Origin of the sequence: Microvirga brassicacearum (genome assembly GCF_008757455.1) — a bacterium.
Taxonomy (GTDB): Bacteria; Pseudomonadota; Alphaproteobacteria; order Rhizobiales; family Beijerinckiaceae; genus Microvirga; species Microvirga brassicacearum.
This window is the reverse complement of the sequence record NZ_VCMV01000015.1, coordinates 19920-76181: the sequence shown is the minus strand read 5'-3', so window position 1 is coordinate 76181 and position 56262 is coordinate 19920. Positions and strand designations below refer to the sequence as shown.

Genomic DNA, 56262 nt, shown 5'->3' with positions numbered 1-56262 from the left:
TGGAACGTCGTCCCCCCGCCCTGCTCTGAGTCAGCCCAGATTTTGCCGCCGTGCGACTCGATGATGGTCCGGCAAATGGAAAGCCCAACTCCCATTCCATGCTTCTTGGTGGTGACGAATGGCCGGAAGAGCTGGGCGGCGATCTCCGGCGCGATCCCTGGTCCGGTGTCCCGGACCCTCACCTCGACTAAGTCGCCGTCAATCGACTCCGTTGCCACGTCGAGCTCGCGGCGAGTTTCATCCTGCAGTGCCTCGATCGCATTTCGCATCAGATTGAGCAGAACCTGCTGGATCTGGATGCGGTCGGCAAACACGAGCGGTGCTTTCGGGTCGAAATGGAACGACACCCGGACGCCCCGCTCCTTGGCGCCGACGAGGGCAAGCGCGCTCGCCTCCTCAATGAGTTTGGGCAAACTCTCGATATTCCGCTCGCTTTCGCCTCGCGCCACGAATTCGCGCAGATGCCGGATCACCTGGCCCGCCCGCAGGGCCTGCTCCGCCGCCTCGTTGACGGCGTCACGCAGCTTGGGAACGGACCCACCCTCCATGCGCTCCAGAATGCGCCGGCAGCCCTTGAGGTAATTGGAAATCGCGGTCAGCGGCTGGTTGATCTCGTGAGCCAGCGTCGATGCCATCTCGCCAAGCGCGGTGAATCGAGACATATGGACGAGTTCCGACTGCAGCTCCTGGAGTCGCGTCTCCGTCTGCTGCCGCTCTGTCAGGTCGCGAATGAAGCCGGTGAAGTAGCGCTCGCCACCAGAGCGCATCTCGCCCACGGCTAGCTCCATCGGAAACGTCGAGCCGTCCCTACGTTCCCCAACGACCACCCGTCCGATCCCTATGATCCGCCGCTCTCCAGTCGAGAGATATCGATGCATGTAGCCGTCGTGCTGCTCGCGGTATGGGTTCGGCATAAGAACCTTGACGTTCTTACCAATGACATCATTGGGCTCATAGCCGAACAGACGCACGGCCGCCGTGCTGAAAGATTGGATAATGGCCTGTTCGTCGATCACCACCATGGCATCAGGAATGGTGTCCAAAATGGATTGGAGATGCGCCTCGCGCGCCTTGAGAGCTTCCTCGGCTGCAATGCGCTCGGTGATATCGTGGGCAACAAGAGCGAAGCCTTGGATCGCGCGGGATCCGCCTCCGAGAAGCGTGAGCGTGACTTGGGCTATAAATGTCGAGCCATCCTTGCGGACACGGATGCCTTGGATTTCATGGTGACCCGCTTTGCGAGCAGCCTCGAGTTCTCGGGCAAGCTCACCGGCGGCATTGCCGGTTGGTGGGCAAAGCATGGATGCCGAACGGCCAATGACCTCCTCCTCACACCAGCCATGGATGCGCTCAGCCCCGCTATTCCAGCTCGCGATCAGCCCGTCCGGATCCAGACGGAGAAGGGCGATATCCCTGACCGCATCGATCAAATGCTCGGCGCCAATTCCGTCAGCCCGCAATGCCTTCTCAATCAAAAATAGCCCTCCAGATCCGTTGATCTTGCCTGATGTCAGCTTGACCCAGACAAGTGACGTTCTAACGTGCTCCAGCCCAAGCCGAATGTGTGGCATCCGCTTTGACCGACCCTTGTCTCAATCGGGGTAACCTTGTCCAGTCTTGAGTCACCTGACGCGCGATCCAATACTCGTCGCCTCGGACGACGCGCAGCAAAAGCCTTGCGGATTTGAGGCGGATCAATGTGACTAGCCCGACCGCAGATTACATGGTTGCAAACCCGCCATGGGTCCGCAAGGCTCACAATGTCACCTATCTGGGGCCCCGTCCTCATCGTCGACGACGACGACGCTGTCCGGAACTCCCTCAAGTTCGCGCTTGAGATGGAGGGACTCGAGGTCCGTCTGTATGAAGGCGGATTTGAGCTTCTGGCCGATCTCGGCCGGCCGGCTGTCGGTTGTCTCGTCGTCGACTACAACATGCCCAGGATGAGCGGAATCGAGCTCGTCAACATCCTCCGTGACCGCCAGCGCGCCTATCCGACGATCCTGATCGCCAGTCAGGTGAGCGACGAGCTTCGCGGACGTGCGGCTCGCGCGGGCGTGCGCACTGTGCTTGAGAAGCCCCTCTCGGACGAAGCTCTCGTCGACAGCATTCGATCCGCTCTCGCCGCACCACCAGGCGTTTGGCTTGGCACTGGGACCTAAGCGACGCTCGTTAGCAAGCCGCCAGACTTGATCGCCCGCGAGTTCGTGTCGGGTTGTTTTTAGAAAAAACGGGAGAGCCGGAGTCGACCAGAAAACCGGAGACTCAGGCCATCCAAGTCCACAGGATAGCAGGGATATGCTGAGGGTTGGAGCAGCATTAGGCAGTAGAAGCCACCGAGTTCCCATTTTGGTGTCGCTATCAAATCCGGGGTTCCCGGCGCAGCCTGAGCGTACACCGATCCCCGGCAAGCAGATTGCCGATGGCCCCGGGCTAGGCGTCTCCCGATGCTTCCCGTCGTGAGTTCCGACACGAGGCCGCACTGGCCACGCACCTGTTCGAAGAAAAAGGCCATTTGTTCCGATATCAGAACACATGACCTGTTTTCTGAACATAATGGTTGGTATCAGAACGAAACGTTCGTACAATTGAGGAATGCGACCGACCTGCGGAGGTCCCCATGGCTCGCTCGGCTGCCCAGAGCAATCAGCGATATCCCTTGACATCGATCCTCGGGACCGAGGCGAACGTCCGTCTGCTTCGCGAGCTGTCCCGGTACGGCGGCCAACTGTCCGCGCCGTCCCTCGTCGCGCGCACGGGTCTTGGAAGGACAAGCGTCTGGGTGGCTCTGGCGGCTCTCGAGGAGATGCGCATCGTAGAATCGGCCGGGTCGGGCCGCGCCGTTCTGTACCGCATCCGGACCGATCATCCGCTGCATGCCCCGTTGGATGCGCTGTTTGAGGCCGAGGAGGCGCGCTTCGCGGCGATCCGCGAGGTCGTCCGTTCCGCGGCATCTGAAGGCGGGCCGAGTGTGTTTGCCGTCTGGATTTTCGGCAGCGTCGCGCGCGGCGAGGATCGGCTGGACAGTGACCTCGACATCGCCGTGGTCGCACAACCGTCCGAGCTCGCGAGGGTCGTGAACGCCGTGCGCGACGCGCTCATAGGTCCTGGGAAGAGGATCGGCTTCACCCCCTCCGTGGTCGGCATCGATCCCGCCGACGCCGAGCGGCTTTCCCGCGAACGCGATTCCTGGTGGACCACCGTCGTCGCCGACGTCATCGTCCTGTCGGGTATGCATCCCGAGGAACTGATCGCTCCTGGTCTCGGGACAGCTCTAACTCGCACCGATGAAAACCCTCCGGGTCGTCCGGGGGCACCTTGAAGTATCCCCATGGGCTAAATATCGTGAACGTTGCCATTGCCCGAGCCCCTCTCGTCAGCCGCGCGGGTTGACGGCGCCCTGCTCCAGCGAGCAAGGAAATTAAGCCTTCGAGACTGTCACCGACGGACGGCACGACCCAAACAAGGGCTGATGCCTAGCGCACCCGAGACCGATCAGTCGGTTCGGATGGATTTGCCACTGAATCCCGGGCCTAAGGAATATCCCTTAGGTAAGACATCTGAATTTCCGCTCTTCCTGGGCGGGGGTACGAACGAACCAACGTCAGCGACTTGAGACGCGAGGGTTCGATGCATACAGCGCTTTCCACTGACCATTTTTCCCCGTCCGGCGTCATCGTCGCGCCTGGACTTCAGTCATTGCGCATCGTCGATGAGCCATGGGGCCTGACGCAGGGCAGGACCCGATCGCATGCAAGCGATGAGGAGATCTTCAGCGAGGGCAGCCGGGCCGCCTTTTTCTACAAAGTCGTTTCGGGGGCCGTGCGCACGTTCAAGCACCTGAGTGATGGCCGCCGCCAGATCGACGCGTTTCACCTCCCGGGCGACCTGTTCGGCATCGAGTCCGGTGATGAGCACCGCTTTTCCGCCGAAGCGGTCGGAGCCGCAACGCTCGTCTCGTACCGGAGATGCAGTTTCGAGATCCAGGCATCGGCTCGTGGGCAACTCGGCCCGGAGATCATCGCCGCCGTGATGCGCTCTCTTGAGAGAGCTCAGAGTCACATGATGCTCCTCGGCCGCAAGTCCGCCTTGGAAAAGATCGCAACGTTTCTCCTCGATATGGCCAAGCGTATGGCAAAGGACGACGAGTTTGACCTGCCCATGCCGCGGATTGACATCGCGGATCATCTCGGCCTGACCATCGAAACCGTTTCACGATGCCTGACGCAACTCGAACGCGAAGGCGTGATCCGGCTTCCCGCCAGCCGCCATGTTGTGCTTCGCAACAAGGCGATCCTTCGGCGCCTCAGAGCATGAGCGCTGGCAGGTTCACTTGCGAACGGCCAATGATACGACGTGCGATCTCAAAGATGCCCAGCACCCGCTCAGCATATCGGTTGTCGAAGTGACGAAAGAAATCAACATCCCGCTGATTGATCCAGCCAGTGGCATCACGGAGGATCTGATCCAGCGCTTGGTCCATACTTTTTACGATCGTGTTCTGCAGGACGACGATCTCGGGCCGATTTTTCGCGGGGCGCTCTCACTTCGGTGGGACGCGCATCTGGCCACGATGGTCGATTTCTGGTCGTCCATCGCCCTCCGAACGGGGCGTTACGGCGGCAGACCACAGCTCACGCACCGTGGCCTCGGGCTGAAAACGCATCATTTCCAGCGTTGGCTTGCTCTATTCGCATCGACCGCTCAGGACGTTTGCGAGCCGGAGGCCGCGTCCTTCTTCATAGACCGCGCGCATCGCATCGCGGACAGCTGGCAGATTGGTCTCAATATCGGGCCGAAGTCATTGCGGCTGCCCTCGGAGCAGAATCCTCTCTGACGTCGACGGGTTGATCCAAGTCAATGAGACTCGGCCAAGTCTCGCCATAACCTCCCGCACCTCCAACAAGAGAACGGCACGATGGTCTCGCAGCTGACAAGAAATGAGAGGCAGCTTGCACTCGTCATTCTGAGTGCGCTCGCCCTTTGCGGCCTGGCAATGGCGGCGATCGGTCGCGACGACCTCATCGGTGGCCATGGCGCCTTCATCCTTCTCGCCAGCCTGGGGATGGGTTTCGTGGTTACGTCCGGCTACTATCATGCGGAGCCGAGCGACGAGCGCCTGGCCCACTACTATGACGATCCCAGCAAGGTCGGCATCGTTCTCGCCATGATCTGGGTCGTGTTCGGCCTCTTCATCGGTGATTGGGTCGCGTGGCTGCTGGTTTATCCAGAGATGACTTTCGACGGAGGCTGGGCCAGCTTCGGGCGCCTTCGTCCCATCCACACAACCGCGGTCATTTTCGGGTTTGGAGGAAATGCGCTGATCGCCACATCTTTCCACGTGTTGCAGCGGACGTCGCGCGCGCGGTTGCCTGACCAGCTCAGCCCATGGTTCGTGTTGCTGGGCTACAATCTGTTCTGCCTTCTGGCGGTGACCGGTTATTCGATGGGGCTGACCCAGTCCAAGGAATATGCGGAGCCCGAATGGTATGCCGACATTTGGCTGGTGATCGTGTGGGTCACGTACTTCGTGCTTTACCTTCGGACGCTCGCGCGTCGCAAGGAACCGCATATCTACGTCGCGAACTGGTACTACATGGCCTTTATCCTGGTCGTGGCGGTACTCCACATCGTCAACAACCTCGCGGTTCCGGTATCGATCGCTCATGCGAAAAGCTATTCGCTGTTCTCGGGCGTTCAGGATGCGATGACGCAGTGGTGGTATGGGCACAACGCCGTCGCGTTCTTCCTCACCGCCGGCTTTCTCGGCATGATGTATTATTATCTGCCCAAGAAAGCGGGACGACCGATCTTCTCGTATCGGATGTCCATCATCAGCTTCTGGGGCATCACCTTCATGTATATGTGGGCCGGGTCCCACCACCTGCACTACACGGCGCTGCCGCAATGGGTCCAGACCCTGGGTGTGACATTCTCGGTGATGCTGCTCGTTCCCTCCTGGGCTTCGGCCGGAAACGCGCTTCTCACCCTCAACGGCGCATGGCACAAGGTTCGCGACGACGCCACGCTACGCTTCATGATGGTGGCGGCAATCTTCTACGGCCTGTCCACTTTTGAAGGCTCGTTCATGGCGATCCGTCCGGTAAACGCGCTTTCCCACTACACAGATTGGACAGTCGGTCACGTTCATGCGGGCGCCCTCGGGTGGGTCGCGCTCATCACCTTTGGGTCGTTCTACAGCGTCGTTCCGTGGCTCTGGAAGCGGGAGAGGATGTACTCGGCGAAGCTGGTCGAGCTTCATTTCTGGCTCGCCCTTGCCGGGACTATCATCTACGTCTTCGCCATGTGGAATTCGGGCATCATCCAAGGCCTGATGTGGCGCACTTACAACGATAGCGGCACGCTTGCCTACTCGTTCGTCGATTCCCTGATAGCCATGCGTCCCTACTACATCGCCCGCGCCATTGGCGGCCTGCTCTTCCTGATCGGCGCCGCTGTCGGGTTCTACAACATCTGGATGACCGCTCGCGGCGCATTGGAGGAGAGTCCCACCAACGCGGATCGGCCTGCGGCGGTGCCTGTTGCCGCGCGCACGATCGAGGCAGGAGAGTAAGCGGATGTTCGGACTCCATTACAAGTTGGAACGCAACACTATCGGTTTCGCGCTTGCGGTCATCGTCGTCGCCGGCATCGGTGGTTTCGTGGAAATCGCTCCGCTCTTCACCGTCGATGAGACCGTCGAAGAGGCGCCGAACATGCGGGTTTACACGCCGCTGGAGCTGGCCGGCCGCAACATCTACATCCGCGAGGGATGCTACGCGTGTCATTCGCAGATGATCCGCACCCTGCGCGACGAGGTCGAGCGCTATGGCCCCTACTCGCTGGCCGTTGAATCGAAATATGACCATCCGATGCTGTGGGGCTCGAAGCGGACCGGGCCGGATATCGCGCGCCTCGGGGGTAAGTATTCGGATCAGTGGCATGTGGCCCATCTGAACAATCCGCGCGACGTCGTGCCTGAATCGATCATGCCTTCTTACGCGTATCTCGGCCGCGCCGAGTTGAAGGCAAATGATCTCGGCCTGCACCTGAAGGCCATGCGTGCCGTCGGCGTTCCCTACACTGATGAGATGATCGCCAACGCGACTTCCGATACCTATGGTCAGGCTATGCCCGACAGTACGTTTTCGTCGGGTCTGTCAAAACGCTACGGCGACAAGACGACTGTGCGTGACTTCGACGGCGTCGCCGGTCAGGTGACGGAGATGGATGCGCTGGTGGCCTACCTGCAGATTCTCGGAAAGCTGACCGACGCGGCCTATTCGCCCGTCGCGAAAGCAGAGGACTAGACCTCATGGATATCGATCACAACATAGCCGTCGTCGTCGCCAAGTCCTTCGGCCTGTTTTATCTTATCGCTTTGTCGATCGGCGTGCTGGTCTATGTCTACTGGCCGTCGAACGGGAAGCGCTTCGATGACGCCGCCAAAAATGTGATTCATGACGAGGATGCGCCATGGCACTAGGCGAACGCGACCCTCACACTGGCCACATGACGACCGGGCACGAATGGAACGGGATTACCGAACTGAACACGCCGGTGCCCCGCCCCGTCTATTTCTTTCTCGCGGCCACATTCACATTTGCCGTCATCTATTGGGTGTTGATGCCAGCCTGGCCCCTGTGGTCGACTTACACCAAAGGTCTTCTGGGTGCGAGCGACCGCAATGCTCTCACTGAAAGCCTCCAGCAGGCAGCGGCAGCGCGGGAGGTCTGGACGAAGCGCATCGAGTCTGAGGATTACGCGACAGTTCAGGCTGACCCTGGCTTGATGCAATCCGTCCGCGATTCCGGCCGAACCTTGTTCACTGACAATTGCGCGGTTTGCCATGGTGGCAAGGCGACCGGTGGACCAGGATATCCAAACCTCACCGGCGCGTCATGGCTTTGGGGCGGATCTCCGGAAATGGTCGCTGAAACGCTTCGGGTCGGCATCAATTCCGGTCATCCTGAGGCTCGCACTTCACAGATGTTGGCGTTCGGTCGTGATCAGATGCTGTCCCGGGCCGATGTCGAGAATGTCACGACCTATGTGCAGTCGCTTTCGAAGCCTGCCATGTCCAAAAACGCCGATACGAAATCGCCGGCGGCCGGAACGAAAGCCTTCGAGACAAACTGCATCTCCTGTCATGGCGAGAACGGCAAGGGTAACCCGGAACTTGGCGCTCCCGATTTGACCGATCATTTTTGGATCTACGGGGGCGATCGGCAGTCGATTTACACCTCCATCTTCAATGGTCGCCAGGGATTCATGCCGAGTTGGGAAGATCGACTATCACCACTCGAGCGCAAGATCCTGACGCTCTACGTCCTCGATCTCGGGCCGGGACCCAAGTGAAGATCCGGTTAACCAGCAGCGGCATGGTCTGGCTGGGCGTTGTTGCGGGCTTGCTGGTGCTTGCTTTCACCAATGCGCATCTGGTGTACATCGCCTTCAGCTCCGAGCCAGGCTGCGTTCCGCACACGAAACAGATCGGCACAGTAAACGGTGTCGGTGCGCCCTTTAGAGCTGCGAAGTCAGCATGTTGAGTGTGGGAAACCGATCTCACATGATGCCGGAATGACGAGGCAACCGCATGAGCAAGATCCCTGAAACCGTCCCGCCGCTGCCGCCCGCAGTGGATCTGAATCGCCGATCGCCGTCGGCCACCGCGTTCACATGGCTTCGCGCGGGCTGGGATGATCTGAAGATCAAGCCGGCAATCAGCCTGAGCTATGGCATCGGCGTGTTTCTCATCTCCCTCGCTGTGGTCGTGGGGCTTTTTGCGTTCGGCTGGGACTACATCCTGCTGCCTGCGCTGGCGGGGTTCATGGTCGTGGGGCCCATTCTGGCCGTTGGGCTCTATGAGAAGAGCCGCCGTCTCGCTCACGAGAGATCGACCTACCTGCGTGATACCATCCGGGCCGAGGCGCGCACTGGCGGACAGATTCTCTTCATCGGCGTCATTCTGTGCCTCCTGATGCTGTTATGGATGCGCGCCGCGGTGATCGTTTACGCGCTGTTCTTCGGCCTGCGTCCGTTTCCCGGTCTCGACCACGTTGCCCAGATGCTCGTGACCAGCCCCATCGGATGGTCGATGTTGGTCGTCGGCAGCCTCATTGGCGGTTTATTCGCGGCCTTCTCGTTTGCCATCAGCACTTTCTCGATTCCGATGTTGCTCGACAAGCGGGTTGACGCCTTCACCGCTATGGGAACCAGCATGGCGCTGGTCTGGAATAACCTGCCGGTCATGCTGGTTTGGGGAGCGATCGTCGTCGGGCTGTTTCTGCTGAGTCTCGCAACCTGCCTCCTGGGGCTCATCATCGTGTTCCCGTTGCTTGGACACGCCACGTGGCATGCCTATCGGGCCATCGCGCAATAGAGGATCGGATCGGGCTATGAGCTGTTGCACGCTGGGCGCCGTGATGCCAACAGATGGCGGCAATGCGCATCGCGGCGAGGAAGTTCTCCTTACAAGTCGGTTGGTCGATCGCGAGATCTACCAAACCGACCTCTCCGTGCCGGATATTCATTGCGGTGGGTGCATCCAGAACATCGAGAAGGCGCTTCACCGTCTTGAAGGTGTCGAACAGGCGCGGGTGAACCTATCGACGAGGCGGGTTTCCATCCGCTGGCGCGCGGCAACGCAGCCGCCGGCCATGATCGAGACCGTGCAAGATCTTGGCTACACCTGTTACCTGGACGATCCCGCTGCCGGCGAGAAGGACCGAACGGCATCCGAATTGCTGCGGGCGCTGGCGGTTGCGGGATTCGCCGCCAGCAACATCATGTTGTTGTCCGTGTCGATCTGGTCGGGAGCCGATGTTAGCACCCGGGACCTGTTTCACTGGCTGTCGGCCATCATCGCTCTTCCGGCACTCGCCTATTCCGGGCGCGTATTCTTTCGTTCCGCATGGAAAAGTCTGAGGCGAGGCCAGACCAACATGGATGTGCCGATTTCGCTCGGCGTGCTGCTGGCCTTCGGCATGAGCCTTTACGACACCTTGCATCATGGTCATCACGCCTATTTCGACGCGTCGATCTCGCTCCTCTTCTTCCTTCTGATTGGCCGCACGCTCGATTACATGATGCGCGACAAGGCGCGCGTCGCCGTGAAGGGACTGGCCCGCCTGTCGTCACGCGGCGCGGTGGTAGCGCAGGCCGACGGCTTTCGCCTCTATCTGCCGGTGACCGAGATCCAACCCGGCATGACGATCTGGCTCGCCGCCGGGGAACGTGTCCCGGTCGATGCGCGTGTGGAGGATGGCCGTTCGGATCTCGACGTCTCGCTGGTTTCCGGAGAAGGTGCCCCCCAGGCGGTTGGACCCGGCTGCGTGCTTCGGGCAGGAACGCTGAATCTTACCGGTCCCCTGACGGTCACGGCACTCGCCGCGGCGAAGGATTCGTTCCTCGCTGAAATGGTGAGGCTGATGGAGGCGGCGGAATCGGGCCGATCAGGTTATCGCCGCGTGGCTGATCGCGCGGCGCGGCTTTACGCGCCCGTCGTGCATCTGGCGGCTTTTCTGAGTTTCGTCGGCTGGATGATGGCGACCGGCGACCTCCATCGCGCCATCACCATCGCGGTCGCCGTCCTGATCATCACCTGCCCGTGCGCGCTGGGTCTTGCGGTACCGATGGTGCAGGTTGTTGCTGCCCGTCGTTTGTTCGAGAACGGCATCATGGTGAAGGACGGTTCGGCAATGGAGCGCCTTGCTGAAATCGGCGCGGTCATTTTCGACAAGACCGGGACGCTGACTTCGGGAAACGCCAGCCTCGCCAACCGCGTCGAGATCGATCCCGCGCATCTGGCCATTGCGGGCGCAATAGGAAGCCGCTCTCGCCATCCCTATTCGCGTGCGCTAGCGGCTACTGCGTGTGAGACCCCAACCCATTTTGACGAGATCACCGAGCATCCGGGGCTTGGTCTCGAAGCTGCCTCCGGGCCATCAAGCTATCGCCTCGGAAGGCACGAATGGGCCGTGGCCGGAACAACCCCATACGACATGATGCGGGACGATGCCGGCACGGTCCTGTCGAAGAATGGACGCCTTCTGGCAGCGTTCCAGTTCGACGATGCGCTGCGCCCCGGCGCGCGTTTGGCAGTGGCCGCGCTCAGGCGATCCGGGCTGGCCCTCGAGATCGTGTCCGGCGACCGTCCGGAACCGGTGAAGCGCATCGCTGCGGAACTTGGAATTCCAGCTTACCGCGCGGGCGTTTTGCCAGGCGACAAGACATCGCGGGTCGCGGACTACCGCAAGTCAGGCCGCAAGGTGCTCATGGTTGGCGACGGCTTGAACGATGCGCCCGCGCTCGCCGCAGCACATGCGTCCATGGCCCCGGGAAGTGCTGCCGACATCGGCCGGAATGCGGCGGATTTCGTCTTCCTGCGTGACGGCCTTGAGGCGGTTCCGCTGGCGATCGCCGTTTCCCGTCAGGCGCGGCGGCTGGTGCAGCAAAATTTCGGTCTTGCGATTGCCTATAACGTGGTTGCGCTGCCCGTCGCTGTCATGGGGTACGTCACACCGCTCGTCGCAGCGCTTGCCATGTCGCTGTCGTCCATCATCGTTGTGGCCAATGCCCTTCGCCTGAAAGCTGTCAAAAAGAGCGTGAATATTTCGCCGCGAGAAACAGTAAACGTCACAATGGTCACGACCGAGGTGAGCGCATGAAAGATTACTTCTATCTTATCCCGATTGCCATTGCACTCGGCGCCGTGGCCTTGGCAAGCTTCATGTGGTCGCTGAAGAGCGGACAATATGACGATCTCGCGGGTGCTGCCGTGCGCGTTACGCTTGATGAGGACGACGTTCCGCAGAAACGAGACGGCCAGTGATCGGTCTCCCGTCCGATGAGAAGCCGTCGCGAGTTCTAGCCCTTTTCTGCAACGACCCTTGGCCGGGTGAGAACGCTCCAATAGATCACGGCGAACCCGACAAACGCCAATGCCCAGCTTATGCCCGCGATGTGGAGCAAAGGAGCACTCCATCCCGGTTCGAGCGCGGCACAGATGCGGGCAAGCGCTCCCACGATGACCATCAGATAGAGGACTTGGGTCACGCCGCTCGCGGCGAGCGCGCGACCCGTGTGACCTAAGCTCGCTCGCGACATGATCGCAAGTGTCATGAGTCCCATCGCGCCGCCGGTCCAGGCGTGAATGCCCGCGCTCGCTGGTATAAAGCCGAACGAAGCCAGGCCGACCAGGCCGAATCCCAGCGGCACGAAAGCGTAGGCGACGTGAAGAACCAATACGAGACGGTCGCGCCATGTGCGGTCGCCCGCCCAGCGCGCAAGTCTCCGGGTCTGGAGCAACGCTGCGATAAGCAGGAACGCCCCGGTGATCCGGCCCTGCGGTAGAGCGATCCAGGCCAGTAGCGCCACCCCTGCAATCACCAGAGAGGTTGTGTCAAAGGTTCCAAAAGGCACCGGCAGCCTGCCCGGATTTGCGCGAACCAGCCAGTTGCGTGTGAAACTGGGGATCACGCGCCCGCCGATCAGCATGATGAGCATCATGATGGCGCCGATCGCCAACCGAATGCTGTAATCAGCGCTGCCGTAATAGCGAATCTCGAGGTGGAAGACGATGTTTCCGAAGAGGAGCAGGCCGAGCACGACCAGGATCTTGAGATTGCGCCAGTTCTTGCCGGTGATGATCTCGCGGGCGGCGGCGAGCGCGATGATCAGCAGGAACGATACATCGACGATGGCGGCGAAAGTCCATCCGGTCCACGCGGATGTCGTAACCGCGATGCGCCCGGCGAGCCATACGACAACCAGCAGAAGCAGAGGAATGCCCTGGATCGGAAGCCGGCCGGTCCAGTTCGGGATCGTGGTGAGCAGAAAGCCCGTGATCACCGCCGCAAGATACCCGTATAGCATCTCGTGAATATGCCAGTCCCGCGGCACGAACACCGTCGGTACACCAAGTTCTCCGTAAAAGACCGGCAGCCATACCAAGATCGCCAGACCCGCGTAGAGCGAACCGAATAGAAAGAACGGTCGGAAGCCATAGGAAAGGAGCGCGGGGCCACTGTAGTCGCGCAGTCGCGGAATCGGGGCCATACTCGGTCTCCCTCGCAGCTTCCCAATTAAGAGGAAACGCAAAAATGCGCCGGCGGAACACGAGGTGGCGCCGGCGCAAGATGAGCTGTGATCTTACTTGGCGGCGGTCTGTTGCGACGCCAGTGTCTCAAACAATGCGGCAAAGGCTTGCTTTGCCTTGCCTGGGTGGGCGACGGCCTTGGCCTGATCGGTATTGGTCGGCTCTCCGACAACAATCATTCCGACCATACCCATGCCGTAGTGGGGCTTGCATTTGTAACCGTATACACCGGGCTTATCGAGCGTGATGGTGACCTCCTCATTGGTCTTGCCAACAAAGAGGCTTGCTCCCTCAGGCAGCATCGTGGGAACGCTCTCCACATTGTGCCCCTTATCGGTCGCAACGAATTTGACCGTATCGCCGGGCTGAACCTTGACCAAAGCCGGTTCGAACACCATGACGCCGGCTGCGCCCTTGTTGAGCATCTTCACTTCGACCTCTGCCGCGTTGACGGCCCCGGTAAGGCCGAGGGCTGCGGCAAGTGCGCCCAGCATGATGATCTTCCGCATGATGTTTCTCCTCGTTTCAAATGCGAATTCGGTTGAGCTCTAAACTCATGCGGAGCGTGTTACGCGACATTGGCAGGGACCTGTTTGATATGGCGCAAACAATTGGCGCTCGCGACGATTTTTCGAACATCGCAAGGATTCTGTTTGCACTGCAACAAACAACGCGTCAGACGTCATCGAATGACGCCCGGGCTGTCACGACGCTCCGGGACGCTCCAGGCGGCACAATCATCGTCGGTTCAAATCCGAAGTCCCAGGCAACTCCGTCCTCATGGACCACGCCCCTGACCCTGTGGCGAAAGGACTCACGGGAATCCCCGCGGTCGGGGATCCAGACAATCCCGAGATTTCCAAAGTTCAGGAACCACAAAAATCCGCAATCTCGCATAGCCACCGAGAGCGTAGCCGATGCCGAACGAGCCACGTTTGTCCGGACTCTTTCTCGCGTGGCCGAACTGCGGCACACGCCCTGTTGCTTCAAGTCAGGGCCAATCATCGAGGTCCAGCTAAGTACGCTTCCCACGACGCCCGCTCCTCGAAGGGAGAACTGCCAGGGCGATTTAAAGAAGACGCATTTCCAGCTGGCAAACATCCATGTAGAAGGGTGCGTGGAGGGTTCGAAAATCCTGTGCGGGGATGCCTACCCAGTCGGAGTTCATGGATGTCAACGGTCGATCGATCTCTCGTCAAAAACCTTCCCCTATTCGCCGGACTTGCGCCGGCGGATCTCGACGAGATGCTCCAGGAGGCGCAGTCGATCCGCTACCCAAAGGGGTCGAGCGTCTTCCAGCAGGATGAGGAGGCTCATTCGTTCTTCGTCCTCTTGCACGGCCACCTGCGCGTGATGAAACTCACCCCTGACGGGCAGCAAGTGGTGGTCCGTTTCGTCACACCGGGCGAAATGTTCGGCATCGCCATGGCCATGGGCCGGGCGACCTACCCGGCGACTGCAATGGCTGTGGTGGACAGCATCGCGCTCGTCTGGCCCTCTACCATCTGGCCAAGGTTGATTGCAAAGCACCCGGCACTCGCCGTCAACACCCTCCAGACGGTCGGAAGTCGGCTCCAAGACGCTCACACGCGGGTGGTCGAGATGTCGACCGAGCAGGTGGAACGTCGCGTCGCCCATGCGCTACTCCGGCTGGCTCAACAGGCCGGACGGAAGGTTGAGGCGGGCGTGCAGATCGACTTTCCAATTTCACGGCAAGACGTCGCGGAGATGACAGGAACGACCCTCCACACAGTCAGCCGTATCCTGAGCGCTTGGGAGGAACAAGGTCTTGTCGAGGGTGGCCGTCAGCGGATCATGATCCGTGAGCCCCACAAGCTGCTACTGATCGCAGAGGGCACGCTGGATTAGCATCTGCATCATCAACCGCCGCCCTAAGATCAGCCAGGAAACGCTGATGATCGGTTCCGTGTTCGCGACAGGCATCATCTACCGTGTGGAAGCATGCGATGGGACACCCCACGCAATGCATCTTGTAATTTAGGAACACGCGGATGGTGGTGGGCCAGTGTCGCATCACGTCATCGACGAGGCTGCTGGATTCAATGGTCATCATGGTCTCCGCACAACGGGTCACGTGAAAAAATAGCTCCATTTTCCCTGAATCTCTTTGCGCGGCAACAAAGCCGAACACTGATCAGCGATCGCGCGTTTGTTTGACTTGGGGCAAAGAAACGCTCGTTTCCGTTGGCCAAGGTGCGCCAACCGAAACAAGGATCTCACATGAGAACAAACAAACAGCCTCTCGATCCCGATATTCTGGAGTGCCTCCGCGACGTCATCGATCCAGAGGTGGGTCTCAGCGTCGTTGATCTCGGCCTTGTCTATCGGGCCGTTCGCACGCCCTCTGGCCTCGAGGTCGCGCTGACTCTCACGACCCGTGCCTGCCCACTCGGCGAGATGATCGTCGCCGATTCACGCGAGCTTCTCGCGCATCGATTCCAAGACGTTCCCAGCATCGATGTCGCCTTGGTCTGGGAGCCTATGTGGAGCCCGGAATTCATCACCGATCATGGTCTTGAGCTTCTTGGCCATCCACCGAGAAAGGCTGCTTGATGTCCGGTTTTGCTGTTCGAGAAGCGACGGTTGACGTCCGCCAGATCATGCCGCACATGCGTCATCCTCTGATCTTCGAGACATTCGAGCGCCTCTCTCCCGGCGAGGGCTTTCTGCTCGTGAACGATCACGATCCGCGACCCCTCCTCTACCACTTCAACGTCGCACATCCGGGCGAATTCGACTGGGACTACCTGGAGGAGGGCCCTGATGTCTGGTGTATCCGTATCAGCCGCGCCGCGATCTGAGGCGATAGCCGAAACGAGGACGGTTCGACGCCGGATGTGGCTCCGCATCCTGTGTCTGGCTCTCGCGGCCATTGCGTTGCTGTCTGGTCTGTGCGGCGGCATGTGGCGGCTCGGATGGACGATACCTCACGGCTCGTCGTTGGCGGAACTGCATGGACCGCTGCTGATATCAGGACTTTTTGGCACCCTTATCGGCCTCGAGCGAGCGGTGGCGCTAGGTCGGGATTGGTCTTACGCAGCGCCGGCGCTGTCGGGTCTCGGCACATTGACGTTGCTGGCGGGCGCGCCGACCGCCGTAGGTGCGGGGCTTTTTATTCTGGCCTCGGCAACACTTGCCGCCGCGTCGCTGGTGATCACCGCTAAGCAGCCCGCCGTCTTCACTGGCGCGCTTCTGTTTGGCGCCCTGACCTGGTTTAGCGGCAACGTGCTTTGGCTAATCGGCAACTCCGTGCCCGACGTCGTGGGATGGTGGCTCGCTTTCTTGATCCTGACCGTTGCGGGGGAGCGCCTCGAGCTGAGCCGTCTTGTCGCTCCGAAGCGGGGCAGCGAGGCCATGTTCCTGTTCGCGGTAGGACTTCTCATCCTCGGCGCACAGAATGGCCTCATGACGCCGAACGGCGCCGTACTCTATGGCCTCGCCCTCGTATTCACCACGACGTGGCTTCTCCGGCATGATATCGCGAGTCACAACCTCCGTCAGCAAGGGCAGACACGCTTCTCCGCCGCCTGCATGATGTCAGGATACGTATGGCTTGGACTGTCGGGTGTGGCGCTCGTCGCCGCCCCGCCGGGTGCTGCTCTGCACACTTATGACTTCGCCCTCCATGCGGTTTTGATCGGGTTCGCCCTCTCGATGGTGTTTGGCCACGCTCTCATCATTTTACCCGCCGTGACAGGCATTCGCATCGCCTATCGGCCATTCATGTACGCTCCCTTGGCGTTGCTGCACGCGTCGCTCGTCATCCGGGGGATCGGAGATGCCTTGGCATGGCAAGCGTTCCGGCAATGGAGCGGAATCGTCACGATCCTCGCGATAGTGAGCTTCGCGTTGACCGTCGGGCTCGCCTCCAAACGTCGTAACACCGAGGCGGATCGGGTACAGCATCGCTTCCCATGACGGAGTTCCTGATTGCGTTGTGCGCCTTTCTGGTCGCGCATTTGATCCCCGCCAGCCCACGCCTGCGCACGAGTCTCATCAGGAGGCTCGGACGCAAGGTGTATCTTGCGGCCTATTCGATGTTGTCTCTGATCCTGCTCGGCTGGCTTATCGTCGCCGCCCGAGATGCCGACCCGATTCCGCTTTGGGAGCCAGCGCCATGGCAGTGGCATCTGACCCTTGTTGCTATGCCGATCGCGACGTTCTTTCTGGTGGCGGGTCTTATCGCGCCCAATCCGTTGTCGATATCCCTGCGACATGATTCAACACCTGGTGCGGTCACCCGGGTGACGCGTCATCCGGTGCTGTGGGCTTTCCTGATCTGGGCGTTGGCTCACATTCCGCCGAACGGCGATCTCGTCACGGTCATCCTCTTTGGCATCATGGCCCTGTTCTCACTGATTGGCTTCATCCTGCTCGACGCGAAGACCAAAAGGCGCGTGGGTCGGGTACGCTGGCGCGCTCTCAGCCGCGAGACGTCCGTCGTACCTTTCGCTGCAATTCTAGCGGGGAGAGCCTCACCTGTCGGCCTGCGATCTTTGGCGCTGGCGGGGCTGATCGCGGTTCTCCTCTATGGCTGGTTCGTTCTTCAAGGCCATGCGCTCCTGATCGGGGCCGATCCCCTCGCCGCCCTCTAAAAGCTCCGAGAATCCAGCGGCAACGAGCTCCAATCAACGGTTCCTTGCGCGAAATCAAAGAGGTTCCATTGAGAGTCCTTATAGGTCTGTGGCGGCAGTCGAGAACGGATTGCAGAGCCCGCTCGCACGCGCTGATGGCGCCTCGGGTAGGATCGAGAGGAACGCAGGACTGACGTGAGATACTGGGCGCAAAGATGGAAACAGGGACAGCGCGCAAGCGCGCTCGTCGCCGCGTTGGCGCTGCTAGGCCACATTGCGCTGATGGCATTGACGCCGGTTCGCGCACCGGAGGCGATTCTCTCTCGGATCGAAATTCATGCTGAACATCCCGCGGCAGGGCCCCATCGTGAGGCCGACCATCAGCAAAGCAAACTCGCCCATTCCGCGCCGTGCTGCATCCTGAGCTATTGCGCAGGTCTTGCCTCACCACCAACTGACGGCGCGACGCTCTGTCCACCCTCCTGGCGTTGGGCCGCGCTGGCTGCCTACACTCGGCCACTGACGGAGTCGGTTCGCCGCCTCAGCGTTATTCCCGTCGGTGCACGCGCGCCACCAGCTGGTTTGATCCTTCGATAATTTGATCAACCAACCTGATAGGATAATTTCGATGATCACGACCCGTTTTCGCGGGGCACTTGCCTCGGCTTTCTTCATGCTGGCGGCACCGGCCCTCGCACACTCGACGCTGGAGGTACAGCAAGCGCCCGTCAACTCGACCTACAAGGCGGTCGTGCGCATCGGACATGGCTGCGAAGGCTCGCCAACGCTCAAGGTGCGCATTCGTATCCCCGATGGCGTGATTGCTGTGAAACCCATGCCGAAGTCCGGATGGACGCTCGAAATTGTCAGGAGTGCCTATGACAAGTCATACGACTACCATGGCACGCCGCTGACGGAGGGGGTCAAGGAAATCGTGTGGACTGGCAGGCTACCCGACGAGCATTATGACGAGTTCGTCTTTCGGGGGTATCTCACCAGCGGACTCCAGCCGGACGCGATGCTCTATTTTCCAACCGTGCAGGAATGCGAAAAGGGTGCCGACAGGTGGATCGAGATTCCAACGGAAGGCAAGAGCGCCGGCGACTACAAATTCCCGGCTCCAGCGCTGAAACTTCTGGCGCCGAAAACACACTGACAAAGGGAAACGGGGATGCCTCTCGGCATCCCCTCGCGTCAGTGGTCCGCCTTGCCGCAGCTCTTATATGCCTCGGACTCGCAATGCTTGCCGGAGGCGGCCAAGCCTTTGCGCATGCGGCGCTGGTCGAATCCGTTCCGGCCGACGGGGCCGTGTTGCAGGTTCGACCCGCAATCGTCCATCTCCGCTTCAACGAGCCTGTGTCGCCGCTTGTGGTTCGCCTGATTGATGCACGCGGCGGCATCCGCGAAGACCTGTCCGTCATGATGCACGACCACTCGATCGGGATCGCGATACCGGAGAATCTACCTTCGGGCAGCCATATTCTGAGTTACCGCGTGACGTCCGCAGACGGCCACCCGGTCGCGGGCTCCATGATTTTCTCGATAGGACACATCTCTACGTCGGCGGACAAACCAGCCGAGACGAGTGAGCGGCCCATCCACTCGCTATTGTGGTTGGCGCGCCTCGTTTTCTATCTCGGTGCGTTCGTCGGCGCCGGCGGTGCGCTGTTCGTCACCTGGGTGGCACCTTCTCTTCGGCTTCTCCTTGTGGGGCGAGTCCTGCGCGGGTTCCTCGCAGCGGGTATTGCCGCGGCGATCGTCTCGATCGGTCTGCAGGGGCTCGACGCGCTCGGACGCCCGTTCGTGGATTTTCCCTCGGGAGCAGTTTGGCTCGCGGGCCTCGCGACGGCGTTCGGCACCTCCGCCATTCTTGCGAGCACCGCATTCGCCCTCGCTTTTGCAAGCTTGCTCGCGCGCGGAGGGTCACGCCGTGCGCTGTCGCTGGCAGCGTTGGCTGGCGTCGGGCTCGCTTTCGCGGCGAGCGGGCATGCAAGTGCCGCGACACCGCAGTGGCTGATGCGACCAGTGATGTTCCTCCATGCCGTTGCGGTGGCATATTGGGTGGGGGCGCTTCTTCCTCTCGCCGTTGTGGTGCGAAGATTCCCCTCTCAGGCACAGCCGGTGATACGGCGCTTTTCGGGTGTCGCCGTCGCGGCGGTCGCCGTCTTGACGGCGACTGGCTTAATGTTGGCCTACGTACAGGTCGAGGCGCCGAAGAACCTGTTCGACACGGATTACGGCCTTGTCCTTCTCGCAAAGCTCATTCTGGTGGCAGCCCTCCTGGCGCTCGCATCCGTAAACCGCGTCTTGCTGACTCCCGGACTCGAGGTATCGCGGGACAAATCCCGGCATCGGCTTGGGCGGACCATTGCTATTGAGATTGGACTTGCCGCCCTTGTCCTGATGGTTGTTGGATTGTGGCGCTTCACTCCGCCCCCGCGCGCGCTCGAAACATCCAGGGCAGCCGCCGCGAGTCCGGTCAGCCTGCACATTCATATGCCTTCGATCATGGCCGGACTCATGGTGAGTCCCGGGCACGTCGGCTCCAGCCAAGTCCGAATCGCCCTTTCATCCCCTGCCTCGCGACCGCTAGACGCAAAAGGTGTCACGTTGATCCTGTCGCGACCGGCGGACGGCATTGAGCCGATCGAACGATCGGCGCGGAAGGTGGGCGGCAATGCGTGGCAGGTGGATAACCTCGTCTTGCCACTCGCGGGTCCGTGGCAGATTCGGCTCGAGGTTTTGATAAGCGATTTCGACAAAACCAGCCTCGAGGGCACTCTCGTCGTGCGACCGTAATGATCGCCGCCGCTTCAGTCCCGTTTGATCTGCAGATGGGCTCGGAGCCACGCCAGACGGTTGATCGCCCGCGAAGCCAGCGCTTGAGTCAGCGTCAAGCCTGCTTCGTCCTGAAAATGATCGGCCGCATTCAGGTAGCCCTCGACGAGGACTTCAGCGAGCACGATGGGATTCTCGATGGTTGGAGCTGCGGCTGGAAGCGCGGCGAGCGACAAAGGCGTCCGAGCGAGCTCGTCCGCCGTTCTCCGAGCTTCCACCGCGAATTCCGAAATTTTCGCCCGCTCACTTTCGCCCGAGTCAGAGACAAGGGAATCCAGTAACGCGGCCAAGCGGGTTTCAAGCGCCGCGGCATCGGCAACTTTGTGTCCTGTCGCGGGCGGCGTCTGCGCGCGCTCAGCATGATATGCGCGACGCCGTTCGTGCCGCAGCGTTGAGATATGTTCGAGTTCCTCGTGCGCCATCTTCTCCGCCGCCTGCTTGATCTCGGGCTTTTCCGTGTTGGCCGCCACGTAACTCCAGAACGCGAACGCGCGTTCCTCGTTTCGGACGGCCATCGAAAGCGCCCCGTAAGGGGTCTGGATTTCCGGCGCAGCGACCTTCGCGCCCTCGTCGTCGAAGGTTTCAGGAAGCGTCCAGCTGAGATGCGCGGCGTCTGGCCCCCTTCCCTTCTCGGTCTCAGACCAGCGAACGACGTTGTTCAAATGGCCGCGCTCCTCGGATGCGAGTCGTTCGAAGGTTTCCGCGAGTGAAACATCCCCCGCGGATCGCATTCGCAAAGCCAATTCCTCGTAACGGGTGGCCGCCTCAAGCTCGAGCGAGTGAGCAATCGCGAAAAGCTCTTCGAGTGATGTCACGGCGTGCGCCGGCTCGGTCTTCAGAAGCGACATTCGACTCTCCCACCAATTCGGCTTGCGGCAGTATGAATGATAGAAGGAATTACCGCGTGTCAATTTGCGTTAAATCAATGTGCCAGCCCTCGTAGACCCTAGCGTGACGGTCATCGCACGGCTTCAGATCCAAATCCCAGTCGGACGCGGAACTTTACCGTTGCAAGGACGTTGGGTTTGTTATCCTTAGGTATGTTCCGTGGAGTTCGGTGGTTCCCTGTTGACAAAATCTCATCCGATCACTCCCAGCATGCCGTATCCTGCGCTCCCGCGATCCACTCGCGGGATCTTTGCGTTGGGCATCATATTTCTATTCTTGCTGTTGACGGGCCAGGCTTATGCGGCCGGACGGGTGCAGGAATTCCTGCCAAAGGCTCAACCGAGCGAGCTGATACCGGGAGCCGATCGCTTTGGCGCGGCACAGGGCGAGCCGCCGCTGGTGCCTGCCTACCAGGGCGACCAGCTCGTAGGACATGTGTATCTAAATGCCGACGTGGTCAATTCCGTCGGATATTCAGGTAAGCCAATTCACATTCTGGTCGGCATTGACCTGAAAGGAGTGGTGCGCGGTATTAAGCTCGTCGACCACAAGGAGCCCATCGTCCTCATCGGTATCCCGGAGAAGCGGATTCTCGACGCGATGAATTCGCTCATCGGCAAGGACATGGTCGCTGTCGCCAGCGGCGCGGAGCGACCGCCGCAGGTCGACATCGTAAGCGGCGCTACCGTGACGGTTCTGGTGATGGGCGACAGCGTGGTGCGCTCCGCAGTGCGCCTGGTACGCAGCGGTCGAATCGGATCGGGCGGACAGGCAGTAGCGACCGCGGCGCCGGCGATCTCCAAAACCATCGACTTGGGAAAAAGCGAAATCAGGGACTGGGAAGCGCTGCTCGGCGATGGATCCGTCCGCCGTCTCGCGCTGACGATCGGAGACGTCAACGAAGCCTTCGTAAAATCGGGCAATCAGGCCGCAGCCGACAACCCGGAGCCCGGCGATGCGAGCGACAGGTTCATCGATCTCTATATCGCGCCCGTCAGCGTGCCGACCATCGGCCGCAGCCTGCTCGGCGATGAGGGCTACGAGCGACTTAAGGCCAGGCTCAAGCCAGACCAGCAGGCCATCGTGGTCGCCGGCGAAGGCGCATACTCCTTTAAGGGATCGGGCTATGTCCGGGGCGGCATCTTCGACCGCATCGAATTGCTGCAGGAAGGTCAGAGCACCCGCTTTCGCGACCGCAATCATACCCGCCTCGGCGCGCTTGCCGCCGAGGGCGCGCCAGAGTTGCGCGAGATCGCGCTGTTCGTGGTTCCGGAGGATTTCAAGCTCGACCTTACGGAGCCATGGCAGTTGCAGTTGATGGTGCAGCGCAATGTCGGAGCGCGGGAGAAAGCCTTTCTGACCTTCGATCTCGGCTATTCGCTTCCCGACTCGTACATGCGGATCGAGCGGATCGCGCCAGCGGCGCCCCCGCCTCAAGCGCAGGCGAGCGTGCCCGCCGCCGCCCCGGCGGGCACGCCGCTCAATGATGCGGACGCTCTCGCGGCTGGCGCCATCGAGGAACCGCTATGGATGAAGATCTGGAGGACCAACACGATCTCCATCGCAATTACGGTGCTGGCCCTGCTGATCCTCACCGCCATCTTCTTTTTCCAGGACTCTCTGGTGCGGCGTCCGAAGATCTACGTGTGGGTGCGGCGCGCCTACCTCACCTTCACCCTCGTGTGGCTAGGGTGGTATGCCAACGCGCAGCTCTCCGTCGTGAACGTTCTGACGTTCACCAACTCATTGCTGACCGATTTCAGCTGGGAGTTCTTCCTCTCCGCGCCGCTCATCTTCATCCTCTGGGCGGCTATCGCCGTAGGGCTGCTTTTCTGGGGACGCGGTCCGTTCTGCGGCTGGCTCTGCCCGTTCGGCGCCTTGCAGGAATTGCTGAACAACATCGCCCAGTGGCTCAAAGTGCCGCAGATCACGGTGCCCTGGGGCCTGCATGAAAGACTCTGGCCGATCAAGTACATTATCTTCATCGGCCTATTCGGACTGTCGCTGTACTCGGTTGCCCTCGCCGAAACACTCGCGGAAGTCGAACCGTTCAAAACCGCGATCATCCTGAAGTTCGTCCGCGACTGGCCCTTCGTGATCTACGCACTGACTCTCCTGGCGGCAGGCCTCTTTATCGAGCGGTTCTTCTGCCGCTATCTATGCCCCCTCGGCGCCGCGCTCGCCATCCCGGGACGCATTCGCACGTTCGAGTGGTTGAAACGCTGGCCGGAATGCGGCTCCCCGTGTCAGCGGTGCGCCAAGGAATGTCCCGTTCAGTCGATCCACCCTGAGGGACATATCAATGTCAACGAATGCATCTACTGCATGCATTGCCAGGAACTCTACCACGACGACCATCGCTGCCCGCATATGATCCAGGTGCGGCTGAAGCGCGAGAAGCGCGACGCACTTTCTTCGCCATCCATGCGCGGGATCAAAGACGGCGGCCCCGGACCTGCTAAACCAATCATCACCCATTTGGGAAAACCCGTCCGGGAGCGAAACCCGGCGGACGTCCCGACGTCAGTTCATGAATGACAAGGAGAACTCCATGGAAAACGAACAGGGCAAAAAAAAGGGATTCAGCCGGCGCGACATGCTCGGCACAACCGCTGCCGTGGCCGCCGCGGGCGCCGCCGGCGTGGCGGGGGGCGTCGGGCTCAGCGGCATCGGAGCCGTTACGCCGGCGGAGGCACAGACGCGGCCTGCAACGCCCGCCGCGCGTCCCGCGGTCGCCAACAAGTATGAGGTGAAGCCGGGAGAGCTTGACGAGTACTACGTGTTCTTTTCGTCTGGCCAGACGGGAGAGGTCAGGATTATGGGCCTGCCGTCCATGCGCGAACTCATGCGGGTTCCCGTGTTCAACCGCGATAGTGCGACGGGGTGGGGACAAACCAATGAGAGCCGCAAGATCCTGACCGAGAACCTTACCCCGGAAACGCGGGAGTTCTTGAAGGACAAGGGTGGGATTTACCTGAACGGCGATCTGCACCACCCTCACCTCTCGTTCACGGACGGCACGTACGACGGGCGCTATCTTTTCGCCAACGACAAGGCGAATACGCGGGTCTGCCGAATCCGTCTTGACGTGATGAAGTGCGACAAGATCATCCAGTTGCCGAACCAACATTCCGTCCACGGATTGCGAGTGCAAAAATATCCCAAGACGGGATACGTGTTCTGCAACGGCGAAGATCGGGTGCCCACTCCGAACGACGGCAAGAACCTCACTGATACCAAGGAGTATTTTTCGATCTTCACGGCTGTTGACGGCGAAACCATGGAAGTCGCCTGGCAGATCCGCGTCGACGGAAACCTCGACAATGTCGATGCCGACTACCAGGGCAAGTACGCATTCGCCACCTGCTACAATTCCGAGGAAGGCGTAACCCTGGCCGAAATGATGGCAAAGGAGCAGGACTGGGTCGTCGTCTTCAATCTTAAGCGGATCGAAGAGGCGGTTAAGGCCGGCAAGATCGAGAAAGTTGGCGGCGTGCCGCTTCTTGACGGACGCAAGGGCTCGGCCTTTACCCGCTACATCCCGGTGCCCAATAGCCCACACGGCATCAACACCGCACCGGACGGCATCCATGTGGTAGCAAACGGCAAGCTCTCGCCAACTGTGACGGTGTTCGACGTCCGCAAGTTCGACGACCTCTTCGACGACAAGATCCAGCCGCGCGATGCGGTCGTCGCGGAACCGGAACTCGGTCTCGGTCCGTTGCACACGGCCTATGACGGTCGGGGCAACGCTTTCACCACCCTGTTCCTCGATAGCCAGGTTGTGAAATGGAACATCGACTTGGCGAGGCGCGCGTTCAAGGGCGAGAAGGTCAACCCAGTCATTCAGAAGCTCGATGTTCATTACCAACCGGGCCACAACCACACCTCGATGGGACAAACCAAAGACGCGGACGGGAAATGGCTCATTTCGCTGAACAAGTTCTCGAAGGACCGTTTCCTGAACGTCGGCCCGCTCAAACCAGAAAACGATCAGCTCATCGACATTTCGGGCGATCAGATGGTGCTGGTGCACGATAGCCCGAGCTTCGCCGAACCTCACGACGCCACCATCGTGCATCGCTCCAAAATCAATCCGCTGCACGTGTGGAAACGCGACGATCCCTTCTTCGCGGACGCGGTGAAACAAGCCCAGGCCGACGGCGTGGACCTGATGGTCGATTCCAAGGTGGTCCGTGACGGCAACAAGGTGCGCGTCTACATGACGTCCGCCGCGCCTGCCTTCGGATTGGAGGACTTCACCGTCAAGCAGGGAGAAGATGTGACCGTCTATGTGACCAACATCGACGACGTCGAGGACCTGACCCATGGCTTCAGTATCATCAATTACGGAATCAACATGGAGGTTGCCCCGCAGGCGACCGCGTCGGTGTCATTCAAGGCCGATCGTCCGGGTGTCTATTGGTACTACTGCTCGTGGTTCTGCCATGCGATGCACATGGAAATGAAAGGCCGTATGCTCGTCGAACCGCAGGCGACCTAAGGCCATGCGCATTATTCGCGCCAATGTGTGCATGGGGCTGGCAGCATTCCTCGCTGCCAGCCCCACCTTCTCCGCGATGGGTGAGCAGTTTACCGTAGCCCCGGGAGAAATCAGCCTGCAGGAGATTCTCGACGCGGCATCTGATGGGGACGTCGTCGTGTTGAAGGCTGGCGAACACCGTGGCCCCCTTCGGATCACGCGTGGGCTTACCCTCAAGGGCGAACCTGGCGCGGTACTGACCGGACCCGGCAAGGGCAGCGTCGTCACTATTTCGGCGCCGGAGGCTGTTGTGAGTGGACTGACAATTCGCGGTTCAGGCAGAGATTCCGAGGCAATGGATGCCGGAGTGTTCGTCGAGAAGACCGCGAGCGGAGCGATCGTCGAAGACAACAAGATCGACGGCAATTTGTACGGAATTTACCTGCACGGTGCCGAGAACGCGATCGCGCGAAGAAACGAGATCATTGGACTCGAGGAAGGTCGCGTCAACGAAGCGGGCAACGGCGTCTCGGTGTGGAACGCGCCCGGCGCGAAAGTCCTCGACAACGATATTCGCTACGGACGCGACGGCATCTTCTCGATTACCAGCAAGCGCAACGACTTCAGCCGAAATCGTTTCCGGGATCTGCGCTTCGCAATTCACTACATGTACACTAACGACAGCCAGATCACCGACAACGTGTCGATCGGCAATACGGTTGGCTTCGCGATCATGTTTTCGCACCGGCTAAAGGTCAGCGGCAATGTCTCGGACGGCGACCGCGACCACGGCTTCCTCTTCAACTATGCCAACGGCTCACAGATCACCAACAACATGGTTCTCGGTCGCCTCCAGCCGACCGAGCGCTGGGCCACATCGGGCATGCGGTCCAAAGATGCCAAGGAGCATGGTTTGCCGGCAACGTCGGAGCCGGCGGCCGACACGAGCATCGGCGCGCGGCCTGCGCCGACGAAGTGCGTCTTCATCTACAACGCGAACCAGAATCGCTTCAACGGCAACTGGTTCGAGGGCTGCGAGATCGGTATCCATTTTACGGCGGGATCCGAGCGCAATGAACTCGTCGGAAACGCATTTCTGAACAACCGCAATCAGGTGAAGTACGTCGGAACCCGCTATCTCGACTGGTCGAAAGGTGAGCGCGGCAATTTCTGGAGCGATAATCCGGCCTTCGACCTCAATGGCGACGGGATAGGCGATAGCGCCTATCGACCGAATGATCTCATCGACAAGGTGCTGTGGACGGCGCCGCAAGCCAAGGTCCTGACCAATTCTCCGGCCGTACAGGTCATCCGCTGGGCGCAGGCTCAGTTCCCAGCCCTTCTGCCGGGCGGCGTCGTCGATAGTCGCCCGCTGATGGCGCCACCCCCCAAGCCGGAATTTCAACGAGGAGGCCGCCCGTGACGGCGACCGTCGAACTCCACCACGTCGCGAAACGCTTTGGCAAAGTCGAGGCAGTGCGGGACGTCTCTTTCGATCTCCCGGAAGGTGAGACGGTCGCACTCGTGGGACACAACGGTGCCGGCAAGACCACGCTGCTGAAGCTGATGCTTGGGCTCATTCGTCCGACCGCAGGGAGCATCCGCGTGCTGGGAGACGATCCTTCGGCCGGCGAGTTCACCGCGCGCCGACGGCTCGGCTATCTGCCCGAGAGCGTGTCGTTCAATACGGGCCTAACGGGGCGCGAGACATTGGCGTTCTACGCACGCCTGAAACGCGAACCGATGCGCGACGCCCTGGTGCTGCTCGAGCGCGTGGGCCTTACCCATGCGGCTGATCGTCGGGTCGGCACCTATTCAAAGGGCATGCGCCAGCGTCTCGGTCTCGCGCAGGCGCTGCTCGGCGCGCCACGGGTTCTCCTGCTCGACGAACCCACGACAGGCCTCGATCCGGCACTTCGGCAGAGTTTCTATGAAATCGTGCAAGAGTTGCGCGGCGGCGGGTCGACCGTCCTCCTGTCGTCCCACGCGCTCACCGAACTCGAAGAGCGCGCCGGGCGCGTGATCATCATGAACCGGGGCGTCAAGGTTGCCGATGGAACGCTGGACGACTTACGACGGTTGGCCCGCCTGCCGACCCGGATCCGCCTGAGAGTGGCCGACGGCGGCTTTCCGCACGTTTCCAATTGGCTCGGGCCGATCAGCGATTGGCGCCGTATCAACGGCCACATGATCGAAATCGATGCAAGGCCGGAGGAGAAGATCGACATTCTTCGGCGCGCGACCGGCGACGGAGCGGCGGTGGAGGATCTCGACGTGTTCCCGCCGACTCTGGATGAGCTTTACGCGCACTTCCTTCGGTCACAGGAGATGGCGCCGTGAGAAACGTGCTGATCGTTGCCCGCAAGGAGGTCCAAGAGGGTCTCCGAAACCGCTGGGTGCTGGCCACAACCCTGCTGCTCGCAGCCCTGGCGCTGTCCCTGACGTTTCTGGGCAGCGCTCCGACGGGGAATGTCGGCGTGCGTGCGCTGGACGTGGTGATCGTGAGCCTCTCAAGCCTCACGATCTTCCTGCTTCCGTTGATCGCACTGCTGATTTCCCATGACGCCATCGTGGGAGAAATGGAGCGCGGCACCATGCTCCTGCTCCTTAGCTACCCGATCGCGCGCTGGCAGGTGCTGCTCGGAAAATTCGCCGGCCATCTGGCAATTCTCGCGTTTGCCACGTTGCTCGGCTATGGGGCGGCGGCGGCGGCACTCGCCATCACCGGTTCCGCCATTGACGCGGAGAGCTGGGTCGCCTTCGGGTCCATGGTCGGATCGTCGATCATGCTCGGAGCCATCTTCATCGCCGTGGGCTATCTTGTCAGTGCCCTTGTCGGCAACCGCGGCACGGCAGCGGGAATTGCCATCGGTATATGGCTCCTCTTCGTCCTCATTTACGACATGGCGCTTTTGGGCATCCTTGTTGTCGATCAAGGCCAGACCGTCTCGGGCAGTGTCCTAAACGCGCTGCTTCTCCTCAATCCGACCGATGTCTACCGCCTGTTTAACCTGACGGGTTTCGCGAATGTCAGTTCGTTCTCCGGAATGGCAGGCGTCGCCCAAGGCGTGACCCTGAGTCTTCCCGTACTTCTCGCCGCACTCGCAGCCTGGACGCTCGTTCCTCTCGCGCTCGCGGCACTCGCGTTTTCCAGGAGAGAGTTATGAGACCGCTTGTCATTTCGAGCCTGTTGATCGGCGCGCTTGCCCTCGCGGGCTGCAACGACCGGAAAGAGGCTGCCGCTCCCCCACCAGCGCACGAACTGACCGCTACGGCGATCGGTCATTATTGCGGCATGAACGTTATCGAACACTCCGGCCCCAAAGGGCAGATCCTTCTGGCAAGCCGCAAGGATCCCGTCTGGTTCTCCTCGGCGCGCGATACGCTCTCCTTTACGATGCTGCCCGAGGAGCCAAAGGACATCCGGGCGATTTACGTGTCGGACATGGGCAAGGCCGAGACATGGGAGAAGCCGGGCGCGAACAACTGGATCGACGCGAGACAAGCGCTTTTCGTGATCGAGAGCCGCATGAAAGGCGGCATGGGCGCCGACGAACTCGTCCCGTTCTCCGAGCGGAATGCGGCGGAGACATTCGTATCCCGCAACGGCGGCCGCGTCGTATCGTTCGCAGAGGTTCCCAAGGACTACGTGCTTGGCGGCGAGACGGACGCCACAGGCGCCGTTCCGACGCAACCCGAGACAGTGGAGCAGTCGCACGACCACGCGCCTGCGGCACCCGCCGGAAAGGGCGGCCATGTCCATTGAGGAGGCGATCATGCTCCCGTCCATAACGCGCAGGCGAGCGATCGGCATAACTGCCGCTGCTGCCGGCCTGAGCCTCATTTCCGGGGGCAGCGTCGCCCGCGCGACTGGCCAACTCGTTGAATGGCGCGGTTCGGCAATGGGAGCGGTGGCGACGCTGCGCATCCATCATCATGATCGTGCCGCGGCGGAGCGTCTCATCGGCCGCGCGATCACCGAGATGCAGCGACTGGAACGCGTCTTCAGTCTCTACAGGGATGATTCCGCTCTCGTCCGGCTGAACCGACAGGGCATGTTGATTGCGCCACCGATTGAGCTTGTATCCCTTCTCGCCGAATGTCGGACCTATTACGAGCTCACGGGCGCCGCCTTTGACCCGACTGTTCAATCGGTCTGGACGCTCTTCCGCGAACATTTCGCTGTCGGAAACGCGGACCCATCAGGGCCGTCGGACGCGGCTCTCGCCGAACGCTTGACCAAGGTCGGTTTCCCTCATGTGACCTTTGATATGGATCGCATAGTTTTTGCTCGCCGTGGCATGGCTTTGACGCTCAACGGCATCGCACAAGGGTATATCACCGACCGAGTCGTGCAGATGCTTCGCCTGGAAGGGATCGATCGCAGCCTCGTCGATATGGGCGAACCGCGCGCCATGGGACCGCGGCCGGATGGATCGCCGTGGCGTGTGGGTGTCGCGAAGCCGGAAAACCCGGACGAGGTCGGCAGGACATTCGATGTCGTCGACAAGGCCGTCGCCACATCCGGCGCTTACGGTTTCCGGTTCGACCGTGAAGGCCGCTTCCATCACCTCATCGACCCGCGAACCGGGCGGCCCGGGGAGAAGTATCGCAGCGTCACTGTCGTTATGCCGACAGCGACAGCCGCGGACGCGCTCTCGACCGCCTTTAGCCTCATGAACTCAGAGGAGATTACAAAAATAGGAGAAGTACTGGGAGTTGATGACATCTATGCCACGACATCCGCAGGTCAGACCGTGTCGTTCGGCGGCTAGGAGTATCGTTCGCGGAGCAGCCCGGTCCGCTGGTGCGTTTGATCAGTCGCCCGCTCCCGGTTCGGAATTGAAGAACTCCTCGTACTTGCCGGGTGTGCCGTTCATCGCATCGGCATCGGCAAGAGGTGGCTTCTTCTGAGTGATATTGGGCCAAACGGAGGCGTATTGACGATTGATATCAAGCCACACGGGATTGAAACTTTCGGAGTCGGGAACGATCGCTTCGGCGGGGCATTCGGGCACGCAGACGCCGCAATCGATGCATTCATCGGGATGAATCGCCAACATGGTTTCACCCTCGTAGAAGCAGTCGACCGGGCAGACTTCAACGCAATCCGTGTACTTGCACAGAATGCAATTCTCCAAAACGACATGCGTCATGAGTCGGCTCTCAGTGGGGACTTCGCAATGTTTGCATTACCATGAGGAGAATAGGATTTGTGGTGCGGATTGCTACTCCCATTGAACAATTTCCTTGCGCCGCTATGATATCAACCGTCAGCAGGAGAGTTCCAATGCGCATCGCCTTCGTTGCCTCCGTGATCGTCGCCCTCAGCTCGGGCCATGCCCTGGCTCAGGATGCAGCGGCAGGAGAAAAGATATTCGCCCAGTGCAGAGCCTGCCATCAGGTTGGCGAGACTGCCAAGAACGCCGTCGGGCCCGTGCTGAACGGCCTTTTCGGTCGACCTGCCGGCACAGTGGAGGGTTACACCTATTCGGCTGCCAACAAGAATTCGGGCATCACATGGGACGAGGCGACCTTCGTCGATTACATCAAGGATCCGAAGAAAAAGATCCCGGGTACCAAAATGATCTATGCTGGCCTCAAGGATGAAAAGCGGATTCAGGATCTTGTCGCGTATCTGAAGCAGTTCGACGCAACAGGGAAAAAACTCTAAATCAGATTCACTTCGCTCCGACTCATATCTCGCGGCTTGGAAGCAATGTAGCCCCATGGGCGAGGCGCGCGTTCAACCACCTCCGCATTTGAGAAGCGACCAGAAATGCCGCCTGAAATCCAGCACCGAACCCCAATGGCGCATTCGACCAGGTGGCGACTCGCATAGCGGCAACTAGCTGAGGCGGACCGCGGCAGAAGTAATGTGTTCAGAAGCGATCTCCTTCCTTTTCTAAAGTTGGCGATCCAAAACCTCGGAAAAGGAGGTTCTCGTAGCCCAGTTCAAGCTTCCGGATAATTCTCGCTACTCCGAAGGCTCGGTTTGGCCGAAGCCGGAGAATTCAAGTCAGGTGCAGGAGTTCCGCATCTATCGCTGGAATCCGGACCGGGCGGCCAACCCGAGGATCGACACCTATTACGTGGATCGTGACGATTGCGGACCGATGGTTCTCGACGCGCTGATCTGGATCAAGAACTACATCGATCCGACCCTGACGTTCCGCCGCTCCTGTCGTGAAGGAATTTGCGGTTCCTGCGCCATGAACATCATGGGCGAGAACACGCTCGCCTGCACTCTTGGCATCGACGACTGCAATGCGAAAAGCGTGAAGATCTACCCACTACCGCACCCCGGTACTGAAGGATCTTGTGCCGGACCTCACAACGTTCTTCGCACATCATGCTCTCATTGAACCCTGGCTTCAGACGAAAACGCCCGCACCGGAAACAGAATGGCGTCAAACTCCGGAAGAACGCAGCAAGCTCGATGGCCTTTACGAGTGTATTATGTGCGCCTGTTGCAGCACGTCCTGTCCGAGCTATTGGTGGAACGGCGAACGTTATTTGGGACCAGCAGCGCTCCTGACGGCTTATCGCTGGCTGATGGATAGCCGTGACGAGGCACGAGGCAGCCGACTTGATACATTGCTCGATCCGTTTCGGCTCTATCGTTGCCATACCATCATGAATTGTACCAATTGCTGTCCGAAAGGTCTCAACCCTGCTAGGGCAATCGCTGAGATCAAGAAGATGATGGTTGAAAGAGCGCTATGAACGGGGCCGCGGATGCGTGCTGCTCCCTGCCGAAACGGAGAAATCGATGCTCATCGAGAGAATGATGCCGATTGTGCAGCGACGGCTGGTATCGATCCAGGAAGATGCTTCTCTCATGGCTGCCGCGAAGCTCCTGGCGGAAGGACATATCAATATCGTCGTCATCGTGGCGTCGGGCGGCACAATGTCGGGTGTTCTGACAAAGACCGATATTGTTCGACAGATGGGTTCCTGCCGAGGATCGAGTTGCACGGTCCCGGTATCGTCGGTGATGACACGCGATGTAACCTCGTGTTTTACAACCGATTGGCTTCAGGACGTCTGGACATCCATGACGGCAACAGGATTGCTACAATTCCCGGTTCTTGGTTCTCGAGGGGAGCCCCTTGGCGTACTTTACGCACGCGATGCGCTGCAGGCACTTTTGGGTGAAGTCCGGGATGAGGAACAGCTCTTGAAGGACTACGTCATGTCCATGGGGTACCGTTGAGGCAGGTCGTGTCAGGCTGTGAGAGGCCTAGTTGCACATATTCGGTTGCGTTCGTCATGACATCGCTCGACAGGCTCGGCACTCCGCAGACGGGTCATGCGGTTCGTCGGCTACTTCGGGACGTCACCGCTTTGCAGCGGCAGGTCGGTGCTTCCTGCTTTGCGGTTATCTTCCATTCCAGGAGGAATCTGATCAATTTAGGCAGGGAGCAACAAGGCTTGCTGCGACGCGAGTGTCGGTGCAGGCCTGGTGATCAAAATCTTCTCGATATGCAATCGAGCCACGTTCGGCACGGCTCACTCAGTCCGCCAGAAGACCGACCTCCCGCGCCGCGGCCTCGAAGATTGATCGGGCGTTCTCCACTGCTCCCTTCCCCATCATTACGTCTCGGCTGGCCTTCATCGCCGCTTTGACAATCGAATCGTCTTGAGATGACTTCGGAAAATCATAAAGCAGAACCTCCGCTGCCTCATCGACCCGGGACACCGTCCGGCGAATGTCCTGTTTAACCAGAACACACACTGGTGTGGAAAAGCAGAGGTTCACCATTGCATGACAATAGCACAGGGGTCGGGCCAGTCACTCACGATGGCATGTCCGGTTTCGCGCGGCCTGAAGTCACACTGACTTTCGCACGCCCCCAACACGCCCCACATGCTACGAAGCCGTGTTAAACCACGTCGACGGATTGGATGTCCTCGAGCAGCCAGGATGTCGAAAAGCGCATATGCAATGCAATGCAACCTCCTTGTCACTTTGGACAGCGCTTGACGAACAGTTCGAAGCGTTCGTGATCCGCTCACCTGCTCGCCACCGTCTGGTCGGACGTCCTTCGGCTGTGCACATCGCTGAGGCTTGATTTCAAACCGATCACTCCATGCAGCAGGTTTGACAAGACTGTCACTCAGCTCACGCCGGTATAGCGGCCCGGCCGGTGGTTGGTGGCGAGAATCAGATTGAGCACGGCTGCGCCCACGAGCGAGAGCGCGACCCGGTCGAAGTCCAGAACGCTGAAGGCCGCCAGCAGGATCAGAGCATCGATGCCCAACTGGACGTAGCCGGCACGGATGCCGTACCGCTCCTGAATATAGAGCGCGAGGATATTGATGCCGCCTAAACTCGTTCGGTGCCGGAACAGAATCAGCAGTCCAACGCCCATGAGTGCGCCGCCGATGATTGCCGCATAGGCGGGGTTGAGATGATCGATGCCGACCCAAGAGGGGGTGAGATTCGAGAAGACGGAAACCAGCAGAACGGCCAGAAAGGTTCTGATCGTCAGCTTTCGGCCCATACGCCTTACAGCCAGATAGTAGAATGGCAGGTTTATCGCGAAGAAGAGCGGACCGAACTCGAAGCCTGTCGCATATTGCAGCAGGAGGGCGAGACCGGCCGTGCCCCCGGTCAGCAGAACGGCTTTCGAGTACAACGTCACGCCGAGTGCGACGATCAGGGTGCCTGTGAGGAGTGCTGCCACATCCTCGTGAGCTCTATGGGTGGGTCCCCCGATTTTTTCATTCGTCATGGCGTTACTGATAGGGGCAACACCAGCTCGGACGTGGATGCTGAACGCTGCCGTGACTTCGCCCGCCCCATGGTCCCAGAGACGGGTGTATGCCCACTCCTTCTTCCTACGGCTCTAGCAGAGGCCACAGCTTGACCGCTTGGTCTTTGCGACGGCGCAAGGATCTGGGACTTTGCGACCCAGGCGGGGTGGAAAACCCCAGATCGCCCGCCGGCTTCCTGTCCAATAGTTGAACGGGGAAAGTCTAGCGCCGCGTAGCTCGCCGGTTGCTCCGCCTGGGTTTCGGATCGAGCGGCGTTTCCTTGTACAGGACCCTGGCCACGGCCTCCACGTCTGCGATCACCAGTCGCCGCCGGTAGCGCCTAATCTGGCGCTGCGCCTCCCAGGCGCGAAGCGTCCGGCTGACCGTCGGCAAAGTGCTGCCGATCAGGTCGGCGAGATCCTGGCGGCTGACCGGAAACGGGATCTCGATGCCCTCTAGTGTTTCCTGTCCGAACGTCTCGACAAGCTTCAGAATTGCGCGCGCAAGACGATGCTCGACGGGCTCGTTCGAGAGATCCCGCAGCCTGTTCTCCATCTCGCGCAGGCGCGTTTCGAGATCGTGTATGACATTGAGAGCCACACGCGGATGCCGGTCGATAACGGCTCTGACAAACTCCGACGACCACTGCAGCTCCACGCATTCCGTCACCGCCACGGCGTCCACGGGATAGAACCTGTCCAGCAGGGCCGGACTGCCGAAGATCTCCCCGGACCTGACGTACTTGATGATGACCCGTGCCCCGTTGGGGGCGGTCTGCACCAGGCGGGCCGTTCCCGAGGTGAGCACGTGCACCGAGCGGGCCGGCTGTCCTGCCGTGAAGAGCACTTCATCGGCGCGAACCACCCGCCGCTGCGCCTGCCCTAGCAGTTCGGCGGCGACGTCGGGCTCAAGCCCATTGAGCAGACGTATCGACACAGCATCAGACATGCGACCCAACCCGGTTCTGACACCGAGCGCTTCCTGTGCAGGTGTATCGCTGAACGAAGACGAAGGTTCAGCGTCCCGCCCTGCGCTCGCGACGATCAGCGGATCCATAATGCCAACGAGGCAAAGCCGCTGGCCGGATAGGTTGCCAGTACCGGCGATCTCTCCGGCCTCAACGCAATGTCATCCGTCTTGGCCAGGAGCTCCTCCATCACAACGCGCAGCTCCATCCGGGCCAAGGCTGCCCCTGGACAGAGATGAATGCCGGCGCCGTAAAGAAGATTCTGCGAGGGATCCCGATCGAGCCGGAATTGATCCGGATCCTCGAAGACGGCCTCATCGCGATTGGCCGAGGCCCAGATCAGGCTGATGCGTTCATCGGCCTCCAGCCGACGGCCGCCGATCTCGACCAGCTGAGTCGTGATCCGGCGGCTGGCGATCAGCGGCGAATGAATGCGCAAGATCTCGTCAATCGCCGCAGGCAGCAGCGAGGGATCCTCTCGGAGGCGCCGCTGCAGGTCCGCATGCGCGGCCATGTAGTGCGCCAGAATTCCGACGCTCGCGGCGATGGTGCCCAGTTCACCCACCGTCCAGTTGCGCACCATGCTGACGATCTCCTCATCGTTCAGCAACCGGTTCCCGATCTGCTCACCCAGAAGGCGGGTAGTGAGATCATCCGGCGCGGCATTGCCTGCCTTCCGACGCACGTCAAGCAGATCACGAATGAAAACGTCGAACTCCAATGCCACTGCCGCGGTTGCGGCCCGGTCGCCGGCCAGGGTGGCATCATGGTTCCGCCGGATCCATCGTCGGAGCCACTCATGCTGACTCGCCGGCCAACCCATGAACGCGCACTGGATCCGAAGGGCGAAGTCTTGGGCAAACCCTCCCATCAGCTCGACCTCGCCCCCGGCCGGCAACCGCTTCACGAGATCGGCCGCAATGCTCCTGCAGACCGGCTCGAGGGCCAGCACCTGTTCTGGTCCGAAATAGGGTTCGATGATTTCTCGGTATCCGGTGTGCTCGGGCGGGTCCATGCCATTGGGCACCGACGGGTGGCTGGAGACGACGTTGCTAAAGGTGCCATGGTCCCGCAGCACCCGCATCACGTCGACGTGCCGGAACACTGACCAGTTCAGATAATCGCTGTAAGCCACCGGGCAGCGTCCCCGCATGCCGTCATAGGTAGCGATTTGGTTGTCGAGCGCGGCACGGGACCGTGGGTCCCAATCGGGCTGTGGGTTCTTGCTCATGGGACGTGTCCAGTGGAAGGGTGAACCGCTGCTGTTTTCCCGCTGGCGACCCTCATGGACGCGCTTGGCGCGGAGCAAAATTCAAGACAGCTCGGGGTGCGCAACACTTTCTTGTCGCACTACCGGGAGTGCGCTCCTTTGCTGCACAACAAACAAGGAAGACTATTACGCGCGGTGTCGTGTCGGCAGCGGCCCTTCTCCGAAACCGCGCGTTGCCCGCAAGTCCGCCTTTCCTGCGGCGAACTCCCTTTTCGCAATGGCGACGAGCGCCAGCAGAAGAAGGATTACGGCAACAAAGAACGGCGCACCCCAGGCGATGGATGGGCCCGGCTGCGACACGCCGGCGGCAAAGCTCGCGGTGAACAGGACCGGGCCGATGAGACCGCTCACTCCCCGCAGACTGGTGAGCGCCCCCTGCAGCCGTCCTTGGTCCGAGGCCGCTATCCGTTGCGTCATGAGACCTTGCGCGGCCGGACCGAACAAGCCCCACAGCGCTGCCACCGGGATAGCCAACCAGATCCAGGCTCCGCTGGGGGCAATGCCGAAGAGCAGAGCGCCGGCGGCGCCGCAGACGAGTCCCGCCATCATTGTCCGCCGTTCGCCGAGGCGCGCGACGACGCGGCGGACGAGTCCGCCTTGCACCGCGGCCGAGGCAACACCGACGCCTGCCAAGGCGAAGCCGATGGTGAGTTGGTCCCATTCGTAGCGGTGACCGGCATACAGCACGAAAACGGCCGGAAACACCTCATGGGCGAGGCTGGAGAGAAACAGAACCACCGCCACCCTGAACACCTCCGTGTTCGACCTCAATAGGCGCAAGGCGGCGACCGGGTTCGCCTTGCGCCAAGTGAATGGCGTCCGCAGATCCCGTGGCAGCGACTCTGGAAGGACAAAGATTCCATAGACGGCGTTGGCTAGGCACAGTCCCGCCGCAACCCAGAACGGGAGGCGCAGGTCAACGGCGCCCAGCACGCCGCCGAGAGCCGGCCCGGCGATGAAGCCGAAGGCGAACGCCGCGCCGATCACCCCGAACCCGGCCGCGCGGCGATCCGCGTCTGTGACGTCGGCGACATAAGCGAAAGCGGTAGTGAAGCTCGACGAGGCCAACCCACCGACGGCGCGACCGGCGAGAAGCCAGCCGACTCCGGGAGCAACGGCCATGAGCAGGTAGTCAAGGCCGAGCGCCAGATTGGATAGCAGGATGACCGGGCGGCGTCCGACAGCATCTGACAGCGCGCCCAGAACTGGCGCGCCGATGAACTGAGTTAAGGCCCAGGTCAGTCCGAAGAGGCCATAGAGTTGTGCGGCGCTGATTGTCTCGCCCCCGAGGAACTCCTGAACTAGGCGCGGTAGCACTGGAATGATGATGCCGAAAGCTAGAAGGTCGAGGGCAACGGTGATGACCACGAAGGACAGGGTCGCGCGGCGGGGACGATGGGCTTGCATGGGTTGAAGTCTCATAACTCGTTCAATGGGAAGGATTCGCGAATTTGAGTCCTGCGCGGCCAGGATCGATGCCGGCTCAGGACCGTTTGCCCCGGAGAAGTGCTCTCCACAGCCCGCTAACGCGAGCCCGTCGCCGCCGGGTCCGGGCCCTGCCAATGGCCCTGACCGCGTAGAGCGTCCGCCACTTCGCGGGGCACGTAGTTCGCATCGTGCTTGGCCAACACCGAATCCGCCGCAAACATGTCGGGCGCCGTCAGGACGCCCTCCGCTATGACCCCTTGGCCTTCGCGGAAAAGATCCGGCAAGAGACCTCTGAACCGCACATTCACAATCCCATCGGCATCCGCGACCCTGAAGGCGACAACCTGATCGTTGCCCTGTTGGATGGACCCCGTTTGGACAACGCCGCCGAGGCGGAAACGCGTGCCGGGCGCAACGCCCTTGGCCCAGACCTCGCTTGGCGTGTGGAAGAACACGATGGTGTCGCGCATCGCAAAGGACACAAGCCCGAGCGCGGCGGCGGTCATTGTCAGACCGGTCCCGATGAGGGTAAGGCGTCGTCGTTGCTTTCGGGTCATGCTTCACGATTTCCGACTTGCGATTTACGCCTTCCTGTAGCATCGGCACGCCGATTCCAATTTGACCGAACGCAAGCCCGCCGCTGCTCCCGCGGGAAGACCACCAAAGCCGGTACGTTCGGCCGCACCGGTGTTTCTCTCCAGCATCTGGGGAGGGGCCGGGGGTACAGGAGCAGCGGAAGTCAGGTTGATTGGAGTGCCTCAGGGACAGCGCAGTAGGCGGGCGCACCCATCGGGCGTCATCCGTCATGTCTGACCTGGCCTTGGGCGTGTAATGATGTAGAGCGCCACTCCGGCCATCATGGCCGCGACGATCACGTGCAGGATTCGGCCGTCCGTGAACTATAGAATCATCGCGTAAGAGAGACTAAGCGCGCCGACCGCAGACGTCTTTGCGGGAAGCGCGATGGCCCCCTCGTCACGCCAGTTCGAGAGCAAGGATCCAAACCTCGGGTGGCTGTAGAGCCGCGCGGCATATTGCGGATCAGAGCGCGCAAACAACCAGACGGCCAGAAGTACAAACGGCGTCGAGGGCAGGAGCGGAAGAATCAGACCGAGCACGGCAAGCGAGACGCTTGCGTATCCGAGACAAAGATGAAGCCAGCGCATGAGGTGAACGATGGTTGTGTCAAACGATTGCGCGACTGCTCTCAGCCTGCAAGGCCGAAATGGTGTGAGCATTCGGGCAATACCGCTGCACCACGGTTGCGCATTCACGGTCAAGGTCCCGCCTACAGCGGCTTGCCATCTCGCAACCGGAACAGACGATACTCATGTCGCGCATCACGCCGGCGTGGGTGCGCTTTATCCTTTCAGGTGCAAGGCCACTAGCCCGCATGAGTCGCGACAGCTCCTCACCGGTTCCACCGCCGCGCGCGGTCAGCCGGGTCAATTGGTCCGCGGAAAGTCCAATATCCCTCGCAAGCGCAGCAAGCTCCCCTGTGTCGAGGTAGGCGAGCTCTCGGTCCGCCGGCTGGCCGGACCGCCAGTTTGCGATTGTGGTGATGAACCCCACGGGAACCTCCATGCCATTGGATCCCTTTTGGCACGCTGCTCCTGTCGCAACTTTGCTCCAACACAAACTGGATTCTGATACTCGCTCAGCCCTGGCCGCGCCGTCGCCAGGTACCCTGCTCTTGCGGTCAACACGCCGCAGACGGTAGGAGGCGTCGACCAAATGAATGGCTTCATACGCCTTGTCGCCTCCGTTGTCTCCTCCAACCCGCCCTCGATCGTCGCCCAATGGTCCCGAGCCGGCACCGTCACACGGCTTCCCGGAAGCCCTGGCGCACCCTTGAGCGCCAGGATGTCGACAGTCCTTTCGCGGCATTCTCTCGGGATGCGCTCGGGCGACGTCGATGAGGTAAGCCCGTCGGTGCAGAAAGCGTTTATTGCGTGACGAAGAGGCTGACCGCGATCACGACCGACAGGGTCACGGCCGCAACAGTGCCGGTCAGGCGCAGCACCCCCATCCGGTGAAGCATCACGGCAAAAATGATGATGAGCGGCGTCGCCATCACCAGTCCAACCTGCGCATCGCTCATAAGTCCGCTCTCCTGCTTTTTGGTTCTGTCCCTCTATGAACGGAATGCCGAAGGTTTGTTTGCGCCAGCGCAACGAGAACGCCTGATTACGGGCGGTAAGAGGCGCTACCGGGAAATGCATGATGACAGAAAGAGCCATGGCAGCTGCGCAAGAGGACTGGGGCGCACTCTCGGACCTGCCGGGACACCCCATGATGTGGGTGCTCATCCTGACGGAAGTCGTGACATTCGGCCTGCTCTTCGTGACCTTCGCGGTGACGGGAGCCATCCATCCCGATGTCTTTGCCGCGGGTCAGGCGCAGCTCGATCCCGATCTGGGTGGATTGAACACTCTCGTCCTGATCACGAGCGGATGGCTTGCCGCACTGGCCGTCGACGCTCGAACCACCGGACGCCGCGGCACGACGCGGATGCTGCTCGCTGGATCGGCGACGCTAGGCTGCATCTTCGTCATCATCAAGTTCGCTGAATACGCCGCCAAAGCCAGTGCCGGGATCGGGCTGGAGACGGATACCTTCTTCACGCTCTACTTCCTCCTGACCGGGTTTCATCTCCTTCATGTCGTGCTTGGCATTGTCATTCTCGCCGCTGTCGGTTTGTACGACAGCCTGGAGAACCTGAAGACCGGGACGGCCTTCTGGCACATGGTCGATCTCGTCTGGGTTGTTATGTACCCGCTGATCTATCTGGTTGGGTGAAGCGATGAATCTCACAGCTGTGGGCCAGGTTACCCGCGCCTGGGGGTTCCTCGTCCTGCTCACGCTGCTCAACCTCGCTGCTGGCCACTCCGGCTTGAGTGGATTGGCTGCCAATGGACTGATTCTTGTCGCCGCCTACGCTAAAGGGCGATGGATGCTGATGGAATTCCTCAAACTCCGCAATGTCCCGAATGGCTGGCAAATCCTGTTTCTCTGCTGGCTGAGTCTGGTCACCTTTGTTTCTTGGGCAGCCGCCGCCATCCCCCTGCTGCGCGGCTGACGCTATCTCTCATCGAAGCTTGTCCTGGAGCAAAGAGCCAGCCTGCTTCTCCTGTAGTTTGCCGCCATCCGCTTCCACCCGGCGCACGTTTCCAATTCGAAAACACAGACATCCTCACCCGCTTACTCTCGGCGACCCGCTCCCGGAGTTCGCCAGACACATTCCGACTCGAGGCGCGGCCCGCGCCTCTCCTTCTCTACCTCATTGAAAGGACTGCGTGATGGCTGAAGCCCTCACTAAATCGGCGGCGAGAAACGTGTTCTATGGGGGCTCGTTCTTCTTCTTCGCCATCTTCGTGGGCCTGACCGCCCACAGCCACTACTTCATGAACACCACTTCGACGGATGTCTCGACATTGTCTGACGCCGTCGCGCGCGGCAAGCACGTGTGGGAGAAGCACTCCTGCATCAACTGCCACTCGATCCTGGGCGAAGGAGCCTATTTCGCTCCGGAGCTCGGTAACGTCTGGGACCGCTATGACGGCAAGGAAGACCCCATCGCTGCCCGCGAGACGCTGAAGGCCTGGATGGCGGCACAGCCGAGCGGGATCGAGGGTCGGCGTCAAATGCCACAATTCAACCTGACCGACCAGGAACTCGACGATCTCGTCGACTTCTTGGAATGGACCAGCCGCATCAAGACCCAGAACTGGCCGCCGAACAAGGCTGGCTGAGATCAGGAATTGTCATCATGAAATACCAAACACAAAAGGTGGCCCTGCTTTACTTCTACGGAGCACTGGCCCTGTTCCTGGCACAAGTCCTGTTCGGCGTTCTAGCCGGCACGATCTACGTTCTGCCGAACACCCTGTCCGAGATTCTACCGTTCAATGTCGTGAGGATGATCCACACCAACGCGCTGATCGTGTGGCTCCTCATCGGCTTCATGGGGGCGACCTATTATCTGATCCCGGAGGAGACCGAGACAGAACTCTTCAGTCCGCTCCTCGCCAAGATCCAGTTCTGGATGTTCTTCGGCGCGGCGGGTGTTGCGGTCGTCGGCTACCTGTTCAAGATCCATGAAGGTCGCGAGTTTCTCGAACAGCCTTTCATCATCAAAGTCGGCATCGTCGTCGTCTGCCTGATGTTCCTGTTCAACATCACGATGACGGCTCTCAAAGGCCGCAAGACCGTGGTGACCAACATCCTTCTCTTTGGGCTGTGGGGCGTGGCGATATTCTTCCTGTTCGCCTTCTACAATCCGTCGAACCTGGCCGTGGACAAGATGTACTGGTGGTACGTCGTGCACCTGTGGGTCGAGGGCGTGTGGGAGTTGATCATGGCTTCCGTGCTCGCCTTCCTGATGATCAAGCTCAACGGCATCGACCGCGAGGTGGTGGAGAAGTGGCTCTATGTCATCGTCGGCATGGCGCTGTTCTCCGGAATTCTTGGAACCGGTCACCACTTCTATTGGATCGGCGCGCCGGGCTACTGGCAGTGGATCGGCTCGCTGTTCTCCACCCTCGAGGTCGCGCCGTTCTTCACCATGGTGATCTTCACGGTGCAGATGACCTGGAAAGCCGGCCGCCGCCATCCCAACCGCGCTGCGCTGCTGTGGTCGATTGGTTGCTCGGTGATGGCGTTCTTCGGAGCGGGTGTCTGGGGCTTCCTGCACACCCTGTCCTCGGTGAACTACTACACTCACGGCACGCAGCTCACCGCCGCGCACGGGCATCTCGCCTTCTTCGGCGCCTATGTGATGCTCAATCTCGCAGTCATGGCCTACGCCATGCCGCAGATCCTCGGTCGCGAGCCGTACAACCAGATGCTCAGCATCGTGAGCTTCTGGATCATGTGCACGGCCATGTCGGTCATGACCTTCGCGCTCACTTTCGCAGGCGTGATTCAGGTCCATTTGCAGCGTGTGCTCGGACAATCGTTCATGGACGTCCAGGACCAGTTGGCGCTGTTCTACTGGATCCGCCTCGGCTCGGGTGTGTTCGTCCTGATGTCGGCGCTGATGTTCTTCTATGCAGTGCTGGTCCCTGGCCGCGAAAAGGCTCCGCGCCGGACGCAAGGACTGCAGCCTGCCGAGTAATCCACATGAGGGCTGACCCTTGGGGCCGCCCTCTCCTCCCGATGATCCTGCTTCGGAAAACCCGCCGATGACAACTCTTCTGCAAGCGATTCCCGCACCTGCTGTCGAACTTCCCTATTATGTACCTGCCGGCAACGAATGCGCCCTTTTCGAACTCGCCTGGCGCAAGCGCCTGCCGCTTCTTCTGAAAGGCCCTACGGGCTGCGGCAAGACGCGGTTCGTGGCCCATATGGCGTCCAGGTTCGGCCTGCCGCTCCACACCGTGTCGTGCCATGACGATCTCACCGGCGCCGATCTCACGGGCCGCTATCTTCTCAAGGGCGGTGACACCGTCTGGGCGGATGGTCCTCTCACCCGCGCCGTGCGCGAGGGCGGAATCTGCTACCTCGACGAGATCGTGGAAGCCCGCAAGGATGTGACCGTGGTGCTGCATCCGCTCACCGACGACCGCCGCATCCTGCCGCTCGATCGCACGGGCGAAGAACTGCAGGCACCGGACTCCTTCATGCTGGTCGTGTCCTATAACCCTGGCTACCAGACCCTGCTCAAGTCGCTGAAGCCCTCGACCCGCCAACGTTTCGTAGCCATCGAGTTCGACTTCCTTCCACTAGAGCACGAGATTGCCGTCGTCGCCTCCGAGAGCGGCCTGTCGGCGGATTGCGTTCGTCCGCTCCTGCTGCTGGCCCGTCGTTTGCGCGTACTGAAAGGACAGGATTTGGAGGAAGGCGTCTCGACGCGTTTGGTCATCTATTGCGCCACCCTTATCGCTGCGGGTCTATCTCGGGACGAGGCGGTTACGGCCGCCATGATCGAGCCATTGACCGACGATCTCGATGTCAAGAAGGGTTTGATCGAAGTTGCTCGCGCCACTCTCGGCTGACCCGGAGGAGCATCGTGCTCGATTTCCTGGAACTCGAAGAGACCGTCGGACAGCTTTGGCATCGGCTCGTCGGCCGTGCTGCCACCTATCCACGCCATCCTGGGTTCGGCGTCTCCCTCGACGACGTGCGTGCCTCACTCGCGATCTTCTTCCGCAGTCTCGGCGGCGAGTTCGGCGTGCAGTTGGCCGGCACGACGGCTCGCGCGTCGTCACACCGCATGAGTTTGCGCCAGCGCATCGGAATCGCCGAGGAACGACTGGAACAGCCGGGGCGCGATGCGGCCACTCTCTTCCTGCCGCCTAGGATCGAGATCTTTCCTTCGAGCGCGTTGAACCGCTCACTGTACTTTTGGCTGGCGGCCTACTTCGCCCATGTGCCGACAAGCGCCATCGGTGAAGCTGATCCCCTGCGTCGGGACCTCTTGCTGCTCAAGAGAACGCAGACGACCGTCGAGACCATTCTCGCGGCATGTCCGGGACTGGCAGAGGTTTACAAGGAACTTTGCTCCGCGATGCGCGAGGCGCGCCCGCAACGTCCTCTTCCCGTCACCGAGGGGAAGATCGAACAGATCGTGCTATCGCTCCTGGGTGACGATACCTCCGTGCCGCCTTCCTTCTGGGAAACGGGGGCCGGCGATACGGCTCTACAGGCGCCTGCAGTCTATCAAGCCTTCCTTCCGGTTCCACTCTGGGGCGACACCTGGGCTCGCACCTCCGAAGCGGCAAACCGCGACAACGATGAACCCGCCGGTGCCAGCGATCTTGCCGCATCAGACACCCGGAAACGCTTCGCCACACGGCGCGAAGCCGACGAGTCCCAACGCAGCGACCCCTTCATCCTGAATCGGTTCGAGAAGATCCTGGCGATGGCGGAAATGGTCAACATCAATCGCCCTTCGGATGACGACGAAGATGAGAACGCCGAGAAGGCGTTGGACGAAACAGAGGAAATTCCGCTTACCCAGCATCGCGGCAAGCCGGCGACCAGATTGAAGTTCGATCTCGACCTACCGCCGGAAGCCGTCGATACTGCCTGCCTGTCAGCCGATCTGACCTACCCGGAATGGGACTATACCCGGAAGGCCTATCTCCCGAACCACTGCCGCGTGCTGGCAGCGCAAGCGTCCGAGCGGGGAGAGATCTGGGAGCCGGACGAAGAAGCCGTCCGAAGCATCCGGCGCGTGCGCCGCCAGTTCGAGGCGCTGCGGCCGAAGCACGAAATCCTGAGGGCGCAGGCCGATGGCGAAGAAATCGACATCGACGCATTGGTGCGCGCGCGCAGCGATCTGCGATCGGGCGGATGGGGGTCGGATCGCATCCATCTCGCCAGCCGGCGCCAAGCGCACGACCTGGCGGTAACGCTGCTGGTCGACGTTTCCCTCTCGACGGATGCCTGGGTGGACAACAGACGGGTTCTCGATGTCGAGAAGGATGCCCTTTTTATCCTGGCGCATGGGCTGGCCGCCTGCGGGGACTCGCATTCGATCATGACCTTCACATCGCGCCGCCGCTCCTGGGTCCGAGCCGAGACGGTAAAAGATTTTGACGAGCCGCTGAGCCCGAACGTCTTACGCCGCATCTCGGCCCTGAAACCCGGATACTACACCCGGATTGGCGCCGGCATTCGCCACGCGACGGCGAAACTGTCCGAGCGCGCGAACCGCCAGAAACTTCTGCTGGTGCTGACCGACGGCAAGCCGAACGACATCGACCATTACGAGGGCCGCTTCGGTATCGAGGACACGCGCCGCGCCGTCATGGAAGCGCGTCGCGCGAGCGTCACCGTGTTCGGCGTCACTGTGGACCGCGAGGCGCAATCGTATTTTCCGACCCTCTTCGGCCGCGGCGGCTACGCCATCGTCAGCCATGTGGCAAAGCTCCCATCCGCCCTGCCCGCGATCTACCGGCATCTTGTCCAATAGGTCCGAAAATGATCGAGGTCGCCTGCACGCCAAAACTGTGTGAAGTGAGCCTCATCGGTCCTGATCCCACCTCACCAATGCGCTGGCGTGGCTTGATGGTTTTGACGTGCAGATCGAAGGCAAATCTGTAGTCGTTCAAACGGGCAGAGCGAGAATAGGTATCTCCGGTGTTAGCCGTCGCCGTCCTGCCGCCTCCGGGACAGGCAATCGCGAACGCTGCCTGCGGCGGCGCAGCCGGGCAGATGCAGCGCTTAGGGGCCGATGTTGAAATCCTTTTGCGGAATGTCAGCGTCGCTTATGCGCGATGAGAAAAGAAGGCTGCGAAATCGATTTCGCAGATCTCGTGGCCGTCGTTTTGAACGGCGCCAACACCGCACGAACTGAGTCTCAACCAGACCTATGGGTCATCGACCGCTGCCCTGGCATCCGCGCGCCCGCACGGACTCCGTGAGGTTGACGTCAAACGGGAGCTGCTCGTTCCAGCGGTTGCGCGGGTTCGATAAAAGACCGGTCCCAGTTCCTCATCCCCCGGAACGCGCTCATCAAGATTCGGAGGATGATTCCTTCGGTGACGCATTTCGAAGACTCAATCGATCGCGGCCGCCGAACTCATTTCAAAATCCTTTTCCCGAATTCCTCTTTCCGTTATCCGGAAAAGATGTATGTTAAATGCCTCTTTTAGGAGTTCTAATGCGGCTGACGTCCCACACTGATTTTGCGTTGCGGATCCTGATGAGCCTCGCTGTCATGGAGGAACGGCTCGTCACGATCGAGGAATTGGCAAAGCGGCATAAGTTGTCCCGCAACCATCTGATGAAAGTGGCGCAGACGTTGGTGGGACTCGGCTACGTCACGGGTGTTCGCGGGCGGGTCGGAGGGCTGAAGCTCGCCAAGCCGGCCTCCACGATCCGGATGGGCAAGGTCGTCCGCGACCTGGAGGGCGACACCCGTCTAGTGGAATGCCTCGGCGACGGGCCGTTCACATGCATTCTAAACGGCGCCTGTCTCCTCACCCGCTCCATGGATCGGGCGGCTGATGCCTTCTTTGCCGAACTCGATCAAGTCACGCTGGCGGGCCTGGTTGCGCCGCGCCGCACTCTGCGGCAGCGCCTTGGCATCGGCGAAGAAAGCGAACCCGTCGCCGCTGCCCTCACTCCGATATCGACAGACGAAACGAAAGGTCTATTGCCATGCCAATGAGGACCCCTCTGATGGCGCTTCTCCTGCTCGCGGCAGGACCCGCTTCGGCCGAATGCTTGTACAAGAATGTCTACAACCATTTGACGGACGAATACGTGACGGTCCCATTTTCCTGCCCTCCCCTCAAGGCCAGCGAGACGCCGAAGTTTCGCAGTTGGCATGAATGCCCCGTGCACGAGCAACGCGATGCCGCAACTGGCAATGTACATCGGGTACGGTCCTGCGCCTGACGTACTCGTCGACCAGACGAGGAACCATGCTGCGAAGCCGAAGCCGTCACGAGCCAAGCGCGGGACTGGACCTGACGGCATTTTCGCCGATGCCCGATCACACCGCGCGGCTGTGCATCCTGCCTGAGGCGCCGAGATAAGCATCGAAGGCGGAGGCGACGCTTCTCACCAGGAAGCGCGTGTCGTCATTCACCGACAAAACATTGCCGTCAATCCTGATGATGCCGTCCTGCTCCAGCAGCTCAAGGCGATGGATCGACTGCAGGATGGTCTCCGGAGCCACGCCATGCCTGCCGCATATCTCGGCCACATCGATCCGGAAGTCGCACATCACCCGTTCGATCAGGTCGGCCCGGAGACGGTCGTCGGCGGTGAGGGCATAACCCCTCGCCGTCGCCAACTCTCCGCGTGAGATGCGCTCGGCATAGCGTCCCAGTACGACCTCGTTCTGAGCGTAACCCTGCGTCAGCCTTCCGATGGCGGAGGCCCCGAAGCCGATCAGGACGTCGCTCGGATCGGTGGTGTAGCCCTGAAAGTTGCGGTGCAAGACCCCATCGACGTGGGCCTGCACCATGGAGTCCTCCGGCAGCGCGTAGTGATCAAGGCCGATTCGGCGATATCCAGCTTGGGCCAACGCGTCAGCGATAGCCTCCGCCTGCTCGTAGCGGGCCGCGCCATTGGGTAGCGCGGCCTCGTCGATCTTACGCTGGTGTTTCTTGAATGTGGGGACGTGGGCGTAACCGAAGACGGAAAAGCGCTCTGGGCGCAGCTCGATGCTTTTGTGCACCGTGTCGATGCAGGAGGCCACCGTTTGATGCGGCAGGCCGTAGATCAGGTCGAAATTGATGCCGCTCACACCCGCATCGCGCAGACCGTTCGTGGCCCTTGCGGTCTGCTCGAAGCTTTGGATGCGATTGATCGCGCGCTGCACAACCGGATCGAAGCTCTGAACCCCCAGGCTCGCGCGGGTGACGCCGGCCTCGCCAAGGGCTGTCGTCATGGGCCGCGTCAGCGTGCGGGGATCGATCTCGACCGCGATCTCGGCATCGCGCTCAAGGAAAAACAACCGCCGCATTAGGTCGATAAGGTCGAGAAACTCAGTCGGCTCCATGATGGTCGGAGTTCCCCCGCCGAAATGCACATGGCGCACCGGCAGTGGAACGCTCAGGCGATCCGCCACCAGACCGATCTCGCGGCGGAGCACGGCAAGGTAATCGACGATGGGCGCATCCCGCTGAGTGATCGTGGTGTGGCATCCGCAATACCAGCACATCGAGCGGCAGAAAGGCACGTGAAGATAGAGGGAGGCGGTCGATCCACCCGGAAGAGCAGCAAGCCACTCTGCGTAGGTCGCATGCCCGATGGCGTCGGAGAACTGCGGAGCGGTAGGATAGCTCGTGTAGCGCGGAAGTCGTTCCTCGCCGTATCGTGCTCTCAGATCATCTCTCATGGAAAGCCCTTGCGGTGCGACGTCTCGCAATGGTGCATCGCGTTGCGTCAATGACATGAGGCCTGTCTACGAGACATCCACCCTGTGTTCTTTGACCTCCCTCAACGAAATGGATCGGTGGTCGAGAAAAGAGCGCTCCGGCCAACTCATTTGCATTCAAAGCTCGATTTGATCGGGATCAAGTCTTTGAATTTCACGAATGGGCTGACGCTTTCGCGTTCTTATTTGCACTGCGACAAATAACGGTGAGGCGACGCAGCGTACATAATCTTCATCCGAAAGACGGACCACGATGATCCGCCAGGCGGTCCCATAGAGGAGACAATGATGAAGGCCATGAAGATCTCGGGACGCCGGCAGCTGCTTGCGACCGCTGCTGCATTAACGCTTGCCACCGCAGCGTGGCTCGGCGCCCCGCTTGCGGCCAACGCGGGCGACAAGATCGCCGCCGCCGGCCACGCGCACGCCGCTACCGAGGCGGTCGCCAACGTGGTGCGCGATCCCACCGATCTTCCGGGTCCCATCGGAAAGCGCGGCCCGCAGCGGATCAAGGTCGACCTCGAAACCGTCGAGGTAACTGGCCAGCTCGCCGACGGCACAACCTACCACTACTGGACCTTCAATCGAAAGGTTCCCGGCCCGTTCATCCGGGTCAGGGTTGGCGACACTGTCGAGGTCAAGCTCAAGAACCACGACGACAGCATGGTGATGCACAACGTCGACTTTCATGCCGTCACCGGCCCTGGCGGCGGCGCCAAGGCAACGGAAGCGGCACCGGGCGAAAGCCGCGGCTTCGAGTTCAAGGCTTTGAAGCCGGGCCTTTATGTCTATCATTGCGCAACACCGATGGTCGCCCAGCACATCGCCAACGGCATGTACGGCATGATCCTGGTGGAGCCGGAGGCAAGCCTGCCGAAGGTCGACCGTGAGTTCTACGTCATGCAGGGCGAGATCTATACCGAGCAGGCGTTCGGCACCAAGGGTCACTTGGAGGAGAGCTACGACAAACTCATCAGCGAGCGGCCGGAATATTTCATCTTCAACGGCACGACCGAGGCCCTGAAGAAGACCCCGCTCAAGGCCAAGGTGGGCGAAACGGTTCGGGTCTATTTCGGCGTGGGCGGCCCCAACTATACCTCGTCGTTCCACGTGATCGGCGAGATCTTCGACAAGGTCTACGCCATGGGTTCGCTGACCGCTCAGCCACTGAGCGACGTCCAGACGGTCACGACGCCTCCCGGCGGGGCCACCGTAGTGGACTTCAAGCTTGAGGTGCCTGGCAACTACATCCTCGTCGATCACGCTCTGAGCCGCGTCGAGCGCGGGCTGGCCGGCATCCTTCAGGTTGAAGGAGCGGAGAACGCCGCGGTGTTCAAGGACCACAACCCCGAGAAGTCGGCTCTATCAGTCGGCGGCCACTGACCAGATCGACCGACGTGATGAAAGGTCCGGGCAACTCGGACCTTTCATCGTCGGAGAGCTCTTCGGGCTCCGAACAGATTGTGAGAATAGCTGCACCTGATCACCAGGTTGCGCACTCCGGCACAGCGAGCATCATTACGGAGAAAGCGATGAAGCCAGTTCTGCACGAGGTCGATGCTGACCTGAACCAGGCCACGAAATCCGATCCACCCCACCTGCTGACGCGCGTCCGCGCCGTCATGGGCGCGCTTGAGTTGGACTGCCGATGCCGTGGCAAGGTCGATGCCGCCCTGGAGCGGTTCGAGACGCTGGAAACCCGCCGCCAGCTTCGCGGCCTGATCCTCGATGCCCGGCATCAGGCGGAACGCATCGCGGCGCTGCTCGAACGGTTCCGTCGCAAACATTTTGTTTGCTGTCGCCTGCTACTGTGGCCGAGGTCCAGTTCGGGGAGAACATCATGTTCAAAGGTCGGCATTTCGATCGCTCGGTGATTCTCCTGTGCGTGCGGTGGTATCTGGCTTACGGTTTGAGCCTGCGGAATCTCGAAGAGATGATGGCCGAGCGAGGTATCTCGGTCGACCATGCAACGGTTCACAGATGGGTTCTTCGCTATTCGCCCGAACTGCTCGAGCGCTTCAACCGCCGCAAGCGTGCCGTCAGTCGGAACTGGCATGTGGACGAGACATACATCAAGGTACGGGGCCAGTGGAAATATCTCTATCGCGCCGTCGACAGCAACGGTGACACGGTTGAGTTCTGGTTCAGCACACGACGTGATCTCGCGGCCGCCAAACGCTTCCTGACCCGTGCGCTGACGCGGCACGGTCGCCCAGAACGGATCGTCATCGACGGCAGTCAGACTAATCGTGAAGCGATCCTTTCCGTCGATACAACCGATCGGCTGCAGAATAGATCAAGGCGAAGGCTGAAGCCAATCAGGATCAGGCAGAGCCGCTACCTCAACAATCGCATTGAGCAGGATCATCGGCGTATCAAGCGCCGGGTTCGGCCCATGCTCGGCTTCCAGAGCGTTCACAGCGCTCGGGTCATCCTCGGCGGCATCGAGATGGTCCACATGATGCGGAAACAGCAGGCGAAATACGTCCGTAATATGGAGCCGACGCTCGCTGCTCAATTCGACCTCCTTACAGCGTGACGCGTCGCCGGAATTCTAATGGCTTTTGACTTCACTTCAGATTTGCGACGGAACCGCGGAGTATCGTCCTCCCCAAATCTTCGAAGCTGGTCATGCAAATTCTCCTATTGCCGCCGTTGAATGCACCTTCTGGTTCAGCGGCTCCTTGGTCCGTGTGGGTTGCGTCGTTAAGAGAGATGCAGTCAGGACACGGTACTTGAAGGATGGGCGGCGACGACACTTGAAATGACGATGACGAATGGTGCCTAATGAGCGCACCCTGCGGCGCGGCCACCAGCCCGAATGCGCCTGCGGACGACGGAACTCTAGTGTGATGAGACCGCCCCTGCGGACCCTCGCAACAGGTGCGAGCGAGGCGGAAATATGCAAAGCTTCTGCATCCCCCTCGCGTGCGCCAAGGAGCCGTGACCATGGGCAAGGACAACAGGGCCCGCGTGCCCGACGCCAGCGGGGAGACCTATAAGCTCGACCGCAAGACGTTTGAGATGCAATTGGGGGGCGGCTACAGGGAGGACTTGTCAGGCTGCAACGCTGGGTCAAGCACACCGGTTCGCGGATCGTCATCCTGTTCGAGGGCCGGGATGCAGCCGGCAAAGGCTACGACTATTGGCGCGCCAGGGACGCGATGCTCGCCGCGACCGACACCGATCTCAGTCCGTGGTACGTCATCAAGGGCGACGACAAGCGACGGGCCCGGCTCAATTGCATTTCCCATACGTCATTGAGTCGGGTCATGATGTTGATGTGCTATCTCCATCCACGCCAATACGGGAGACTTCAATGTTGAAGGTCCGGCAAGCTCTTGGCCAAGTCTTGATGACAGTTGCGTTTGCAGTATCCCCTGTATTGACGGTACCCGCGTGGGCCGAAACCGGGACAGTTAACATCGAGATTGTGAAGGCAGGTTTCATCGTCGGTGTCGGGGGCGGCCGGGGGACTCTTGTCTTCCAGGGACGTCGCTATCCGTTGCGGATCGGCGGCTTGAGTTTTGGTGCGACGATCGGAGCGTCAAAGGCCGAGTTGTCAGGCCGCGCCAGCAACTTGCGTCGGGCTTCCGACATCGCTGGCACTTACACCGCTGTCGGTGCAGGCGCCGCCGTTGGCGGTGGCGTGTCGGCTATCAGGCTCCAGAACGGGAAAGGGGTCGTGCTCGATCTGAAGGGCCGCAACATTGGGTTGGAGCTGAACACCAGCGTCAGCGGAGTCGAAGTCAGCCTGCGTTGAAGCGCCACAGCGAGTACTGAAATTCGCAGCTGGGCGCTGCCGTGCGGGACTCTCACACCTTCGTTGCCGATCCCAGGATCGAGCTTTAGCTTCGTTTTGCGGCGAGCCATCCTTCCCGAGCAGTTCACCCGCCCCGCAATAGTCCAATCGCCGGAACCCTAAACGCTCCGATAGGCTGCCTGCTCGTCGATCCGTGCTTTGTTGCGTTGAAGGCTGCCCCGAATGCGCTCGTTTGCCTCCAGCTCTCCGGCAACGTTGACCCTCATCCTCTTGAACTCGGGGTTGCGAAGGTCCCATTCTCAAATACGCCTTTGCGTTACGTTGAACTGCACGCCGGCTTCCACGCGCGCGCGGCTTTGAGCTGGACGAGCGAAGACTTGGCTATCCGATTGAACGGACGTTCTATGTCGGGGTCGGCCTGAACCTCAACGAGGTCCTTTTCAGAGCGGGGTCCATCCCGAACTTCGCGAAGTACAAGGACACCTCCCGGCCCGGGTCGTCCAGAAGACGTTCGAATACATCCAGGTGCCTTACACGGCGGCCTATCACGGGAATCGCTTCTCGACGATCCGCCGGCAACCAGGTACGCCATTCGATTCAGTGCAGTACCAACACCACGTATTTCGCGGAACGCCCTTTATGCTGCTAAGCTTCCCGGAACAAAGGGCGCGCGAATGAGACGCGGATGGGTCATCGCGGCTATGCTGATGAGAGGAGCGGCCAGCCGCCACAGGCGCCTACGCCCATCGGCAGCGGGCTGCGTGCAGGTCGTCAACAGCTACGGGCAGGTGGTCACCCGGTGCCTATAGGCGGAGCGTTGCCTCCATAGCCTGATCATAGCCCGCCTCCAAACGCCGTCGGGTGCGCGTCGGGTTTCGGGCAAGACACCCCGTTTCGCTCCTGCCGGCCCGGCAAGGCACTTGCATAAGGGCGCAAAGCGGCGTTCGCTTAAAGACGGTGGCTTCATGATGACGACGCACTCCGACCGCAACGCACCGGCAGGGCTCCTCTGGAGCTTGGCGCTGCTGTTCTTCATGCTCGCGGGGACTCCGGCAGCCGACGCCCAAACCACCTCGGCTCAGAGTTCTCCCCCGCCACAGGTGCAGCAGCTCCTGAACCTCTTGCAGGATCCTGCCGTTCGGGGATGGATCGACCAACAGCAGCAGCCCGCGCCGGCGCTTGCAGGACCGCCGCCGTCGGCCTCCGAGATGACGGCCTCCGAGATGATGGCGGCCCGGACCGCGAGCCTGCGGGAACACCTCGCCTCCCTCGCGGCCGCGGCGCCGCGTCTGCCGAGCGAGTTCCGCAACGCCGCAGATCGCTTGCTCGCCGAGTTGCGCGGCCGCCGCCTCGTGGGGGTGCTGATCCTTGTCCTCGGATTCGTCGCCTTGGGTGCCGGAACCGAATTGATTTTCAGGAAGGTCACGGCTCGTCCACAGAGACGGATTGTTACCCTGCCTAGCGAGACACCGTCCGATCGGATGCGCGCTATCGGCCTGCGTCTTGCCTTCGGCCTCAGCGAAGTGGCGATCTTCGGACTTGGGAGTATCGGCGCGTTCCTGGCTTTCGACTGGCCCCCGCTTTTGAGGCAGGTCGTCCTCGCCTATCTGATCGCGGCCGTGATCCTGCGCCTAGTGCTGGTCCTTGGTCGCTTCCTCCTGGCTCCGGATGGCGGCAGGCGGCAGGATACGGAGCGCTTCCGGGTCGTTCCGTTGTCCGCCGACGCCGCCCTGTTCTGGTTTCGCCGCCTGGCGTTCTTCGTCGGGTGGTTCGCCTTTGGCCGCGCTACGCTCGACGTTCTCAGCGCACTGGGGTTCTCGCCGGAGGCCCGCGAGCTCGTCGCTTATACCCTCGGACTTGGACTCCTCGCCATTGCCCTCAATGTCGTTTGGGCCCGGCCGGCCGCCTCCGATGCCCTTCCGGACGCGACGCGGCACACGGCCCGTCACGCAGTCGCCCCCTGGCTGCTATCCCTCTGTCTGGTGCTGCTCTGGGGATTCTGGGTTGTGGGATTCATGCGCTTGTTCTGGCTTTTGGCGATCGCTCTCCTTCTGCCCGCGGCGATCATGGTCGCCCGCACGGCGAGCCATCATGTCTTTCGCCCCGTGGGGGGATCCGAGGCACCCTCCGCGCCGAGTCTGATGGCGATCTATCTGGATCGTGGCATCAGAGCTCTTCTGATCGTCGGCGCCGCGTTTCTGCTCGCCCACACCTGGCACATTGACCTGGTGGAGATGACCGGTCGCGACACCCTCCTGACCCGCCTCCTGCGGGGCGCGCTGAGCAGCATCGTAATCCTGCTGGTCGCCGACCTCATCTGGCAGGTGCTCAAGTCGCTAATCGACCGGCGTCTCGCTCGGGCCGAGGCATTGTCCCCGCCCGGGACCGAGGCGGCTGTCAAGCAGGCGCGGCTCCGAACGCTTCTGCCGATTTTCCGCAACGTGATCTTGGTTGTGCTGGTAGCCGTCGCGGCGATGATGGCCCTCTCGGCGCTTGGCGTGGAGATCGGGCCGCTGATTGCCGGTGCCGGCATCGTGGGCGTTGCCATCGGCTTCGGTTCGCAAACGCTGGTCAAGGACGTGTTCAGCGGCGTTTTCTATCTGCTCGACGATGCTTTTCGCGTCGGCGAGTACATCCAGAGCGGCAGCTACAAGGGAACGGTGGAATCATTCGGGTTCCGCTCGGTGAAGCTGCGGCATCACCGTGGGCCGCTCTCCACGGTGCCCTATGGGGTGCTTGGGGCCGTGCAGAACATGAGCCGCGACTGGGTCATCGACAAGGTGACCGTCGGCGTGGCCTACGATTCCGATTTCGAAAAGGCGAAGAAACTCATCAAGCAGATTGGGAAGGAGCTGGCGGAGGATCCGGAACTCGCGCCGCACATCATCGAACCGCTCAAGATGCAGGGCGTCGAGCAGTTCAGCGATTACGGAATCCAGATCCGCCTCAAGATGATGACTAAGCCCGGTGAGCAGTTCGTCATCCGTCGTCGGGCCCTGGCCATGATCAAGCAGGCCTTTGATGAGAACGGCATCCGGTTCGCGATCCCTACCGTCCAGGTGGCCGGCCACGAGGAAGCCGGGTCGGTGGCGGCCCATCAGGCGCTCAAACTCGTCAAGCCACCCACTCCCGAATGATGGGCGAGTTGGCTGGCTGCCTCCAGCCAAACCATGTCTCAATGAGGGTCCGCGATGATACGCTCAGAAGCGAGCCGGGCCTTCCGAACGGTTCTGTTGCAAACTTTGTCTTGAGCCACGGGAACTGCGAGATTGCAGTGGTTGGTTCATGCGGCGGCGAGGATGTCGAACTGCTCAGCCAATGAGGGATTGGGATT

General features: G+C 60.9%; 54 protein-coding genes and 3 pseudogenes (1 of these 57 cut by a window edge). 42 read left to right on the top strand and 15 right to left on the bottom strand.

What is annotated here, in order from left to right; translation table 11 throughout:
• Positions 1-1460, bottom strand: partial view of a PAS domain-containing sensor histidine kinase gene (locus tag FEZ63_RS12255; protein ID WP_420846275.1) — the 5' portion only. 49 nt of this gene lie to the left of the window's left edge; 1460 of the gene's 1509 nt are visible here — the first part of the coding sequence; its start codon is at positions 1458-1460; its stop codon lies beyond the left edge, outside the window.
• Positions 1461-1760: 300 nt separating this feature from the next.
• Between FEZ63_RS12255 and FEZ63_RS12250 the strand changes: the two genes are divergently transcribed.
• The 11 genes from FEZ63_RS12250 to ccoS all read left to right on the top strand — a co-directional run bounded on the left by FEZ63_RS12250 (position 1761) and on the right by ccoS (position 11833).
• Positions 1761-2162 carry a response regulator transcription factor gene (locus FEZ63_RS12250; protein ID WP_150944774.1) on the top strand — a complete coding sequence of 134 codons (402 nt, stop codon included), beginning with the start codon at positions 1761-1763 and terminating at the stop codon, positions 2160-2162.
• A gap of 458 nt (positions 2163-2620) precedes the next feature.
• The gene (locus FEZ63_RS12245) at positions 2621-3322 is read left to right on the top strand and encodes a nucleotidyltransferase domain-containing protein (protein WP_150944772.1); all 702 of its coding nucleotides are present in this window, start codon (positions 2621-2623) and stop codon (positions 3320-3322) included.
• A gap of 308 nt (positions 3323-3630) precedes the next feature.
• Positions 3631-4317, top strand: a complete 687-nt coding sequence (locus FEZ63_RS12240; protein WP_150944769.1) for a helix-turn-helix domain-containing protein — start codon at positions 3631-3633, stop codon at positions 4315-4317.
• A 16-nt stretch (positions 4318-4333) separates the two neighbouring features.
• On the top strand, positions 4334-4837 hold the full coding sequence (locus FEZ63_RS12235) for a group III truncated hemoglobin (RefSeq protein ID WP_338042212.1): 504 nt from the start codon (positions 4334-4336) through the stop codon (positions 4835-4837).
• 81 nt (positions 4838-4918) lie between these two features.
• Complete coding sequence (ccoN, locus tag FEZ63_RS12230) at positions 4919-6574, top strand: cytochrome-c oxidase, cbb3-type subunit I (protein WP_150944765.1); 1656 nt, start codon at positions 4919-4921, stop codon at positions 6572-6574.
• Between the two features lie 4 nt (positions 6575-6578).
• Positions 6579-7310, top strand: coding sequence for a cytochrome-c oxidase, cbb3-type subunit II (ccoO, locus tag FEZ63_RS12225; RefSeq protein WP_150944763.1), 732 nt, complete (start codon positions 6579-6581; stop codon positions 7308-7310).
• Positions 7311-7315: 5 nt separating this feature from the next.
• A complete protein-coding gene (locus tag FEZ63_RS12220; protein ID WP_150944761.1) occupies positions 7316-7486 on the top strand; it encodes a cbb3-type cytochrome c oxidase subunit 3 in 171 nt (56 codons plus the stop codon).
• Complete coding sequence (gene ccoP, locus FEZ63_RS12215; protein ID WP_150944759.1) at positions 7477-8358, top strand: cytochrome-c oxidase, cbb3-type subunit III; 882 nt, start codon at positions 7477-7479, stop codon at positions 8356-8358. The genes FEZ63_RS12220 and ccoP overlap by 10 nt, the downstream gene beginning before the upstream one ends.
• Before the next feature lie 238 nt (positions 8359-8596).
• Positions 8597-9382 carry a DUF2189 domain-containing protein gene (locus FEZ63_RS12205; protein WP_150944754.1) on the top strand — a complete coding sequence of 262 codons (786 nt, stop codon included), beginning with the start codon at positions 8597-8599 and terminating at the stop codon, positions 9380-9382.
• Positions 9383-9398: 16 nt separating this feature from the next.
• On the top strand, positions 9399-11669 hold the full coding sequence (locus FEZ63_RS12200; RefSeq protein ID WP_150944752.1) for a cation-translocating P-type ATPase: 2271 nt from the start codon (positions 9399-9401) through the stop codon (positions 11667-11669).
• Complete coding sequence (ccoS, locus tag FEZ63_RS12195; protein WP_150944750.1) at positions 11666-11833, top strand: cbb3-type cytochrome oxidase assembly protein CcoS; 168 nt, start codon at positions 11666-11668, stop codon at positions 11831-11833. The genes FEZ63_RS12200 and ccoS overlap by 4 nt, the downstream gene beginning before the upstream one ends.
• A 35-nt stretch (positions 11834-11868) precedes the next feature.
• On the opposite strand, the gene FEZ63_RS12190 is transcribed toward ccoS, so the two are convergent.
• Both FEZ63_RS12190 and FEZ63_RS12185 read right to left on the bottom strand, forming a co-directional pair.
• Positions 11869-13059, bottom strand: coding sequence for an NnrS family protein (locus FEZ63_RS12190; RefSeq protein ID WP_150944748.1), 1191 nt, complete (start codon positions 13057-13059; stop codon positions 11869-11871).
• A gap of 93 nt (positions 13060-13152) precedes the next feature.
• A complete protein-coding gene (locus FEZ63_RS12185; RefSeq protein ID WP_150944746.1) occupies positions 13153-13608 on the bottom strand; it encodes a pseudoazurin in 456 nt (151 codons plus the stop codon).
• 661 nt (positions 13609-14269) lie between these two features.
• Between FEZ63_RS12185 and FEZ63_RS12180 the strand changes: the two genes are divergently transcribed.
• Entirely contained in the window at positions 14270-14968 is a 699-nt protein-coding gene (locus FEZ63_RS12180; RefSeq protein ID WP_150944743.1) for a Crp/Fnr family transcriptional regulator, read from the top strand.
• On the opposite strand, the gene FEZ63_RS12175 is transcribed toward FEZ63_RS12180, so the two are convergent.
• Positions 14913-15170, bottom strand: a complete 258-nt coding sequence (locus FEZ63_RS12175; RefSeq protein WP_150944839.1) for a DUF1858 domain-containing protein — start codon at positions 15168-15170, stop codon at positions 14913-14915. The genes FEZ63_RS12180 and FEZ63_RS12175 overlap by 56 nt on opposite strands.
• Before the next feature lie 170 nt (positions 15171-15340).
• Between FEZ63_RS12175 and FEZ63_RS12170 the strand changes: the two genes are divergently transcribed.
• The 6 genes from FEZ63_RS12170 (at position 15341) to FEZ63_RS12145 (ending at position 20493) form a co-directional block, all read left to right on the top strand.
• Positions 15341-15673 (top strand): metal-sulfur cluster assembly factor, encoded by a 333-nt coding sequence (locus tag FEZ63_RS12170; RefSeq protein WP_150944741.1) that lies wholly within the window; start codon positions 15341-15343, stop codon positions 15671-15673.
• A complete protein-coding gene (locus FEZ63_RS12165; RefSeq protein WP_150944739.1) occupies positions 15673-15921 on the top strand; it encodes a DUF2249 domain-containing protein in 249 nt (82 codons plus the stop codon). The genes FEZ63_RS12170 and FEZ63_RS12165 overlap by 1 nt, the downstream gene beginning before the upstream one ends.
• Positions 15922-15955: 34 nt before the next feature.
• Complete coding sequence (locus tag FEZ63_RS12160) at positions 15956-17038, top strand: hypothetical protein (RefSeq protein WP_244622773.1); 1083 nt, start codon at positions 15956-15958, stop codon at positions 17036-17038.
• Positions 17035-17715: an NnrU family protein gene (locus FEZ63_RS12155; protein WP_150944735.1), complete on the top strand. Its 681-nt coding sequence runs from the start codon at positions 17035-17037 to the stop codon at positions 17713-17715. The genes FEZ63_RS12160 and FEZ63_RS12155 overlap by 4 nt, the downstream gene beginning before the upstream one ends.
• A 607-nt stretch (positions 17716-18322) precedes the next feature.
• Positions 18323-18850 carry a YcnI family copper-binding membrane protein gene (locus FEZ63_RS12150; protein WP_150944733.1) on the top strand — a complete coding sequence of 176 codons (528 nt, stop codon included), beginning with the start codon at positions 18323-18325 and terminating at the stop codon, positions 18848-18850.
• Positions 18851-18933: 83 nt separating this feature from the next.
• Positions 18934-20493, top strand: coding sequence for a copper resistance CopC/CopD family protein (locus tag FEZ63_RS12145; protein WP_162419734.1), 1560 nt, complete (start codon positions 18934-18936; stop codon positions 20491-20493).
• Positions 20494-20507: 14 nt separating this feature from the next.
• Here FEZ63_RS12145 and FEZ63_RS12140 read toward each other — a convergent pair whose 3' ends face one another.
• Complete coding sequence (locus FEZ63_RS12140) at positions 20508-21380, bottom strand: ferritin-like domain-containing protein (RefSeq protein WP_150944729.1); 873 nt, start codon at positions 21378-21380, stop codon at positions 20508-20510.
• A gap of 250 nt (positions 21381-21630) precedes the next feature.
• Here FEZ63_RS12140 and FEZ63_RS12135 point away from each other — a divergent pair, with 250 nt between their 5' ends.
• Genes FEZ63_RS12135 through FEZ63_RS12105 form a run of 7 tightly spaced genes read left to right on the top strand, consistent with a single transcriptional unit; the run spans position 21631 to position 30678 of the window.
• The gene (locus FEZ63_RS12135; RefSeq protein ID WP_150944727.1) at positions 21631-23958 is read left to right on the top strand and encodes a NosR/NirI family protein; all 2328 of its coding nucleotides are present in this window, start codon (positions 21631-21633) and stop codon (positions 23956-23958) included.
• 13 nt (positions 23959-23971) lie between these two features.
• Positions 23972-25924: a TAT-dependent nitrous-oxide reductase gene (gene nosZ, locus FEZ63_RS12130; protein WP_150944725.1), complete on the top strand. Its 1953-nt coding sequence runs from the start codon at positions 23972-23974 to the stop codon at positions 25922-25924.
• Positions 25925-25928: 4 nt separating this feature from the next.
• Positions 25929-27326 (top strand): nitrous oxide reductase family maturation protein NosD, encoded by a 1398-nt coding sequence (locus FEZ63_RS12125; protein ID WP_150944723.1) that lies wholly within the window; start codon positions 25929-25931, stop codon positions 27324-27326.
• Positions 27323-28243 carry an ABC transporter ATP-binding protein gene (locus FEZ63_RS12120; protein ID WP_150944721.1) on the top strand — a complete coding sequence of 307 codons (921 nt, stop codon included), beginning with the start codon at positions 27323-27325 and terminating at the stop codon, positions 28241-28243. The genes FEZ63_RS12125 and FEZ63_RS12120 overlap by 4 nt, the downstream gene beginning before the upstream one ends.
• Positions 28240-29070, top strand: coding sequence for an ABC transporter permease (locus FEZ63_RS12115; RefSeq protein ID WP_150944719.1), 831 nt, complete (start codon positions 28240-28242; stop codon positions 29068-29070). Before FEZ63_RS12120 ends, FEZ63_RS12115 begins: the two co-directional genes overlap by 4 nt.
• Positions 29067-29669 carry a nitrous oxide reductase accessory protein NosL gene (locus FEZ63_RS12110; RefSeq protein WP_150944717.1) on the top strand — a complete coding sequence of 201 codons (603 nt, stop codon included), beginning with the start codon at positions 29067-29069 and terminating at the stop codon, positions 29667-29669. The genes FEZ63_RS12115 and FEZ63_RS12110 overlap by 4 nt, the downstream gene beginning before the upstream one ends.
• Positions 29670-29679: 10 nt before the next feature.
• The gene (locus FEZ63_RS12105) at positions 29680-30678 is read left to right on the top strand and encodes an FAD:protein FMN transferase (RefSeq protein ID WP_150944715.1); all 999 of its coding nucleotides are present in this window, start codon (positions 29680-29682) and stop codon (positions 30676-30678) included.
• A 42-nt stretch (positions 30679-30720) separates the two neighbouring features.
• Here the strand turns inward: FEZ63_RS12105 and fdxA are convergent, their stop codons facing one another.
• Positions 30721-31059, bottom strand: coding sequence for a ferredoxin FdxA (fdxA, locus tag FEZ63_RS12100; RefSeq protein ID WP_150944713.1), 339 nt, complete (start codon positions 31057-31059; stop codon positions 30721-30723).
• Positions 31060-31193: 134 nt separating this feature from the next.
• Between fdxA and FEZ63_RS12095 the strand changes: the two genes are divergently transcribed.
• The 3 genes and pseudogenes from FEZ63_RS12095 to FEZ63_RS12085 all read left to right on the top strand — a co-directional run bounded on the left by FEZ63_RS12095 (position 31194) and on the right by FEZ63_RS12085 (position 33119).
• Positions 31194-31577, top strand: a complete 384-nt coding sequence (locus tag FEZ63_RS12095; RefSeq protein ID WP_150944711.1) for a c-type cytochrome — start codon at positions 31194-31196, stop codon at positions 31575-31577.
• Between the two features lie 271 nt (positions 31578-31848).
• Positions 31849-32629 (top strand): annotated as a pseudogene (locus FEZ63_RS12090) (succinate dehydrogenase iron-sulfur subunit); the annotation flags it as partial.
• Positions 32613-33119, top strand: a complete 507-nt coding sequence (locus FEZ63_RS12085) for a CBS domain-containing protein (protein ID WP_201274157.1) — start codon at positions 32613-32615, stop codon at positions 33117-33119. The pseudogene FEZ63_RS12090 and the gene FEZ63_RS12085, both read left to right, overlap by 17 nt.
• A 300-nt stretch (positions 33120-33419) precedes the next feature.
• Here FEZ63_RS12085 and FEZ63_RS26210 read toward each other — a convergent pair whose 3' ends face one another.
• The 8 genes from FEZ63_RS26210 to FEZ63_RS25175 form a co-directional block, all read right to left on the bottom strand.
• The gene (locus tag FEZ63_RS26210) at positions 33420-33668 is read right to left on the bottom strand and encodes a DUF982 domain-containing protein (protein ID WP_150944709.1); all 249 of its coding nucleotides are present in this window, start codon (positions 33666-33668) and stop codon (positions 33420-33422) included.
• 355 nt (positions 33669-34023) lie between these two features.
• Positions 34024-34641 carry a YitT family protein gene (locus FEZ63_RS12075; RefSeq protein WP_150944706.1) on the bottom strand — a complete coding sequence of 206 codons (618 nt, stop codon included), beginning with the start codon at positions 34639-34641 and terminating at the stop codon, positions 34024-34026.
• 244 nt (positions 34642-34885) lie between these two features.
• Positions 34886-35719 carry a Crp/Fnr family transcriptional regulator gene (locus FEZ63_RS12070; protein WP_150944704.1) on the bottom strand — a complete coding sequence of 278 codons (834 nt, stop codon included), beginning with the start codon at positions 35717-35719 and terminating at the stop codon, positions 34886-34888.
• Entirely contained in the window at positions 35707-36861 is a 1155-nt protein-coding gene (locus FEZ63_RS12065) for a cytochrome P450 (RefSeq protein ID WP_150944702.1), read from the bottom strand. Before FEZ63_RS12065 ends, FEZ63_RS12070 begins: the two co-directional genes overlap by 13 nt.
• Before the next feature lie 165 nt (positions 36862-37026).
• A complete protein-coding gene (locus FEZ63_RS12060) occupies positions 37027-38307 on the bottom strand; it encodes a TCR/Tet family MFS transporter (RefSeq protein WP_244622772.1) in 1281 nt (426 codons plus the stop codon).
• Positions 38308-38423: 116 nt separating this feature from the next.
• Complete coding sequence (gene ccmE, locus FEZ63_RS12055) at positions 38424-38885, bottom strand: cytochrome c maturation protein CcmE (RefSeq protein WP_150944698.1); 462 nt, start codon at positions 38883-38885, stop codon at positions 38424-38426.
• 342 nt (positions 38886-39227) lie between these two features.
• Complete coding sequence (locus FEZ63_RS12050) at positions 39228-39494, bottom strand: YbaN family protein (protein ID WP_244622771.1); 267 nt, start codon at positions 39492-39494, stop codon at positions 39228-39230.
• 779 nt (positions 39495-40273) lie between these two features.
• On the bottom strand, positions 40274-40429 hold the full coding sequence (locus tag FEZ63_RS25175) for a hypothetical protein (RefSeq protein WP_201274156.1): 156 nt from the start codon (positions 40427-40429) through the stop codon (positions 40274-40276).
• 137 nt (positions 40430-40566) lie between these two features.
• Here FEZ63_RS25175 and FEZ63_RS12045 point away from each other — a divergent pair, with 137 nt between their 5' ends.
• The 7 genes from FEZ63_RS12045 to FEZ63_RS12015 all read left to right on the top strand — a co-directional run bounded on the left by FEZ63_RS12045 (position 40567) and on the right by FEZ63_RS12015 (position 47446).
• Entirely contained in the window at positions 40567-41127 is a 561-nt protein-coding gene (locus FEZ63_RS12045; RefSeq protein ID WP_244622770.1) for a cytochrome c oxidase subunit 3, read from the top strand.
• Between the two features lie 4 nt (positions 41128-41131).
• Positions 41132-41407, top strand: coding sequence for a cytochrome C oxidase subunit IV family protein (locus tag FEZ63_RS12040; RefSeq protein WP_150944696.1), 276 nt, complete (start codon positions 41132-41134; stop codon positions 41405-41407).
• Positions 41408-41627: 220 nt separating this feature from the next.
• The gene (locus tag FEZ63_RS12035) at positions 41628-42080 is read left to right on the top strand and encodes a c-type cytochrome (protein WP_150944694.1); all 453 of its coding nucleotides are present in this window, start codon (positions 41628-41630) and stop codon (positions 42078-42080) included.
• A 17-nt stretch (positions 42081-42097) separates the two neighbouring features.
• Positions 42098-43444 (top strand): cbb3-type cytochrome c oxidase subunit I, encoded by a 1347-nt coding sequence (locus FEZ63_RS12030; protein ID WP_150944692.1) that lies wholly within the window; start codon positions 42098-42100, stop codon positions 43442-43444.
• Between the two features lie 67 nt (positions 43445-43511).
• Entirely contained in the window at positions 43512-44324 is an 813-nt protein-coding gene (locus tag FEZ63_RS12025; protein ID WP_150944690.1) for a CbbQ/NirQ/NorQ/GpvN family protein, read from the top strand.
• A gap of 14 nt (positions 44325-44338) precedes the next feature.
• The gene (locus FEZ63_RS12020) at positions 44339-46246 is read left to right on the top strand and encodes a nitric oxide reductase activation protein NorD (protein ID WP_150944688.1); all 1908 of its coding nucleotides are present in this window, start codon (positions 44339-44341) and stop codon (positions 46244-46246) included.
• 690 nt (positions 46247-46936) lie between these two features.
• Complete coding sequence (locus FEZ63_RS12015) at positions 46937-47446, top strand: RrF2 family transcriptional regulator (RefSeq protein WP_150944686.1); 510 nt, start codon at positions 46937-46939, stop codon at positions 47444-47446.
• A gap of 327 nt (positions 47447-47773) precedes the next feature.
• Here FEZ63_RS12015 and hemN read toward each other — a convergent pair whose 3' ends face one another.
• On the bottom strand, positions 47774-49126 hold the full coding sequence (gene hemN / locus FEZ63_RS12010; protein ID WP_150944684.1) for an oxygen-independent coproporphyrinogen III oxidase: 1353 nt from the start codon (positions 49124-49126) through the stop codon (positions 47774-47776).
• 324 nt (positions 49127-49450) lie between these two features.
• Here hemN and nirK point away from each other — a divergent pair, with 324 nt between their 5' ends.
• The 7 genes and pseudogenes from nirK (at position 49451) to FEZ63_RS11980 (ending at position 56065) form a co-directional block, all read left to right on the top strand.
• The gene (nirK, locus tag FEZ63_RS12005; protein WP_150944681.1) at positions 49451-50548 is read left to right on the top strand and encodes a copper-containing nitrite reductase; all 1098 of its coding nucleotides are present in this window, start codon (positions 49451-49453) and stop codon (positions 50546-50548) included.
• A gap of 149 nt (positions 50549-50697) precedes the next feature.
• Complete coding sequence (locus FEZ63_RS12000; protein ID WP_150944680.1) at positions 50698-51039, top strand: hypothetical protein; 342 nt, start codon at positions 50698-50700, stop codon at positions 51037-51039.
• Positions 51006-51704 carry an IS6 family transposase gene (locus tag FEZ63_RS11995; RefSeq protein WP_150944678.1) on the top strand — a complete coding sequence of 233 codons (699 nt, stop codon included), beginning with the start codon at positions 51006-51008 and terminating at the stop codon, positions 51702-51704. Before FEZ63_RS12000 ends, FEZ63_RS11995 begins: the two co-directional genes overlap by 34 nt.
• A 490-nt stretch (positions 51705-52194) precedes the next feature.
• Positions 52195-52290, top strand: a pseudogene (locus FEZ63_RS26205) (polyphosphate kinase 2); the annotation flags it as partial.
• A gap of 12 nt (positions 52291-52302) precedes the next feature.
• Positions 52303-52419: pseudogene (locus FEZ63_RS25625) on the top strand (polyphosphate kinase 2); the annotation flags it as partial.
• A 65-nt stretch (positions 52420-52484) separates the two neighbouring features.
• Complete coding sequence (locus FEZ63_RS11985; RefSeq protein WP_150944676.1) at positions 52485-52928, top strand: lipid-binding SYLF domain-containing protein; 444 nt, start codon at positions 52485-52487, stop codon at positions 52926-52928.
• Positions 52929-53893: 965 nt separating this feature from the next.
• Positions 53894-56065, top strand: a complete 2172-nt coding sequence (locus FEZ63_RS11980) for a mechanosensitive ion channel family protein (RefSeq protein WP_244622769.1) — start codon at positions 53894-53896, stop codon at positions 56063-56065.
• Positions 56066-56262: the final 197 nt, after the last annotated feature.

What these genes read in the sequence shown, in the direction of transcription:
- FEZ63_RS12070 (WP_150944704.1), bottom strand. Translation starts at nt 35,719, where the DNA reads ATGGATCCGCTGATCGTCGCGAGCGCAGGGCGGGACGCTGAACCTTCG.
- FEZ63_RS11985 (WP_150944676.1), top strand. Translation starts at nt 52,485, where the DNA reads ATGTTGAAGGTCCGGCAAGCTCTTGGCCAAGTCTTGATGACAGTTGCG.
- ccoP (WP_150944759.1), top strand. Translation starts at nt 7,477, where the DNA reads ATGGCACTAGGCGAACGCGACCCTCACACTGGCCACATGACGACCGGG.
- nirK (WP_150944681.1), top strand. Translation starts at nt 49,451, where the DNA reads ATGATGAAGGCCATGAAGATCTCGGGACGCCGGCAGCTGCTTGCGACC.
- FEZ63_RS12060 (WP_244622772.1), bottom strand. Translation starts at nt 38,307, where the DNA reads ATGCAAGCCCATCGTCCCCGCCGCGCGACCCTGTCCTTCGTGGTCATC.
- FEZ63_RS12030 (WP_150944692.1), top strand. Translation starts at nt 42,098, where the DNA reads ATGAAATACCAAACACAAAAGGTGGCCCTGCTTTACTTCTACGGAGCA.
- FEZ63_RS12155 (WP_150944735.1), top strand. Translation starts at nt 17,035, where the DNA reads ATGACGGAGTTCCTGATTGCGTTGTGCGCCTTTCTGGTCGCGCATTTG.
- FEZ63_RS12140 (WP_150944729.1), bottom strand. Translation starts at nt 21,380, where the DNA reads ATGTCGCTTCTGAAGACCGAGCCGGCGCACGCCGTGACATCACTCGAA.
- FEZ63_RS12075 (WP_150944706.1), bottom strand. Translation starts at nt 34,641, where the DNA reads ATGACGAATGAAAAAATCGGGGGACCCACCCATAGAGCTCACGAGGAT.
- FEZ63_RS12050 (WP_244622771.1), bottom strand. Translation starts at nt 39,494, where the DNA reads ATGCGCTGGCTTCATCTTTGTCTCGGATACGCAAGCGTCTCGCTTGCC.
- FEZ63_RS12045 (WP_244622770.1), top strand. Translation starts at nt 40,567, where the DNA reads ATGGCAGCTGCGCAAGAGGACTGGGGCGCACTCTCGGACCTGCCGGGA.
- FEZ63_RS12135 (WP_150944727.1), top strand. Translation starts at nt 21,631, where the DNA reads ATGCCGTATCCTGCGCTCCCGCGATCCACTCGCGGGATCTTTGCGTTG.
- FEZ63_RS11980 (WP_244622769.1), top strand. Translation starts at nt 53,894, where the DNA reads ATGATGACGACGCACTCCGACCGCAACGCACCGGCAGGGCTCCTCTGG.
- FEZ63_RS12040 (WP_150944696.1), top strand. Translation starts at nt 41,132, where the DNA reads ATGAATCTCACAGCTGTGGGCCAGGTTACCCGCGCCTGGGGGTTCCTC.
- FEZ63_RS25175 (WP_201274156.1), bottom strand. Translation starts at nt 40,429, where the DNA reads ATGAGCGATGCGCAGGTTGGACTGGTGATGGCGACGCCGCTCATCATC.
- FEZ63_RS12190 (WP_150944748.1), bottom strand. Translation starts at nt 13,059, where the DNA reads ATGGCCCCGATTCCGCGACTGCGCGACTACAGTGGCCCCGCGCTCCTT.
- FEZ63_RS12250 (WP_150944774.1), top strand. Translation starts at nt 1,761, where the DNA reads ATGTCACCTATCTGGGGCCCCGTCCTCATCGTCGACGACGACGACGCT.
- ccoO (WP_150944763.1), top strand. Translation starts at nt 6,579, where the DNA reads ATGTTCGGACTCCATTACAAGTTGGAACGCAACACTATCGGTTTCGCG.
- ccmE (WP_150944698.1), bottom strand. Translation starts at nt 38,885, where the DNA reads ATGACCCGAAAGCAACGACGACGCCTTACCCTCATCGGGACCGGTCTG.
- fdxA (WP_150944713.1), bottom strand. Translation starts at nt 31,059, where the DNA reads ATGACGCATGTCGTTTTGGAGAATTGCATTCTGTGCAAGTACACGGAT.
- FEZ63_RS12165 (WP_150944739.1), top strand. Translation starts at nt 15,673, where the DNA reads ATGTCCGGTTTTGCTGTTCGAGAAGCGACGGTTGACGTCCGCCAGATC.
- ccoS (WP_150944750.1), top strand. Translation starts at nt 11,666, where the DNA reads ATGAAAGATTACTTCTATCTTATCCCGATTGCCATTGCACTCGGCGCC.
- FEZ63_RS12160 (WP_244622773.1), top strand. Translation starts at nt 15,956, where the DNA reads ATGTGGCTCCGCATCCTGTGTCTGGCTCTCGCGGCCATTGCGTTGCTG.
- FEZ63_RS11995 (WP_150944678.1), top strand. Translation starts at nt 51,006, where the DNA reads ATGTTCAAAGGTCGGCATTTCGATCGCTCGGTGATTCTCCTGTGCGTG.
- FEZ63_RS12000 (WP_150944680.1), top strand. Translation starts at nt 50,698, where the DNA reads ATGAAGCCAGTTCTGCACGAGGTCGATGCTGACCTGAACCAGGCCACG.
- FEZ63_RS12095 (WP_150944711.1), top strand. Translation starts at nt 31,194, where the DNA reads ATGCGCATCGCCTTCGTTGCCTCCGTGATCGTCGCCCTCAGCTCGGGC.
- FEZ63_RS12145 (WP_162419734.1), top strand. Translation starts at nt 18,934, where the DNA reads ATGCTTGCCGGAGGCGGCCAAGCCTTTGCGCATGCGGCGCTGGTCGAA.
- FEZ63_RS12220 (WP_150944761.1), top strand. Translation starts at nt 7,316, where the DNA reads ATGGATATCGATCACAACATAGCCGTCGTCGTCGCCAAGTCCTTCGGC.
- FEZ63_RS12205 (WP_150944754.1), top strand. Translation starts at nt 8,597, where the DNA reads ATGAGCAAGATCCCTGAAACCGTCCCGCCGCTGCCGCCCGCAGTGGAT.
- FEZ63_RS12150 (WP_150944733.1), top strand. Translation starts at nt 18,323, where the DNA reads ATGATCACGACCCGTTTTCGCGGGGCACTTGCCTCGGCTTTCTTCATG.
- FEZ63_RS12035 (WP_150944694.1), top strand. Translation starts at nt 41,628, where the DNA reads ATGGCTGAAGCCCTCACTAAATCGGCGGCGAGAAACGTGTTCTATGGG.
- FEZ63_RS12015 (WP_150944686.1), top strand. Translation starts at nt 46,937, where the DNA reads ATGCGGCTGACGTCCCACACTGATTTTGCGTTGCGGATCCTGATGAGC.
- FEZ63_RS12240 (WP_150944769.1), top strand. Translation starts at nt 3,631, where the DNA reads ATGCATACAGCGCTTTCCACTGACCATTTTTCCCCGTCCGGCGTCATC.
- FEZ63_RS12105 (WP_150944715.1), top strand. Translation starts at nt 29,680, where the DNA reads ATGCTCCCGTCCATAACGCGCAGGCGAGCGATCGGCATAACTGCCGCT.
- FEZ63_RS12025 (WP_150944690.1), top strand. Translation starts at nt 43,512, where the DNA reads ATGACAACTCTTCTGCAAGCGATTCCCGCACCTGCTGTCGAACTTCCC.
- ccoN (WP_150944765.1), top strand. Translation starts at nt 4,919, where the DNA reads ATGGTCTCGCAGCTGACAAGAAATGAGAGGCAGCTTGCACTCGTCATT.
- nosZ (WP_150944725.1), top strand. Translation starts at nt 23,972, where the DNA reads ATGGAAAACGAACAGGGCAAAAAAAAGGGATTCAGCCGGCGCGACATG.
- FEZ63_RS12125 (WP_150944723.1), top strand. Translation starts at nt 25,929, where the DNA reads ATGCGCATTATTCGCGCCAATGTGTGCATGGGGCTGGCAGCATTCCTC.
- FEZ63_RS12110 (WP_150944717.1), top strand. Translation starts at nt 29,067, where the DNA reads ATGAGACCGCTTGTCATTTCGAGCCTGTTGATCGGCGCGCTTGCCCTC.
- FEZ63_RS12170 (WP_150944741.1), top strand. Translation starts at nt 15,341, where the DNA reads ATGAGAACAAACAAACAGCCTCTCGATCCCGATATTCTGGAGTGCCTC.
- FEZ63_RS12245 (WP_150944772.1), top strand. Translation starts at nt 2,621, where the DNA reads ATGGCTCGCTCGGCTGCCCAGAGCAATCAGCGATATCCCTTGACATCG.
- FEZ63_RS26210 (WP_150944709.1), bottom strand. Translation starts at nt 33,668, where the DNA reads ATGGTGAACCTCTGCTTTTCCACACCAGTGTGTGTTCTGGTTAAACAG.
- FEZ63_RS12185 (WP_150944746.1), bottom strand. Translation starts at nt 13,608, where the DNA reads ATGCGGAAGATCATCATGCTGGGCGCACTTGCCGCAGCCCTCGGCCTT.
- FEZ63_RS12180 (WP_150944743.1), top strand. Translation starts at nt 14,270, where the DNA reads ATGTCAACGGTCGATCGATCTCTCGTCAAAAACCTTCCCCTATTCGCC.
- FEZ63_RS12065 (WP_150944702.1), bottom strand. Translation starts at nt 36,861, where the DNA reads ATGAGCAAGAACCCACAGCCCGATTGGGACCCACGGTCCCGTGCCGCG.
- hemN (WP_150944684.1), bottom strand. Translation starts at nt 49,126, where the DNA reads ATGAGAGATGATCTGAGAGCACGATACGGCGAGGAACGACTTCCGCGC.
- FEZ63_RS12200 (WP_150944752.1), top strand. Translation starts at nt 9,399, where the DNA reads ATGAGCTGTTGCACGCTGGGCGCCGTGATGCCAACAGATGGCGGCAAT.
- FEZ63_RS12175 (WP_150944839.1), bottom strand. Translation starts at nt 15,170, where the DNA reads ATGACCATTGAATCCAGCAGCCTCGTCGATGACGTGATGCGACACTGG.